This window comes from Bacteroides caecigallinarum, from assembly GCF_016902295.1.
Classification (GTDB): domain Bacteria; phylum Bacteroidota; class Bacteroidia; order Bacteroidales; family Bacteroidaceae; genus Phocaeicola; species Phocaeicola caecigallinarum_A.
Map to the genome: position 1 here is coordinate 1 of NZ_JACJLQ010000025.1, position 54,099 is coordinate 54,099.

Consider the following 54,099-nt stretch of genomic DNA (forward strand, 5'->3'; position numbering starts at 1 on the left):
AAAGAACTCATACTAAAAGCTATGAACAAAAATACACATATTATTTCAGAACTCAATACGTTCTTCCACAAAAATGATTGCAACAAGGCAATAAACTGTATTATGACAAGGTGTTTTATATGGAGTTGACGGGGATTTATTGGAGCGTCAATACCGTAACCATCTAAGTAGTTATCTCCATTGGGACCAACTTGTTCATGCAGAGGATTGGCTACTATTCGAAAAGAATATCGGTGCTTATATCTGTATTGATGAGGTAGCCCTCTCGCGTGGGGAACTCTATACTGTACTGACCAATAAAGAAGCTCACGGTGGTAAAGGTAGTATGATTGCCATCATTAAAGGTACGGACGTTCATACGGTCACTTCTGTCCTGCTTAAGCTCTCCCGTCGCCGCCGTTACCAAGTGCGCGAGATAACCTTGGATATGGCTCCTAACATGGAGCAGATTGCACGCATCTGCTTTCCTGCGGCCAAACGTGTTACCGATCGCTTTCACGTACAGAAGTTAGCTTATGAAGCTGTGCAGGAGATGCGTGTAAAAGCTCGCTGGGAGGCTTTGGATGAAGAGTCCACTCAGATTGCTTATGCAAAGGCCTGTGGAAAGATGTATCATGCACCTGTTTTCGCTAATGGAGATACAAGAAAGCAGTTGTTAGCGAGAAGTATTTATCTGCTTTACAAGAAGGAATCCTTATGGACTCAGTCTCAAAGAATACGGGCTGAAATTCTTTTCAAGGAATATCTCGATATAAAGAAAGGATATTATCTGTCTATGCGGTTAGGCTTAATCTATCATCAGTGTAAGTTTAAGGATATTGCTTTGACAAGGCTGGCAAGGTGGTATGATGAAGTAGATAAATCGGGGTTCCTCACCTTTGGAAGGGTCGCACGTTCTATACAAACACATTATCTGAATATAATCAATTTCTTTGAAAGGAGGGCAACCAATGCCGCAGCAGAGTCATTCAATGCTAAAATCAAAGCATTTAGAGCACAGTTCAGAGGAGTAAGAGATAGAGCTTTTTTCTTATATAGACTTGCTAAATTATATGCTTAAATACAAAATCCCTCAGATTGTTACGTTGACCCGTTTTTGTCGCTCAGTACACATTTAGTACGCCTTATAGAAAGAGAAAGCCTTGATAATCAGTCGATTATCAAGGCTTATTAGTACCCAGACCCGGGGTCGAACCGGGATGGATGTTACTCCACTGGTGTTTGAGACCAGCGCGTCTACCGATTCCGCCATCTGGGCTTATTGTCTTTTATCCTCTGTCGGAATGAGGCGACTCGAACGCCCGACCCCTACGTCCCGAACGTAGTGCGCTACCAACTGCGCTACATTCCGAGTGAGAATTTTTCGTTTGCGGATGCAAAGGTATTCATAAAATCGAGATTTGCAAAACTTTTGTAATATTTTTTGCTCGAAAACATAAAATATCATTGTGGTATATAGGAAAATTCATACTTTTGAGCCGCAAAAGTATATTTTATAAGCTATAAACACCATGACAACAATATATCTTGCACGACACGGGCAGACGGAAGAAAACCTGATGAAGATTTTCCAGGGACATCTGCCGGGAACACTGACAACAGAGGGTATTGAACAGGCTATCAATCTTGGCAAGGAACTTAAAGACACACATATTGACTGTATCCTGAGCAGCGACCTGAAACGGGTTACTGACACTGTGAACTATGCCATGAAAGACAGAAATCTGCCCTGGGAGAAATCAAGACTACTTAGAGAGATTGACTGGGGGAAATGGACAGGGCTAAAAATTGATTCCGTCGATAAACAGAATCCACCGGAAGACGCAGAAACAAAAGAAATGCTATACGAACGTGGGAAGCGCATAGTGGAATATATAAAGGAGAAATACTCCGGAAAAAATGTACTGGTAGTGGCACACGGACTTATCAACCGTTCCATTCAGGCTCATATATTGGGAGTAGATATAAACGAGTTGTATAACATTCAGCACATGAAGAATGCCGAAATAAGGAAGTTCACTTTATAAACAGGAAAGAGAGTTATTAACAAAAAAGGAAGTTATTAACAGGTATATACAAAGCTGTTAATAACTTCCTTTTTTATGTATTTATATCAACCGGAAATCAAGGATGAACCAAAGTTCCAATGTTTTCGCCTGACATCACTTTCTTAAGATTACCGACAGTATCCATATCGAATACGATAATAGGCAAATTGTTTTCCTTACACATACATGTAGCTGTCAGGTCCATAACCTTAAGTCCGCGTGCAAGTACTTCGTCGTATGTTATTTCGTCGAACTTGGTTGCAGTAGGATCTTTCTCAGGGTCAGCTGTATAGATACCGTCCACGCGTGTTCCCTTCAACATTACGTCGGCTTCAATCTCGATACCTCTCAGCGAAGAACCTGTATCTGTAGTGAAGAACGGATTCCCTGTACCGGCCGACATGATTACCACTTCGCCGTTTTCCATTGCCTCGATGGCTTTCCATTTTGTATAGAACTCACCTATCGGTTCCATGCGGATTGCAGTGAGTACACGGGCCTTCACACCTGCTGCCACAAGAGCGGAGCTAAGTCCAAGGCTGTTGATAACTGTAGCAAGCATACCCATCTGGTCGCCTTTCACACGATCGAATCCCTTGCCTGCACCGCTCAGTCCGCGGAAGATGTTACCACCACCTATCACGATACCAATCTGCACACCCATATCGTGGATTTCCTTAATCTGCTGTGCATACTCGCCAAGGCGCTTTTCGTCTATACCGTATTTCTTTTCTCCCATCAGGCTTTCACCGCTCAGCTTAAGGAGGATTCTTTTGAATTTAGCCATATTTTTTGAGTTTTTAAGTTTTTAAGTTTTTGAGTTTATGAGTTTATGAGTTGGTTATCATCAACCAACTAACAAACTAAATGCAATTTATCGCAAAATTATTTATTTGATTATTACCTTACAAATTTTCAGAAACTAAAAAATCTCTCCAGCTTCTTCTCCGTCTGTTCCCATAGTTCTTTCATCTGCGGATGATTCAAATACTTATCTTTCAACTTTCTCTGCTTGCATGAAGCAAACATTGCGCCGGTAACTCCATCACACTTTTCATCAAGCAAAAGATGTATGGCCGTATCCGCTCCCTGACGCGGAGTACGTATGAAAGGACGGAACAATACGTCCGTCAATGGGTCGAACCACATATCCATCCTTATTATATTGGTGGATACGATACCCGGATCGGCCGCATTCACAGTTATTCCCCTATCCTTGACACGTTCGGACAGTTCGCGGGTGAACAGCCACAATGCCAGTTTGGTATTGCTATATATAGGAATACGGATAAAAGTTCCTTCACGGCCTTTGGTGAAAAAGTTCGGACCTATCTTGCCTATGGCATATGTACACGATACCATATTCACAACCCGGCTCCCTTCATGCATCAGAGGCAACAGGCCATTGGTAAGCAGGAACGGTGCAAGATAGTTTACAGCCACAGTATGTTCAAAGCCATCCTCGGTGCGTATATAGTGAGTACACATCGTTCCGGCATTGTTCATTAGCAAATCAACAGACTGTGTTTTCGATTTAATCTTGCGTACAGCCTCAACAACCGATTCCATAGACGAAAGGTCGGACTGAACAACTTCTATATCTTCATTCTCTGTGTCAAGAATAATTCTGCTTTTCCTCTCTTCACCCTTGAAACTGGTATAACACACCATTATCACATGATAGCCTGCCTGTGCCACGGCCTTCGTTATCTCAGAACCCATGCCACCGTCGGCTCCCGTTATTACTGCTGTTTTCTTCATCATTTGTTCTCCAGTTTTTTGATTTCTTTTTGCAGACAAGGCGGAAGTTCTTCATTAAGGTGCTGATGGCAAGCCATATCCACACTATACATTCGTCCGATACAGTAATTGCTATGTCCGCAATTACATCTTGCGCATTCTTCAGTCTTCATACGATTGACGAAACCAGGTTCATTAAGCAGCGCACGTCCCATCTGGACAAAATCGAAACCTTTGTTCAACACTTCATCTATCTTTTCTCTTGACACAAGTCCACCTACATAAACCAATGGAATGTCCTTTATCAAATCTCTGAATTTCAACGCATCTTCAAGGAAGTATGCTTCCTTGAAAGGTACTGTAGGAATCATGAAACGTCCGAACAGTCTGACACTGTACTTAAGCCACCAGCAGTCCATATAGTGAGTAAGAGTCCTAATCGGCATAGCTCCACGCATGACGTACATAGGTGCCTTGCTCACAAAGCCTCCACTAAGCACAAGTGCCTGCGCTCCATCATCTTTTAACCGCTGCGCCACCTTAAGGCTTTCTTCAATATCCATTCCTCCCTTGAAACCGTCACGCATGTTCATTTTGACAAGCACGGCAATGTCATCGCCCGCAGCTTTCATCACTTCTGCCATTACCTCGTCCATGAAACGCATTCTGTTTTCCAACGAACCTCCGTACTCGTCTTTTCTGTGATTGGTATATGGCGACAGGAACTGGCTTATCAGATATCCGTGTCCGGCATGTATCTCTACGGCATCAAAACCTGCCTCACGGGCAAGACGGACAGCATCGCCGTATGCCTTTGCCAGGACAGGAAGTTCGTCCTTACGGAGTCCGCGAACGAATGTAGGCGAATAAAGATTAAATCCGGTACATGCACCGACTGGCGTTTCGCCACATGTTTTCTTGTGCGACATGTTTCCGCAGTGTCCCAACTGTATGCTGGCAGCCGCACCCTCACGATGAATGGCATCGGTCAGTTTCTTAAGGTCGGGAACAATTTCCGGACGCATCCATAGCTGGCTGTCGAACGAAAGTCCGCTACGGGTCACCGCAGCGTATGCCACAGTAGTCATACCTACTCCACCATGAGCAACCGACACATGATAGTCATACAAAGCCTTCGACGGCCTGTTGCCGGGACACATACTTTCGAACGCAGCCGAACGTATGGTCCTGTTTCTCAGCGTCAAAGGACCAATCTTATATTCTGTAAACAGTTTTGATGTTTCCATATTCCTAATATATATAAGGTATCAAACATTTCCTTTTTCCTAGCACTTCCGTTCCGAATTCCTCAACATAACGTTTCCTTATGGCGTATGCACGTGGAGCGAGATTGGCAAAAGTCCATACCACGAATACCCATGCCGCAGCATCGCATGTCAGTATGGCGAATCCTGTCCATTCAAGCAATTCCCCGAAATAATTGGCAGAAGTGACATAGCGGTACATTCCTTTCTGCGGAAAATAATGCCTTGTATCGCCTTTCGGACGAAGATGTCTTATCACATTGTCCGAATGAAGATTTATCACCATCCCGGCAATGAATATCAGTACTCCTATTATAAAACAAGGCGAATAAAGCCATTCTGCGGTATATTTGTCAGAATGATCAATATGGAATAATGAATATCCTATCAGAAAGCCGTTGATAAGATTAAACACCACTCCCATAAGCATTATACTGACGGGCATCTTGCTTTTTCCTTTCATCAGAAACGGGAACACAAATGCCCTCTGGAAATAATGTATCTCGAAAAGGATGAAGAAAACGGCAGGGACGGACATCAGCGAATACTGACCTGTGAGCCACATTGCCGCCATAAGGATAAATGCGGGACATTCCATTATCACCCACCCGACTTTATTGGGAAGGCTCAAACCCCAACTTTTGGTGTGGAATATACCATAACCTGCTTTTACAAAGAAAAGAGCGATGAACACTATTACAGCCAGCACAGGCATAATATACATCAGAGCATTAAATAACGTATCAATCATAAGAATTATATTTTCCCCCAAATTTATGATTTTATTTCCAGTCGGTCAATTATTAATGACAAAACATGGTATGTGATATATTAAAAAAAACGCACATAGAGAGCGGAACACATTCGTGTCACGGGCGTAACACATTCGTGATTCACGCGTCACACGTTCGTGTTACGAGCGTTGCACGTTCGTGTTACGGTATCCGAATTCTGAGATTCTATAAAAAAAGACCAACCGATATTTAAATACCATTTAAACGCTATTTAAATACTATTTAAAAACCGGTTGGATACACTAATGACATATACTAATTATTCGCCCTTTAAAGACCTGACTATAATCTCAGCCGCCTTTTCGGATGCTCCGGGATTTCCCAATATACGTTTCAGGTCGGAATACCCTTTCAGCATTCTTTCACGCTTGGTTCCCTCGGGCAGGATTGCAGCAAACTCATGCTTCAGATTAGAGGCTGTCATTCCATCGGCAACAAGTTCTTTCACTGTTTCCTCACCGGTAATAAGGTTTACCAGAGAAATATACTTAACTTTCAAAAGGAATTTTCTAAGGAAAGACACTAATTTTCCGGCAGACATATAATAACATACTACCTGCGGAACTCCAAACAATGCCGTCTCAAGTGTCGCGGTACCGGATGTAACCATTGCAGCGACAGAATGTTGAAGCAACCTGTAGGTCTGCGAGAATACTATATTTGTCTCCGGTGTAATATACTGTTTATAATAGTCATGCGATATGCCGGGGGCGCCGGCAACAACAAACTGATAGTCGGGGAATGAACGTGTAACTTCCATCATTCGCGTCAGATTATCCCTTATCTCCTGCTTGCGGCTTCCGGCCAGTATCGCCACTATAGGTTTGTCCGTCAGTCCATTATCTTTCAGGAAAGCATTCCTGTCGGCAGGATGATTAACAAGATATTCAGTAACGGAATCCACACTCGGATTTCCCACGTATGATATGGGATAATCGTGTTTCCTGTAGAATTCTATCTCGAAAGGAAGTATGGAAAGCATCTTGTCAATATCGCGCTTAATATTCTTGATACGATATTCCTTCCATGCCCATATTTTCGGAGAGATATAATAATACACAGGTATGTCTGTATGCTTTTTTACGTACTCCGCAATCTTTAAATTAAAACCGGGATAGTCGATGAGAATCAGGACATCAGGCTTCCACTCCAATATATCCGATTTGCATAAGTCCATATTTCTGAATATAGTACGCAGATGCAGCAGTACCGGGATAAATCCCATGTAAGCCATGTCCCTGTAATGCTTTACCAATGTCCCTCCTACAGACTGCATCAGATCACCGCCAAAGAAACGGAATTCGGCATCTGTATCTTGCTTCTTCAGCGAGCGCATAAGGTTAGAAGCATGCAAATCGCCCGAAGCCTCTCCTGCTATCAAATAATATTTCATGTAAGTTTATCAGTTTTTAAGTTCTTTAGTTACAAGTTGACGAGTTGACAAGGTGACGAGGTTTTTTCAGGTAACAAGTTGACAAGTAAACGAGTAAACAAGGTTACGCTCCGGATGGAACCAACGGTCGGTGAAACCAAAACCTTCTAACAACTTGTAACCGAAGCCTCGTAACTGAAAGGAAGCCTTGTAAACTGTTTATTCCCAGTTCCACGATTTCATCACCTCCTTGAGTCCGTAGGCTGTAACATCCACCTGCGTAGGGGTAATCGCCACATAGCCATTGTCCAAAGCCCAGTGGTCTGTTTCTTCCGCTGACGGCTCATTGTTTTTGTACGAACCGGTAAGCCAGAAATACCCGGTATTGCGCGGATGATTGCACTCAGCGAATTCGTTTATCCAGTCTCCATCGGTCTGACGGCATACACGGATGCCTTTTATATCCTTAGTATCTGGGAAATTAACATTCAGACACGTACCTTTAGGTATTCCATTCTTCAATGTTGTCTTCACTATGCTCTTTACATATGGCAGAGTAAATGAGAAATCAGCGTCGGCTGCATGGTTGCATAATGAGAGGCCTATCGACGGAATGCCTTTCAGACACCCTTCGACAACTATTCCCATCGTACCTGAATAATGCACATTAACGGACGAGTTGTCACCGTGGTTTATTCCTCCTATAATCATGTCCGGAGTTCGCTGAAGAATGGCGTGCAGGGCTAACTTTGTACAGTCCACCGGCGTACCGCTACACTTATATACCAGAAGTCCTTCTTCCTCCCTGACCTTCTCATAATGCACAGGGACAGCGGAAGTTATTGAGCACGAAGCTCCGGAGCGTGGTCCATCAGGAGCCACAACCACCAGTTCGGCCTCATCGCGTAGCGCCTTAATCAACTCATTGATACCTTTTGCCTGATAGCCGTCATCGTTCGACAGCAGAATAAGAGGTTTGCTGTTTGCCATATTTTAACTTTGTTTATTCAGATTCAACTTAAAACGACGTAAAGTTACAATCTTTCAGATTATACCACAAAAAAACTATGTGACAATACGTTTTCAAATCTTAATCTTCACAAACCGTATTCGTTTTTTTATATGGTTTTCAGTATATTTGGATAAGATAGGCCGCACCCCGGAATTAAAAGTCAAAAACTATGTTTTCACTTTGTATTTCACTCGGTTTGCACTATCTTTGCCACCGTTTAGTTATTAACAAAAGCGGTAAGTTATCAACACTTTCCGCAAAAGTAACAGTTTTTTAATACGCCGTGTCACATATTATTAGTTATTTCGCACAAGAATAAACTGATTAATATGGGAAAAATAATTGCTTTAGCCAATCAAAAAGGCGGTGTAGGAAAAACTACTACAACAATAAACTTGGCTGCATCACTGGCTACTCTGGAAAAAAAGGTATTGGTAATAGATGCCGACCCACAAGCTAATGCTTCTTCAGGTCTTGGAGTAAACGTAAACGAAATCGATTGCTCAATCTATGAATGCCTTATCAATCAAACTGATATAAGAGAAGCCATTTATACAACCGATATTGACAGATTAGACATAATACCATCTCATATAGACCTCGTAGGTGCTGAAATAGAAATGCTTAATCTGGAAAACAGAGAAAAAATAATGAAAAAAGCTCTGGAACCGATGAAAGATGAATACGACTATATACTTATAGACTGTTCGCCATCGCTCGGACTGATTACAATCAATGCCCTGACAGCAGCCAACTCTGTTATAATACCGGTGCAATGTGAGTATTTCGCCCTTGAAGGAATAAGCAAACTACTCAATACAATAAAGATAATAAAGACAAAGCTTAATCCGGCATTGGAAATAGAAGGTTTCCTTCTGACAATGTACGATTCAAGATTACGTCTTGCCAACCAGATATACGATGATGTGAAAAGACACTTTCAGGAACTGGTGTTCAAGACCATCATCCAGCGTAACGTTAAACTTAGCGAGGCTCCAAGCCACGGAATACCGGCTATACTGTACGATGCTGAATCGACAGGAGCAAAAAACCACTTGGCACTTGCCAACGAAATAATAACGAGAAATATGTAATAAGATATGGCAGTACAGAAAAAATTTGCATTAGGCAGAGGACTGGACGCACTGATTTCGAACGAGGAAGTACAGACTTCCGGCTCTTCGAATATCGGCGAGATAGAGTTGAGCAAGATTTTTGCCAACCCTAACCAGCCACGACGTGAATTTGACCCAATAGCATTACAGGAACTTGCCGATTCTATATCCGAAGTAGGTATTATACAACCTATTACATTAAGAAAAATAAACGACGACTCATATCAGATTATCGCCGGCGAAAGAAGATATAAAGCGTCTGCTTTGGCCGGACTTAAAACAATTCCGGCATATATCAAGACTGCCGACGACGAGAATGTGATGGAAATGGCGTTGATAGAGAATATCCAAAGAGAGGACCTGAACTCGCTGGAAATAGCGCTTGCATATCAACACCTTATAGAACAATACGAACTTACACAAGAAAAACTCAGCGAACGTGTAGGTAAAAACAGAACCACGGTAGCGAACTATCTGAGACTGTTGAAACTGCCTGCCACTATACAGATGGCACTGAAGAACAAGGAGATAGACATGGGGCATGCGCGTGCGTTGCTGTCCATTGACAATCCACAGATTCAATTGAAAATATTCAACGAGATAATTGCCAACGGATATTCTGTAAGAAAAGTTGAAGAGCTTGTGAAATCATTAAACGCCGAAAAACAGGAAAAGAAAGCAGCCGGCAACAGTAAAATGCCTGAATCTTTCGGAGTACTGCAGAACCACCTTTCAAGCTTTTTCGGAACAAAAGTTCAACTTTCGTGCAGCAACAATGGTAAAGGGAAAATAAGCATCCCTTTCAAGGACGAAGCCGACCTAGAAAGAATAATGGAAATACTGGATTCGTTAAAACAAAACTGAAAAAACAATTATAGCTTTGAAACATAAAGTCAACATATATCACGCAATGATTTTATTCTGTATCTCAATCATGACATTTGGAATGAATGAGATACAGGCAACGTGTGTGTATGAGCATATAGCGGTTAACGACAGTACAGAAATCTTAAACGACAGCATAATCACAAATGTTCAGGACAGCATAATTTCGATGGATTTCGACGATGAAATCAGCGAAAAAGCAAAGGCTCTTGAAGCGCCTGTCGATACTGCTATGATTTCATTAAAAAGCGACTCTGTACTAAACGCCGGACAACAACCGGCAAAACGCTGGATTCCGGATTCTAACAAATCACTGTGGATGGCAATGGTACTGCCTGGAGCAGGACAAATATATAATAGAAAATACTGGAAACTGCCTATAATTTACGGAGGCTTTGTAGGTTGTGCATACGCCCTGACATGGAACTCAAAAATGTATAACGACTATTCTCAGGCATACCAGGACATTATGAGCGACAATCCCAACAACGACAGCTACAAAGACTTTATTCCGTCTTATGTAGATATTGAAAGCAACAAGGAATATTACCAGAACACTTTCAAAAATGCCAAAGACATATACCGTCGTCAGAGAGACCTTAGTATATTTGCATTCATAGGCGTTTATCTGCTGTCTGTAATAGACGCATACGTAGATGCAGAACTTTCAGACTTCGACATTTCAAAGGATTTAAGCTTAAAGTTAGAACCTACAATATTCAATGATGTATTACGCAATCGTCCGCAAGGCATAGGATTGCAATGCAATATTAAATTTTAAATTATGAAAAAATTTTTAATTTGCCTTTTATCATTAGGATTTTCAACGATATACGCACAGGAAAAGGTAGAAACAATTACCGTAAAGAATGACTTGGGAGAAAACGAAGAAATAGAACTTCCACAGGGTATGTTGTCTGCCACTGACAGCCTATACCTTGATTGGATTTCAAAGAACTATATTACTCCCATAACTTGTGAGTCGGGCAATTCGAATCCTAATATAAGCGACTCGGTATATATAGACAGACTCCAGCGAATACCGGCTATTATAGAAATGCCTTACAATGATATAATAAAGAAATTCATTGACCAATATACTACAAGACTACGCGAGAGCGTTTCATTCATGCTGAGCGCCAACAATCTGTACATGCCTATTTTCGAAGAAGCGCTTGAAATATACAATCTGCCGCTCGAGCTAAAATATCTGCCAGTAATAGAATCGGCTCTAAATCCTTATGCCGTATCAAGACAGGGAGCTACAGGACTGTGGCAATTCATGCTTAGAACAGGAAAGATATACGGACTGGAAGTCAATACACTGATAGACGAAAGAAGAGACCCTGTAAAGTCAACGTATGCGGCTGCAAGATATTTAAAAGATTTGTATGAGATTTACCATGACTGGAACCTGGTTCTGGCTGCATACAATTGTGGCCCCGGTACAATAAACAAAGCTATACGCCGTGCAGGAGGAGAAACTGACTTCTGGTCAATATACAATTTCCTGCCAAAGGAAACCAGAGGATACGTTCCGGCATTCATCGCTGCGAATTATATAATGACGTATTATTGCGAACACAACATAAGACCTATGGCTATGCAAATGCCTGAAGGAACAGACACCATACATATAAACAGGGTTGTCAATCTGAACCAGATAGCTGATGTATGCAAGATAAACATTGAACAGCTACGCGCACTAAATCCTGAATTCAGAAAAGATATTATTCCAGGAAATGAAAAGCCTTACGCGCTCAGGCTTCCAAACAATATGGTAAGTTGCTTTCTGGAGCATGAGGACAGTATATACAACTATAAGCCTCAAGTTTATAACAACAGAAGAGCTACTGTAAAAGTTACCACACCTAAGACAGCCGAAGTATATCATAAGATAAGAAACGGGGAAACATTAGGAGGTATAGCCGCAAAATATGGCGTAAGTGTCGCACAACTAAGAAGGCTTAACGGCATAAAAGGTAGCAATATCCGTGCCGGAAAAACCATCAGAATAAAATAATCATAATAAAAAAAGCAAGTATTTCAATTAATTACCACAGAAATACTTGCTTTTTTTTGATTATTTCATATTTTTGCATCTATGTTATTTTTGGAGGAATACGTATATGACTGATGAAAAGTTAACTCAGGAACAGGCCGATGAGAAGGTGATAAACGAAGCCTTCGAAGAGCTATTGGCGAGATATCTGGAAAGCCGACACAGGAAAAAAGTTGAAATCATTACTAAAGCATTCAATTTCGCCAAGCAGGCGCACAAAGGTGTACGCCGACGCTCAGGCGAACCTTATATATTGCATCCCATAGCAGTGGCAAGAATTGCCTGCTGCGAAATAGGGCTTGGGTCAACATCTATATGTGCCGCATTACTGCATGACGTGGTTGAAGATACAGACTATACGGTAGAAGACATTCAAAATCTATTTGGGGAGAAAATAGCACTGATTGTTGACGGACTGACAAAAATATCGGGTGGTATATTTGGAGACAGAGCTTCAGCACAGGCTGAAAACTTCAAGAAGCTTCTTCTTACAATGAACGATGATATCAGGGTTATACTTATAAAGATATCAGACCGTCTGCACAATATGCGTACCCTCGGCTCAATGCTGCCAAGCAAACAATACAAAATTGCAGGAGAGACATTGTATATATATGCTCCGTTGGCCAACAGACTCGGTCTTAACAAAATCAAGACTGAACTTGAAGACTTGAGTTTCAAATACGAACATCCTGAAGCATATAATCAGATACAGAAAAAGCTGGAAGCCACACAAGAAGAGCGAGACAGCCTTTTCGAAGAGTTTACTGCTCCAATCAAGGAACAGCTTAACAACATGGGACTGAAATATAGGATACAGGCACGTGTGAAATCGCCATATTCTATATGGAACAAGATGCAGACCAAACATATCACCTTCGAAGAAATATACGACATTCTTGCCGTAAGAATTATTTTCGAACCGGAAAGTCCTGACAAAGAAGCAATAGACTGCTTTAATATATACGTTTCCATCTCAAGCATCTATAAGCCTCATCCTGACAGACTCAGAGACTGGGTAAGCCATCCGAAAGCCAACGGATATCAGGCTCTTCATGTAACTCTTATGAGTAACAAGGGACGATGGATTGAAGTGCAGATAAGAAGCGAAAGGATGAATGAGATTGCAGAACAAGGTTTTGCCGCACACTGGAAATACAAAGAAGGAGGCATTAGTGAAGATGAAGGCGAATTAGGCAAATGGCTGCATACAATCAAAGAAATACTTGACGACCCGCAACCTGATGCGCTCGACTTCCTCGACACCATAAAACTTAACCTCTTTGCATCAGAAATTTTCGTATTTACTCCTAAAGGTGAAATTAGGACAATGCCACAAAACTGTACAGCATTGGACTTCGCATTCTCCATACATACATTCCTTGGAAGCCACTGTATAGGTGCCAAGGTAAACCATAAGCTGGTTCCGTTAAGCCACAAACTGCAAAGCGGCGACCAAGTAGAAATACTTACCTCAAAGTCACAAAAAATACAACCGGACTGGGTAAACTTTGCCACAACAGCAAAAGCAAAAGCAAAAATTCAGGCTATTCTAAGACGCGAGCGTAAAGAGACACAACAACTTGGAGAGGATACGCTCAACGATTTCCTCAAGAATGCCAAGATTGAGTTTAACGATGATAACCTGAACAAATTGTGTAACTTGCATAATGTAAAATCTCCTGATGACTTAATGCTGCAAATTGGTCAGAAAGTAATAAAACTTGGAGATAGCGACATCGACGCATTAAAAGAAAAAACTGTAACCAACGGATGGAAGAAGTTCATTCCTTTCCCATTTGGCGGTAACAATAAGAGCAAGAACGCCCAAAAGGAAACTCCTGCCGCAATAAATATTGACAAGAAAAAGATTCTCAAACTTACTCCGGATACTATACAGAAAAATTATATCATCGCAGACTGCTGCAAACCTATTCCGGGAGATGATGTACTTGGATATATTGACGACAATAACAGAATTATTATACACAAACTGCACTGCCCTATAGCAGCACAACTGAAATCAAGTTTCGGTAACCGCCTGTTGGCTGTTCAGTGGGAAACAGGAAAGGCCCTTTACTTCCCGGTTAATGTATATGTGAAAGGTATAGACGGAATAGGAATCCTGAATAAAGTGACAGAAATAATATCACAGCAACTTAACGTAAACATTCACAAGCTGCATATAGAATCGAACGACGGTATATTCGAAGGTCGAATACAACTATACGTACACGATGTGGATGACGTTAATACAATCTGTAACAATCTCAAGAAAATAGAGAACATAAAACGAGTTACAAGAATTGAGAATTTTGATGACGATACAACAGACTAAGTCAGATAATCGAGCTCCTTACGAATACTAAGGAGCTCTTCTTTTATATCTTTAAGACGCTCTATGATATCAACATTTCTGACCTCAAGCTCTTTTTCCTGCTTGAGTCTCTGCTTTGCACCCGCCAAAGTCATGCCCTTTTCCTTTACCAGATGATATACAAGCCTGACGTTGTCAATATCCTCTTTTCTATATTGTCGGATATTTCCATTAGCTTTCTTAGGAGCTATAAAAGGAAATTCCTTCTCCCAATATCTAAGCGATGACTCGTTGACACCAAACATCTGTGCCACCTCACTTATTGAATAATATATTTTCAGTTCTTTATCTGCACGTAAAGCCATAAGAATAATTTAATAATATCAATCATAAACTTTACCATGGTTGGATGCTATCTCAACCATCTTGTCATAATCTTCAGCATTAAGGTCCATGAAATAATAATTTACAGGATTAACCACTTTTCCTTTTACGTGTACTTCATAATGTAAATGCGGACCTGTGCTTTTTCCTGTACTCCCTACATCTCCTATTATCTCTCCTCTAACCACATTCTGACCGTTTCTAACCCTGATTTTACTTAAATGGGCATATTTCGTAACGTATCCGAATCCATGATCCACTGTAATACAGTTTCCATAAAGCCCTTCCCATCCTGCCTTTACAACCCTTCCGTTGCCTGTAACATATACCGGAGTACCAACATTGGCAGAAAAGTCCATACCTTCATGAAATTTCACAGTTTTATATATCGGGTCAATTCGGGAACCGTATCCCGATGCTGTCCTTTTTAAATCTTTATTAGAAACAGGCTGTATCGCAGGAATACATTCGAGCATTTCATCATGATTCTTACACAGTTCCACAACCTCATCGAACGATTCCGACTGAATATAAAGCTGTCTTGCCAGAAGATCCATCTTCTTGGAAGTATTGACAACCAACCTTGAATTCGCCATATCCATCAGCTCACCGTATCTGTTGGTATTGCCATAACTTGCCAGCCGCAGACCATCATTCACAGGGTCGGCCTGCATTATAACCCTATACAGATTATCATCTCTCTGTTGAATCTGCTTCATTACATTAAGAGCTTCGTCAAGTCTTGTGGACAATATATGATACTGAGCCTGAAGCTTGGAATTCTCTGTACGCAAACTCTTTTCGGACGGAGAGCCAAAAATAAAGAAAAAAACAAGGAAACTGCCGGCTCCTAATCCCATTCCTACAAACAAACGCCTCAAATAACTCATTATTCTCTGACGCAAAGTGGGATAAATACGATCGTACGTCCGTGTTTTAGGGTTATATATATAGTAAACTTTACGCATCCTTAATCGTTTTATGAAAAAATAAGATACAATATATCAATATTTTGCACCAAATTTAACGACAAAAATAATAAAACAAGTTATCTTTGCAAATCAATTTTCAGAATATTAACCATCATAGAATATAAATATGTTGACAGCAAATGAAATCCGCGACTCGTTCGTAAAGTTCTTCGAGTCAAAAGGACATCAGATTGTGCCATCGGCACCAATGGTGATTAAGGACGACCCTACGCTGATGTTTACCAATGCAGGTATGAATCAGTTTAAGGACATTATTTTAGGTAATCACCCGGCAAAATATAAACGTGTGACTGACTCACAAAAATGCCTTCGTGTGAGCGGAAAGCATAACGACCTTGAAGAAGTGGGTCACGATACCTACCATCACACCATGTTCGAAATGCTCGGCAACTGGTCGTTCGGCGACTATTTCAAGAAAGAAGCCATAGCGTGGGCATGGGAATTCCTGGTGGACGTATTGAAAATAAACCCTAAAGACCTTTATGCCACGGTGTTCGAGGGAAGCCCTGAAGAAGGACTGGAACGTGATAATGAAGCTGCAGGATATTGGGCTCAATATATGCCGGAAGACCATATAATAAACGGAAACAAGCACGATAATTTTTGGGAAATGGGCGACACAGGTCCATGCGGTCCTTGTTCGGAAATCCATATTGACTCTCGTTCGGAAGAAGAGAAAGCTAAAATTCCGGGACGTGAACTGGTTAATAAAGACCACCCGCAAGTAATTGAGATCTGGAACCTGGTATTTATGCAGTATAACCGTAAAGCCGACGGCAGTCTGGAATCTCTTCCTGCAAAGGTTATTGACACGGGTATGGGATTTGAACGTCTGGTACGTACAATGCAGGGAAAGACTTCCAACTATGACACCGACGTGTTCCAGCCTATCATAAAGGTTATAGGCGACATGGCAGGAGTGGCATACGGAACTGACGAAAAGACGGATGTGGCAATGCGAGTTATAGCGGACCACATACGTACTATTTCATTCTCGATAACCGACGGACAGCTGCCGTCGAACGCTAAGGCGGGATACGTAATACGCCGTATCCTGCGCCGCGCGGTGAGATATGCATACACATTCCTCGGACAGAAGCAGGCTTTCATGTATCGTCTGGTTCCTGTATTGGTGGAAAACATGGGCGGGGCTTATCCTGAACTGAAGGCTCAGCAGGCTTTGATAGAAAAAGTCATCAAGGAAGAAGAAGAATCATTCCTGCGTACTCTCGAAACCGGTATCCGCCTTCTTGACAAGACAATGAATGAAACTAAAGCAGCCGGCAAAACAGAAATCAGCGGTGTGGACGCGTTCACGCTGTACGACACTTTCGGGTTCCCGTTCGACCTTACAGAACTTATTCTTCGCGAGAATGGTCTTACTGCCGATGTAAAGGGTTTCGAGGCAGAAATGGAAAAACAGAAAGCACGTGCCCGTAACGCTGCGGCTGTAGAAACAGGCGACTGGATTACCTTGAAAGAAGGTGAGACTCGCTTCGTGGGATACGACTATACGGAATATGAGACTTCCATACTCCGCTACCGTCAGATAAAGCAGAAGAACCAGACTCTGTATCAGATAGTGCTGAGCGACACTCCTTTCTATGCCGAGAGTGGCGGTCAGGTGGGCGATACCGGTGTATTGGTTAGCGAGTTCGAGACTATCGACATTATAGACACGAAGAAGGAAAACAATCTGCCTATTCATATTGCAAAGAGACTGCCGGAACATCCTGAGGCTCCGATGATGGCGTGTGTGGACACTGACAAGCGTGACGCGTGCGCGGCCAACCACTCTTGTACGCACCTGCTGGACGAGGCATTGCGCAGCGTACTTGGTACTCATGTGGAGCAGAAAGGTTCATTGGTTACTCCGGAATCATTGCGTTTCGACTTCTCTCACTTCCAGAAGGTCACTCCTGAACAGATTCGCGAGGTGGAACATCTGGTGAACGCCAAGATTCGCGAGAATGTGCCTCTGACAGAGTACCGCAATCTGCCTATAGAAAAAGCTAAGGAATTAGGCGCCATCGCTTTGTTTGGCGAAAAATACGGCGACGAGGTCCGCGTGGTGCAGTTCGGATCGTCAATAGAATTCTGCGGCGGTACACACGTTTCGGCTACGGGTAAAATCGGTATGGTGAAAATAATCTCAGAAAGTTCTGTCGCTGCGGGCGTGCGCCGTATAGAGGCAGTGACGGGTGCCCGTGTGGAGGAGATGCTTGACACTATCCAGGATACTCTGGCAGACCTGAAGGCTCTGTTCAACAACGCTCCGGACCTTAAGATTGCAATAAACAAATATATAGAAGAGAACTCAGGCCTGAAGAAACAGGTGGAAGAGTATATGAAGGAGAAGGAAGCCGAAGTGAAGGCGAAACTGATAGCCAACGCAAAAGAAGCGGACGGCATAAAGGTGGTAAGTGCCGTTCTGCCATTGCCTGCCGATACGGTAAAGAACCTGGCATTCCAGCTTAAAGGCGAGATGGGCGGCAATCTGCTGGTAGCAATAGGCAGTGCCTACGAAGGCAAACCTATGCTCACGGTAATGCTTGGCGAGGACCTCGTCAAGGCGGGACTGAACGCCGGAGCGATGGTGCGCGAGGCCGCGAAACTGATTCAGGGAGGCGGAGGAGGACAGCCTCACTTCGCGACTGCCGGAGGAAAGAACGCTGACGGACTGAGCGCAGCCGTGGACAAACTGCTTGAAATGGCAGGAATAAAGGAGATTAAGTAATAAAGTAGTAAAAGTAATAAGGAAGAGAAAGGAGGTAAAGCCACACATCCGGGCTTTACCTCCTTTTATACTTTACTGCTTTAATACTTTACTCTAATACACTTTCACTCTGCTCCACCGGTTTCATTGTTCCGTCAGGATTATAATACAGCTTGTCGAAACATACCGAGCGGCGGCCTATAGCCCCCTTATGACCATCAATAGTCAGTACGGCGTTATGATAGAACAGATACCACTGACCGTTGAATTCTATTATTCCCGGATGGATTGTAAAGCTGTTTTCGGCCATGCCGGTAAGCTCTCCGCGATATTCCCATTCCTGGCCCATCTTGTCGGCTGTGGCGTAGGATATGTTTTCGCGTCCTTCGCCCATCGAAGCGTATGTCAGGTAATACATATCACCGTGTTTGTGGAGCCACGGTCCCTCTACATATCGTGGAAGGTCCACAACCATGATTTCGCCGTCAATCTCCGTCATGTTGTCCTTCAGGCGGGCAAGAAAGCATGTTCCGTTTCCCCAGCAGAGCCAGGCTGTACCATCGTCGTCGATAAGTACCGTAGGGTCAATGTCGTTCCACCAGCCGCGTGCTCCGTTGGAAGTCATGTCGTCACTCACGAGAGGGCGTCCTATGGCGTCGGTGAAAGGTCCCGTAGGCGAATCGGCTACAGCCACTCCTACCGCCTTGCCGGTGAACGGCTCGCCAGCCTGTACTGTGGTGTAGTAATAGAACTTGCCGTTGCGCTCCACCACCTGCGAAGCCCATGCCTCGCCTACAGCCCACGTGAAGTCTGTGGGTTTCAGTACGGAGCCGTGGTCTGTCCATGTCTTCATGTCAGTAGTGGAATAGCAGAGCCATTCCGTAATGTTGAACTCCTTGCCGCCTGACGCTGTGTCCTGGCCCTCGTAGAACTCGTCGTGACCTACATAGAGGTAGAGACGACCGTCGTGGACCATCGGGGCTGGGTCGGCAGTGAACTTATCCCTTATCAATGGGTTACCTGCAAAGGTGAATTGCTTCTCGCCTGTCTGCTTGGTTCCTGTACAGGAGAAGGCGAAGATTGCCATAAACATGACGAACAGTGTTTCTGTAAGTTTTTTCATGTGGATTTTTTTAAAGTTTATGAATGTTGTTTTGATATAATCCTGTAGTTTCCGCTAAGGTGCATGAAAGCAAACAGACGGAGAAGACCGTCGTAATACGCGTCGAAGTATCCGTCGTCGTACGGCTCATGCTTTGAGTCCCACAGGCGGCGGACGAACTCGTAGCAACGCTCATCGGTCGAGGCGAGTGACACAGCCGCCGATGTGGCCACAAGACCCAGCGAATGACGCAACTTTGTGTATCCTCCCGCATCGAGTATTCTTTCTACTCCGCTACCGTCAACATTGTACTGATCAACAAAAGTGTCAATTCCTTTCGAGTAGAGGAACGACTGAATCCTGTCGGCGTATTCCTGCTGCCAGTCTCTATCGGCACACGACCATGAATAGTCAAGCGCGATGTTCATCGGCACACGCCATGAGTCGAATCTGAACGCGTCGCCAAGCAGGGCGCCGGTGCGCATCAGCGAGCCGTCGTAGTTGGAATAGTCAGGCGTAAGTCCGGTCTGGGGATGGACGCAGCGGTGGAGATATTCGCGGCTCCTTCTGGCGCACTCCTGCCAGAAGGCGCTTCTGCCGTCGTCGGCCCAGCGTGCCCACACCTCATAGAACGCCGGCACGTGATACGACGGGTCCGTAAACCGCGCGCCGTACCATGACGGTGTGAATGTTATCAGCCTGGTTTCAAGGTCTATCAGCGGAGTCACCTCGCTCATGCCGGTTTTCTGCATAGAGCAGTCAAGGATGTTTCGCGCCTCGCCCAAATAGTCGATGCCTGTATCATTGCCCCATCTGTTAGAGGCGAAGATGAGCGATGTCACATAATACAGCTCGCCGTCGGACGCGGGGCCCTGAGAATTGCGTTTGCCGTCAGTGGTACAGCTCCATGCGAAATATCCCTTGAACTTGCCGTCATGATGCTGCATGTATCTGCTGCACCATCGCCACAAACGGTCGAAAATGTCTTTCCTGTCAAACTGTACAGCTATCATCATCCCGTATGACATTCCTTCTGTGCGGACATCTTTATTCTTTACATCGCTGATATAAGCCATGCTATCGCCGACTTCGAAATATACTTTGTTCGGACCGTAGAACACGTCGTTAAATATTTGGTTCAGCTTTTTGTCTGTCTCTTCGGGTGAATATCCCATCTCAACAAAAAAGTTTCTATACTTGCCGCTACTGAAAGCTCCCTCGCTCCAGGGAACAGCGCCAAAACCTAACCAGTCGATATCAACGTCCTTACCGGAGGCAAGCGAGACACGAAGGCTTTGCACTCCTTCGGGAACATCGGTTGCGCGTGCCGTCATTATCTTCCAGTCACCGCCCGCAGGAATCTCTACTTCGGCAAGGTTTCTTCCTCCGGCACTGACGCGCAGCACGCCGCCACGCGCAGACTTGACACGGAGCTTAACCTCGTCAAAACCGGCATCACCAAAATCCACATCGCTATATTCTACCCATGAGCCTTTCGATGTCAGGCCGCATTTCCATCCGTCAAACGGATTGTCCGGATTGAGAGGAGATACAGTCACCCCTCGTTTACTTGTCCTGCTGTACCGGTCTATCTGTATTTTCATTTTCGCGTCTGTAATCCCCACCCCACGCAATGTCGGAATAACCTTCTGTATCGTTCCGTCCGGATTGAAGAACAGCGAATCTATGCGCGCGGAACGGTTCTTATCGAACTGCGGCGAATAGTCGTTATGATGGTAAAACAGGTACCACTGTCCCTTATATTCCACTATAGAGTGATGATTAGTCCAGCATCCCGTGGGCGACTCGTCCATGATTATTCCCTTGAATTCGAACGGACCTGTCGGGCTATCCGACATGGCGTATGCCAGTGTCTCGGTTTTCTTCTTGACCCACGGGAATGTCAGATAATACTTCCCGTTACGTTCAAAGGCGAAAGGTCCTTCCTTGAAGCCCTCCGGCAGACCCTCGACCGGAATCGGCTTTGTAGCGAGTTCGCGCATATTGTCCTTCAGGCGCGCCACATGTATTCCCATTCCCGACCAGTATATATATGACTGTCCGTCCGTATCCATCAGCACACAAGGGTCTATTCCGTGAATACCCTCTATCGGTTTCCAATCGGGAAAGAACGGTCCAACAGGACTGTCTGCCACAGCCACTCCTACCGAGAATCCTTTCTGGCCTTTTGGCTGTGAAGGGAAGTAGAAATAATATTTTCCGTCCTTTGTCACACAGTCCGGAGCCCACATGGAGTATGATTTAGGCTCAACCCAGGGCACACGGTCCTGCGTGAGAATGACTCCATGGTCAGTCCAATCGACAAGATTTTCCGAAGAATATACATGATAGTCTTCCATACAAAACCATTCCTTCAGACGCTCCACAGGGCTTGGAATGTCATGCGACGGATACATATAAAGTTTCCCGTCGAACACGCGGGCCGTAGGGTCAGCGGTGAAACAATGATTGATAATAGGATTTTGCGCTGATGCCATACCTGACATGGCAAACAAGGCGCACATACAAAGAAAGTGTTTCATAATAAAAAATAATCAGGTTAATTAATTGTTTTCCTCTTCATCACAAAATTAAGTATTATGTCTGTTATCACATTCCAAATATGTTACGTATTCTTTTCATTACGTTACATTCCATCAATAAGTATAACATCATCATACCATCGGCGTTACACAGAATATATTACACTCATTATACAAAAAAAGGACTGCCGCAACGGTTTGTCTGCGACAGTCCCTGAAATTATAATCTAACCTAAACAATGCTCCATTTATTTTTAGGAGCAATAATCATTTCTCATACAAAGTATTCAATCATTTGCCGAAGGAAGCATATCCGCCGACGGGCAGGTATAATTGTCTATCGGTAGTTTCACCTTTTTCAACTGCTTAAGGCTGAACACAGGCTTGTCCACACCGGACGGATATTTCATGCGCGAGAATGTACGGAAATACTCTAAGCAGGCGTCCTTCCACCATACAGCGTCCGATGCCTGTATGTCAAAACGATGAGAGACGGCCGAATAACGCTCCGAATCAACATACGGTGACATTTCTTCCCACACTTCAGCGAAATGCTTGGCGCTATCTACGCCCCGCTGGTAACGGAAACATAACTCGTCCCACAATGTGCGGCCGGAAGCCATCTTGTGTTTCCACGGCACGTGATGGAACCAAAGGATAAATTCTTCAGGACATTTTTCCAACGAATTGAATACCGCCGCGATCGAGTCAGGATATTGCGACACAGCGTCACTGCCATTCTCGGTACGGTCAAATCCCAGTCCGTCAGCATCTGCCTGATGATAGTATTTAGGGAGCCAGTCAGGACGGGCACCGTCTATCTCGCACCACGGCTCAGGACCATAATGGTGTCCCCAGGCAAATATATGGTGAAGGCCGAGAGGCATCATATAATCGACTACAGCTTCACGGCTTTCCATCATCACTTCAGTCATTGGAGAGACAAATTCCTTGTCGGCAGTAAAAGTCTGCTCAAGCCATTCCTCGGCTATATCACGTGAAGCGAGTTCAGGATTCCAGGCCAAACGTCCGAAAGCGTACCAGTTGGACTGCGCAAGGTCATGGCCGCACCAATTGACATTATCCCCTATGTTGGCAACTCCGGCTACGGCTTTCAAATCAGCCGGCGCAAAGTATGAATAGAACTCTTTCCACATCGGAGCAAGATATGCCAGATGATTGGAATGTCCCAGATACTCCTGTGTTACCTGGAATTCCACCATGAGCTGCGTGTGTGGCATGGTGCCAAAAAGAGGGCTGTACGGTTCGCGTGGCTGGAAATCAATAGGTCCATTCTTCACCTGCACAATGACATTGTCCATGAACTGTCCGTCAAGAGGACGGAACTCAAGATAAGCCTGCTTCGCGCGGTCGTCGTCGGACGGGCTGTAAACGAAAGCTCTCCACATGACAATTCCGCCGTGAGGTTTCAGTGCTGCGGCAAGCATATTGGCACCTTCGGCATGCGTACGGTGATAATCGCACGGACCGGGCTGTCCTTCGGAATTGGCTTTCACAAGGAAGCCTCCGAAATCAGGTATAAGAGTATATATCTCATCAGCCTTTACTTTCCACCATTCGGCGACTTTACCATCAAGAGGATCGGCGGTAGCAAGTCCGCCAAGCTTGATTGGAGACGCAAAATTGACAGAAAGATATACCTTTATTCCGTACGGACGGAATACGTCGGCAAGGGCTTTCACCTTTATCAGATTATCTGAAGAAAGGACATCAGGCGAAGCGTTTACATTATTCAGAACTGTACCGTTTATTCCTATCGAGGCATTAGCACGCGCATATTCCGCGTATCGGGGAGAGACCACAGCTGGCAGTTCCTCCCATTTCCAGAGAGACTGTCCGGCATATCCGCGCTCGATGGTTCCGTCAGGATTGTCCCAATGATTGAGTACACGTATATCGAACGCCGGTTTCTCGCTGATGTCAAGATTCGAGCAATCGGCTCCGCAAGACTGCAGTCTGAGCAAATGATAAGTAGCATAGAGCAACCCCTTTTCAGAGACGGAGCTTAGAGTCGTCACGCCGTTACGTGTGCTGATTGTGTAGCCTTCGTTACCCAAGCTGTAATGTCTGCTGTCCGCCATAAGCTGCAATTCCACCTTTCCGCCTTTCCAGAACGAGGACAACTCCCCTACAGCCAAACGCACGGTAGGCGAATCAATCCTGGTTTCTATCTTCGCGGAGGAAGAGACAGTGTCATAGCGCAACCACAGACGGCTGCCATCCTCGGCACGGGATGTGACGGCGGCACCACATATCAACAAAGCTAATAGTACAGATTTCAACATGGATGTTTTTTTGAGAAGTTAAAGGAAGTTAGGGAAGTTATGAAAGTTAAAGACAATGCTAACTTCTGTAACTTCTCCATAACTTCTATAACTTCTCTAACTTCACCTTAAAGAAAAATCAATATCTCTGACCAAATTTACTTATATCATCACTGCCTTCGATAGTGATAATCTTTCCATTCTCGTCATACTCGAGCTCTACTACCTTAAGGCTGCGCAACCAAGTTTTTCCTCCTGAAGGGACACAGTCGTGATGGAACAGATACCACTTGCCTTTATACTCCGCGATAGAGTGATGAGTGGTCCATCCTACAACAGGAGTCAGAATCACGCCCTGATATGTGAAAGGTCCGTAAGGATTGTCGGCAACGGCATAACACAACAGATGAGTGTCGCCAGTGGAATATGAGAGATAGTATTTACCGTTGTATTTATGCATCCACGAAGCCTCGAAGAAACGGTGCGGGTCGCCTGCGGTAAGAGGTTTGCCGTCCTCACCAAGAATAATCACAGGACGCGGTTCCTCGGCGAATTCGAGCATGTTGTCCGCAAGTTTAACAACGCGGCTCGGAAGAGCAGGTTCGTCATCGGCCGGGAGATGAGGGTTTTCTATGGCCTTGTTGTCACGGTAACGCTGCAACTGTCCGCCCCATATACCGCCGAAATAGATGTAATGACTTCCGTCGTCATCGCGGAACACTGCCATGTCGATGCTGTAGCTGCCACGAACAGGGTCCGGCTGAGGGATGAAAGGACCTTCCGGTCTGTCGCCTATAGCAACACCCATACGGAAAATGTCGTTACGGTCTTTCAGAGGGAAATAGAGGTAATACTTTCCGTCCTTGCACGCTATATCGCAGTCCCAAAGCTGACGTCCCGCCCAAGGAATATCGGCCACACGCAGCGCTACGCCGTGGTCTGTAATCTCGCCGTGCATCACATCGTCTGTTGATAAGACGTGATAGTCGTTCATATCGAAATGGTCGCCATTGTCGTTTTCAGGGATTCCTGATTCACGGTCGTGAGACGGGTAAATATACAGACGTCCGTTGAACACATGAACAGACGGGTCTGCCATATAATCGGCAGGGAAAAGGTATCTTTCTTCTTTTTTCATAATCTTATTTTTTTAATTGTTGAAGTTTTTCAGGTGACGAGTTGACAAGGCTTTCCATCCGATGGAGACCTTGTCATCTTGTAACTGAAGCCCTGATGTCCTGTTATTTGTTGATAATCTCTTTCACAAAATCTTTCGGCTGATAGTCGCGGTCGAACAGCAAAGCATAATCCTTGCGTCCCGGAACAGGAAAATTGTTTTTCCATGAATCGCCGTCGCTCACGCCCCATGCTGTCACGCGGGTAACGATGTCGGCATGTTTCTCGAAGAGAGAGAAGAACTGTGCCATTCTCTCGTTCCACACCTTGCTGACAGAATCCGGCAACGCTTCCGGATAAGGATTCAATGATTTCCTGAACGCCACGGTATCAGAGATATTGGCGCTACGGCGAACTGTAGGCAGGGCACTCATCTCCCATTCGGTAATCATGACCTTAACGCCTGTAGAAGCGAACGCCAGCATGCTTTCCTCGAATTCATCGATTTCAGGATAGTCCATACCCATGTGTCCCTGCATACCCACGGCGTCGATACGCAATCCGCGTTCCTTAAGCGATTTCACCATTTTCACCACAGCGTCACGTCTGCCCTGTACGTTCATTCCGTAATCATTGTAATAAAGCTCCACGTCGGGGTCCGCTTCGTGAGCGTACTGGAAGGCCAATGGTATGAACTCCTCGCCAAGAATCTCATAGAACTTGCTCTTTCGATACGAGCCGTCTTCCACGATAGCCTCATTCACGACGTCCCAGCCTTTGATCTTTCCTTTATATCGCGTTACTACCGTAGTGATATGCTCTTTCATTCTTTGTTTCAGCACCTCTGGAGTAACGGTTTTGCCTTTATCGTCGAGGAAGAACCATGCAGGACACTGCGAATGCCATATCAGGCAGTGACCGGTAACCGTCAATCCGTTATCGACACCAAAATTTACGAACTTGTCGGCATCCTTAAAGTCGTACACACCTTCTTCCGGATGCACTTCCTCCATCTTCATACAGTTCTCCGCCACGATAGCGTTGAAATGTTTTTTTACGATTTTAATGGCCGAAGTGTCAATTCCGCCCGACTGCCAAACGTTAAGCGCCGTTCCGATAAGGAACTTATCTCCCACCGCGTCCTTCAATCCTTTTTCATTAACCACAGCCGTTGTGTTTCCCGCACAAGCGGCCATCACCGCGCCGCACACCGAGGCGGCCAAAATGTCTCTTAGTTTCATGGTATTTTAGTTGTTAGTTGATAATTATCAATAATCATTTCTGCTTCTGCGCACCTTGAGTTCGGCCTGCATCTTCTCGTTATATTCCTTACTGATAGGATAGAACAGCAGAGCAATCACTCCCACGAAGAAACATGCCGCCGGAATAAGGCTTGAAGAAAGCACTATGCCGTGAACAGCCGTTTCCGTCTGCGCTGAGCCCACTCCGGACACATATCCGAAGCCTGAAAGCAGGAAGCCGAGGATAGCGCCGCCCACACCCAGACCGGCCTTAAGTGCGAACACCACACCCGCAAACACGAAGCCCGTGGCGCGGCGGTAGTGAATGTACTCAGAATGGTCGGCCACATCGGCAATCATGGCCCACAACAATGGCACTGTAGGTGCGTATGCCAAACTCTTGAGGAAGTTAAGGGCAAACATCAATCCTATATTATCCTTCGCCGGGAAGTAGAACATGGCTGTAAATACGGCCGTAAGGGCGAGACAGACAATGAAAGTACGTTTCTTTCCGTACTTAGCCGCAAGAAATTCCGAGAGGAATATCACTCCAAAGAACTGCACTATGGCGCCCACCATATTGAATACTCCGAAGCCCACCTCGTAAGCCTTGTCGGGCGAATTGACTATAAGGCCGAAGGCGTTAAGAATGCTGTAGCCCACAGAATCGACCGGTTCGGCATAGGCGAGACCTATATTGTCAAGGAAAGCGTAGAGAGCTGCCGAGTCCACATAATTCTCGAAATAATAGTTCATGGCGCTACCCCACATGGCAAGAGTGATGAACACGAATAGCGTAAGCACGAACATAGAGCGCCACGGAACGCTGCTGAACACATCCTTAATATCCTGGCGTGTATCGTTTTTCTGTCCGGCCGGAGGAGTTATGCGCTCCTTTGACGAGAAGAACACCACAAGCAGGAACACGAAGCCAACGGCCGCAAACAGCGAGATGGTACAGAGCCATCCGTGCGCCTTGTCGGCTCCCTCGGAGAATTTGCCCACGAGAGGCAGGGTGAGTCCCTGCACCACGAACTGCGCTATGGTGGAGAACACGAAACGTACGGAAGTGATACTTGTGCGTTCCTTGATATCAGCCGACATCACTCCGCCCAACGACGAATAAGGAGTGTTATTGAACGAATACATCGTCATGAGCAGTGTATATGAGATAGTGGCATAAAGAGCCACAAGGCCTTTGTCCTCGATTCCGGGATTGTAGAAGGCCAGCACATAGAACACCATAAACGGAAGGGCCGTCCAAAGAACCCAGGGGCGATATTTCCCCCATCGCGAATTGGTTCTGTCGGAAAGGATTCCTACAGTAGGATCGACAAAGGCGTCCACAATGCGGGCCACGAGCATCACTGTACCGGCTATGGCTCCCTCGAGACCGAATACGTCGGTATAAAACTTTGTCTGATAGATCATCATCATCTGGAAGACGAGGTTCGCCGAACAGTCTCCCAATCCATAGCCTATCTTCTCGGCCATGGAAACTTTTTGATTTGTTATATTCATGGTATGAGTTTATGAGTTTTTCAGTTTTTAAGTTTGTGAGTTATCAGTTACGGCCTTGACAAGTCTCTCTGCGGGTGTTTTCTTGTCCAGCGGATGGATGTCGTTCCATTCGCCCGTGTCGCTGTTCTTTATCAGAGTGGCGTTTCCGTCAGCCTTAACAGCTGCCGCCTGCTGCTTTCTCAGCTCCGCCCATGCCGCACGTCCCGGATCGTCGGGGGCGAGGAAATCGGCAAGCTCTATCACGTAAAAAGGAAGGTCGCTGCCGAAAGTACGCCGCCAGTCCTTCATCATTATCCCCAGCAGTTCGGCATATTCGCCCCAACGTCCCACGTTCGATTCTCCCTGATACCAGGCCACACCTTTGAACGTATAGTTCCTTATCGGATATATCATGCCGTTGTACAGCCCCACAGGAATGTTCTGAAATGTGGTCGATGACGGTGACGGAGGCATCTGAGCACCCACGCGGTATCTCCACTTGGAGCCGAGTGAGATTTCGCTGTCGCCGCATACAAGCTTATAGGGTTTCTCCCTGACGAACGACGGACGACCTCCGTAGCTGAACAGGCGCACCGTTATGCGATTAGTTCCCTCACGCAGGAGTCCGGCCGGAATATTGTACACACGCGGAGGATACTGATATGAGGTGGTACCGACGAAACGTCCGTTCACATACACGGAGTCAGCATCCACCATACATCCCAGACGCAACACCGCTTCCTTGCCGGCCCACGAAGATGGCAACTCCACATCCTGACGGAACCAGTGAGTGCCGTTAGCCGGACGCCCGCGTCTTGTGGCCCACTCCCTGTCAAACATGTCCACCGTTTCCCACGAGCTGTCGTCCAAGCTCTCGTCATACCACGGCATATCGCCGTTCACTCCCGGATCGGCCTCGTACAGCCGTCCGCTCCACGCCTGCTGCAACCTTCGCTCCGCGCGGGCCGTCTGCGCCGCCATGTCCGTGTCCTCATAAACCGATTTCAGATTCACGTATTCCGGAAAATCCGCCAGACCTTCTTCGCTTATCCATGCCTCTACGGGCGTACCTCCCCAGCTGGCATTCACTATCCCCACCGGTACGGAGGTTTTCTCCTGCAGGATTCGTCCGAAGAAATAACACAGAGCCGAAAATCCCTTCACATTGTCCGCCGTCATGGCTTTCCAGGGTTCAGGTTTCATGTTTTCAGAAGGGGCGCCAAACTCGTACGAATATGGCACCTTCAGATAGCGCACACGAGTGTTTTCGTACCCCTCCACCATATCGGCATACTTGTCCATCACCCTCGCCACCGTAAGCTCCATGTTCGACTGTCCGGAACAAAGGAACACGTCGCCCACCATTACGTCCTTAAGCGTCAGTTCGTTCACCCTCATAGCGTACGGCCCTCCGGCTTTCATGGGGCGCATCTCCACCGTCCATCGCCCGTCGGGTCCCGCAACGGCGTTTCCTTTTCTATTCGCTATACTGATGTTTATTTTCTCGCCCGGCGCGGCATATCCCGTCACTCGTATAGTCCTGTCCCTCTGAAGAACCATTCCGTCCGAAAAAAGAGGAGACAGCCTTACTCCGGCTTCCGAGACCATAGCCCCTACGGCCAAAGCTACCGTCAGCACAAGCCTGAGCAGCAAATGTTGTGTATTCATGTAGTTGTTCTGTTTATTGGTCTATGGCAAAGGTAGGAAAAAGGGAGGGGAAATATTTAACCAAATGATACCAAAGGTTTATGAGAGGTTACATAGGCTGAAATTATGTAACAAAAAGTTTACTATATGTTACATTATAATATATAGCGCTAAAAAGTCAAGATATAGCCGACCAGTCCACATTACGTTTCCTTATTTCCGCCAGTTGACGCCACACCACGGCATTCTCCGGTCTGACCGCCTGCGGATCATCGTCAATCAGTTTCCCGGCCACCTCACGCACGTACTGCAGCAACTGTCCGTCGCGTGCCAGATCGGCAATTTTCAGATCAAAAGCCACTCCGCTCTGCTGCGTTCCCTCAATATCCCCAGGACCGCGCAACTTCATATCAGCCTCGGCGATTTCGAAGCCATCATTAGTATCAACCATTATCTGTATTCTCTTTCTTGTTTCCTCCGACAGTTTGTATCCGGTCATCAAAATACAGTATGACTGGTCCGCGCCACGCCCAACCCTGCCCCGTAACTGATGAAGCTGAGACAACCCGAAACGTTCGGCATTCTCGATAACCATCACAGAAGCGTTAGGCACGTTCACACCGACCTCGATTACAGTTGTGGCTACCATAATCTGAGTGTCACATTGGGCAAAACGTCGCATCTCCGCATCCTTTTCCGACGGTTTCATCTTGCCGTGTACCTTACTTATCTTATATTCAGGAAATACTTCGCAAACAATCTTATAACCGTCCTCAAGGTTTTTGATATCCATTTTCTCGCTTTCCTCTATGAGAGGATAAACTATATATGCCTGACGTCCCATCCGTATCTGGCCGCGCACGAACTCATACATTGACGCGCGCATACTGTCAAACCTGTGAACCGTAGTTACAGGCTTCCTTCCAGGCGGCAATTCGTCTATGACCGACACATCAAGGTCGCCGTACAATGTCATGGCTAATGTACGCGGAATCGGAGTGGCAGTCATCACCAAGACATGAGGCAAAATCCTGTTCTTTGCCCACAACCTCGCCCTCTGCTCCACGCCAAAACGATGCTGCTCGTCAATTACAGCCAAGCCTAAAGAGGCAAAGACAACATTATCCTCAATCACCGCATGAGTACCCACAAGGATATGCACCTCTCCCGCTACCAACCCTTCGAGTATCTCCTCCCTTTTCCTGCCTCTCACAGAGCCGGTAAGCAATTCCACCCTGACATCCATCCCACCAAGGAAACGGCACAATGTCTCATAATGCTGCGAGGCAAGAATTTCAGTAGGAGCCATCATGCATGCCTGATAACCGTTATCAAGAGCTATAAGCATAGCCATCAGAGCCACAAGAGTCTTTCCGCTTCCCACGTCGCCCTGCAGCAGACGGTTCATCTGACGTCCGCTACCCATATCGCGACGCATCTCGCGTATCACCCTCTTTTGTGCCCCGGTAAGGCTGAAAGGAAGATATTCGGAATAGAAAGTGTTGAATTTGTCGCCTATCTTACCAAAGACAATACCACCGAAGCGGTTTCTTCTCTCGCGCGAATATCTCAGGATATTAAGCTGTATATAGAACAATTCCTCAAACTTCAGCCTGTATCGGGCTTTTCTGAGAAGCTCAGGATTTTTCGGGAAATGCACATTCAGCAACGCTTCGGACAGCGACATAAGCCCATGAGAAGCAAGGATAGCGGGACTAAGCGTTTCTTCCAGAGTCTCACCATCAATGACATGAAAAAGATTCTCCATGAGTTTCTCCACCGCGCTCGATGAGAAATTCATGCGTTTCATCTTCTCTGTGGTGTTATAGTACGGTCTCAGCCCCATTGACGAGAGAGACATTCTGTCGGCCGGATCAATATCCGGATGAGCGATGTTTATGCGTCCGCCGAACACTGTAGGCCTGCCGAATACGATATATTCCTCATGACACTTATATTTCCCGGCAATGAACTTTATTCCCTGAAACCATACAAGGTCCGCCACTCCGGTACCATCCGAGAAATGTGCCACCAGCCTGCGTTGGCGTCCCTCACCAAAGGTCTCGAAGCTCAAAATCTGACCTTTCAGCTGTATGTACGGCATAGAACCGTCAATTTCCCCCACACGGTATATACGGCTTCTGTCCACATATTTATACGGGAAATGATACAGCATGTCCCTGAAGGAACGGATACCCAATTCCTTCTCCAGAATTTCCGCCCTGTGCGGCCCTACACCGGGGAGGAACTTGACATCGCGTGAGGACAGAGACAACATATTCAAAGCATAGCCTTAGCAACAATCATATCAAAAGGAGTAGTAATCTTAATATTTTCCCTATTGCCTTCGGCCAAATCAATTTTGCGCCCCATAGCTTCAACTACAGACGCGTCGTCAGTAAAATCCGTACGGTATTCGCACGAATATGCCTTCCTCAGCATAGAGGCAGGAAAAACCTGGGGAGTCTGTACAAGACGATAAGAACTTCGTGGCACAGTAACACTGAGTCCGTCTTGCCCTACTTTTCTCAATGTCTCCACCACATCGACTACAGGCACAACAGCCTTACCGCCGGCCGCCATATCAAAACAACGGCCTATCACATCATAGGAGACGAACGGACGTACCCCATCATGCACAGCAACCACAGAATCGTCTGTATCAACAAGAGAAAGTCCGTTCCTCACAGAATGGAAACGGGTCTCACCGCCATCGGCAATACAATGAGGAACACTGAAAGAATGCTCATCGCACAATTTCTTCCAGAATTCCTGATGATCATGCGGAAGCACCAATATTATGTTTATATCATTAGAGAAAGAATAAAACTTCTCCAGAGTGTGCATCAACACAGGCTTGCCGGCAAGAGGAATGAATTGCTTAGGCAGACTACCGCCCATCCGCAATCCTTTTCCACCAGCCACAATGATAACGTATCGCTTCATCATGCGTACAGCATACCTTTTCTTACTTCGGCAGCTTTCACGGCTCCGGCAAGTTTTTCAAGGATGGCAAAACCAAATTCAGCGGCAGCCGCAGGCCCCTTGCCAAGAATGAAGTTATCAACCGTTTCTACCATATTGCCTGTATATTCGGCTCCTTCAAGATATTTGTCAAATCCCGGATAACAGGTAGCCTTCCTGCCTTTCAGCAAGCCACGTTTTCCATATACCATCGGAGCCGCGCATATGGCCGCAAGAGGTTTTGCCTCTGCCGCAAATGTCATTATCAACTTATCCAAAGCTTCACAAGCGTCGAGATTAGTAGCTCCAGGCAGTCCTCCCGGCAGGATTATCATCTGCACATCACCGGCAGAAATCTCATCAATGACAGCATCGGCCACAACAGAAACGCCATGCGAGCTTTTAACTATTCTTTCTGATGACACCGATACAGTTATGGCATCTATACCGCCACGGCGCAAAATATCCAATGGCAACAATGCTTCGGATTCCTCAAATCCTTCTGCAAGAAAAATTACTGGTTTCATGATATTCAATTATATAATTAAGAATTTCATCATCTTAGTCTGAAATAATATGTAATAGTACCGCTCTGATTGTCAACACCATCCACAGCATTAAAGCGCGCTTTGCGTGCAGCGTCTTCGGCAGCCTTTCTAAGAACAGGATTTACGGTATTTGTACGCTTGTTGATACTTGTACTTATTACCTGACCGGAAGGATTCACCACTATTGTCACCACTACACGTCCTTCTTCCTGAACGTTATATACCGGCACTGGCAATCCACCTTGTCCCAGGCTTCGTCCGTTCAGATCGAAAGTTCCATAACCGCCCATACCGGCCATACCGCCTGTCTGACTGTTACCGTCCGGACGACCTTCATTACCATCGCCTGTTGCTGCCGTACCTTTGCTCCCCATCTGGGCTCCTTTTCCAAAAGCTCCGGCAATCTTGTTTGCCGCCGCTTCGGCAGCCGCTTTTTCTGCTTCAGCACGTTTTTCGGCTTCTGTTTTCTCCTTAGGCAATTCTTTTTTCTGTTCATTGACCTTGTCAGGAGTAACTTTCACAGCAGTTTCGGTCTTCTTCTTTTCCTGCGGTTTTTCCTCCTTCACCTCCAGCGAAGGTTCATCCTGCTGGGTTATCATAGGTTGTCGTACATCGGCAGCAGGTACACTTTCGCTGGTAACAGTCTGTTCTGGCTTCGGCATGACATCAACTTCAGTCATGGTATATTGTCCACCATTGCCCTGCGCCATATCCGTGTCACCCATCATGACAGGCACACCACCCTCTTCCTGCTTTTCAGGCATAGCCATATCAAGCAGCAGAAGCATAACCACCACCAGCACATGCACAGCTATAGTACCTACTATTCCTATCGTTTTACTTCTTTTCATTTCCTGTCAGGTCTTCTTGTGGCAAGCACCATTTTAAAATGATTCTCATTGGCAATGTTCAGTACACCTACAATTTCTCTGTAAGGCACAGACTCGTCGGCATAAAGCGCCACATACATTTCGGGCTCTTTCTCAGCACATTGCTGTAGAAATCCCGCAACCTCGTCAATAAACAGCAGCATCTCGTCCTCATTGCCGAAAGCCCCGTAATAATTCAAATTCTTGTCTATAATAATCCTAACCATTGGCTTTGCCGAAGTCTGTTGCGATCCCTGGGGAAGCAATACCTTGATGGCATTGGGCGAAACCATGGTAGAAGTAATCATAAAAAATATCAGCAACAGGAATATCAGGTCAGTCATTGACGACATACTGAATCCCGGCGATACTCTTTGTCTCCTTTTAAGCGCCATAAAATCAATTCTCCTTTGGTTCGTTCAACAAATCCATAAAAGCCATAGTTCGTGCCTCCATCTGACTGACCACCTTATCTATTCTATAGACTAAATGATTATAGGCGAACATAGTGATGATACCTACCACAAGGCCTCCTACGGTAGTAATCATGGCTTCATATATCCCCCCGGACAACAAAGCGATATCAATATTATTGCCGGCATTCGCCATATTCCAGAAGGCTTGCACCATACCGGTAACAGTACCAAGAAACCCTATCATAGGCGCACCGCTCGATATTGTAGCCATTATAGACAACCCGTTCTCAAGCTTTGCCACCTCAATATTTCCGGTATTTTCTATTGCGGCCTGGACATCGGCTACAGGATGTCCCATACGCGAAATTCCCTTCTCAATCATTCTTGCAGAAGGAGTATTCGCAATACGGCAATAATTGATGGCCGATTTCACCTCCCCCGTACGTATATAATCGCGTATCCTGTCCATAAACAGAGGGTCTTCCTTAGCTGCACGACGGATAGTGAAAGCACGTTCAAAGAAAATATAGAAAGCGATGACAGACATGACAGCCAATACAATCATAATCCATCCGCCCTTGCATGCCATATCCCAAAGATTCATTTCAGGCTCGCCCTGAACCACCGGAGTAAGAACCGGATTAGCTCCGGACATTGTGTCGGCAGCAATCTGTGCAGCTGCCAGTAAAGTTGATGTAAACATGTGTTTATTAATTGTTAGATGTTAATTCTTAAATATCAGTTGTTATTTACAACAGACATTTCTTATATTCTTCAATAGTTTTTTTCAATCCCAAATACAAAGCATCACAAATAAGCGCATGCCCAATAGAAACTTCATCAAGCCATGGAATATTACGATGGAAAAAGGCTAAGTTTTCCAGACTCAGATCATGTCCGGCATTCAGTCCCATTCCCAATTTTCTGACCACACGGGCAGCCTCAACGAATGGCGCGACAGCCTCTTCCGGATTCTTTCTGTAACCACTTGCGTATGGTTCTGTATAAAGCTCAACTCTGTCAGCCCCGGCACGCGCAGCATATTCTATCATCTCTGTATCAGTACCTACAAATATGGAAGTTCTGATACCGGCGCCTCCAAACTTGTCCATAAGTTCAGTAAGGAAATCAAGGTTGGCTTTCGTGTCCCATCCTGAATTTGATGTTATCTGGTCAGGTGCGTCAGGTACTAATGTAACCTGATGTGGCTTGACCTTCATCACCATATCTATAAAATCAGCTGAAGGATATCCCTCAATATTAAATTCCGTTCTTAAGAGAGGACGAAGAGCATACACATCACGATATTTTATATGTCTCTCGTCCGGTCGTGGATGAACTGTAATGCCTTCGGCTCCAAACGCCTCGCAGTCAAGTGCAACCTTTTCAACGTCGGGGTTATTGCCTCCACGGGCATTACGCAAAGTAGCTATTTTGTTTATATTTACACTTAGTTTGGTCATAATTGATGATTTTTATATCTTTGCATAACAGAATGCAAAGTTAGCAGGTTTTATTATAAACCAACCAACATGCAGGTTAAAAAAGATTGATAACAAGCTACACTTTATACAAAAGGACATGAAATTTGCAATTTTCGGGAATACATATCAGGAGCACAAATCGGCACATATCACTCACTTACTTAAAATTCTGCGTAAAAAAAACGCTGATATATGTATAAGCCATGAATTCTATGAATTCCTAAGGATACATACTCAAACCGACCTGAGCGACCTGGAGATTTTCGACAGAAACAATTTCACGGCCGATATGGCATTAAGTATAGGAGGTGACGGAACTTTCCTGAAAGCAGCAAGCCGTGTAGGTGAAAAAGAAATACCAATTTTAGGAATAAACACCGGACGTCTCGGATTTCTTGCAGCCATTTCACCTGATGAAATGGAAGAGACTTTCGATGAGATATATCAAGGCAAATTTATTGCCGAGCCAAGACGGGTATTGAAGCTGACATGCGAAAACAATATACTGAAAGGAAATCCTTACGCTCTGAACGAAATAGCTGTTCTAAAAAGAGACAGCTCGTCTATGATAACTATCAAAGCTTACGTAAACAACGAACTGCTTAACATTTATCAGGCCGACGGTTTGATTGTGGCAACGCCTACAGGTTCCACAGGATACTCATTAAGCGTAGGTGGCCCGATAATGGTACCACAAAGCGGTACGATAAGCATTACAGCCGTAGCGCCTCACAGCCTTAATGTAAGACCGATAGTATTACGCGACGATTGGGAAATAGCGCTTGAAGTAGAAAGCCGCAGCCATAATTTTCTGATAGCGGTTGACGGCAGGAGTGAAAGTTGTCATGAAGAAGCGCGACTGATAATAAAAAGAGCCTATCACTATATAAAGATAGTAAAACGCTGTAACCACACATTTTTCAATACACTAAGAGAAAAAATGATGTGGGGAGCAGATAACAGAATATAAAGATATAAAAAAAACGGACTAAATAACATTAGTCCGTTTTTTTATATTATTCAAATATCATCCTTATTGAACAGAATCTTGGAGTCACATCCGATTTTCCTCGAACAATCTTCACCTCCCATTCGGAAGCCTTAAGCAATTCTTTTGGCAACTTCAACGTCTGCAAAGCGCTGCCTCCATTTATATCGCCTACCTTAAGACCGTTCACGTACAGTTCAGCATCTCTTGAACCGTCTGCAAAAGAATTAATCATCACCGCATTAACCGGTTTACCGTTAGACTTCATCTTATAAGAGAACCATCCTTTGGTTTCACGCCACGGTGTACCCTGCTCACTACCTATCACAGAGTTCTCCATTTGTATAAAATGATCACTCTCAGGCTGTTGCTCTCCACATGCAACTATATCGGCTGTGATATTCTGTAGTCTTACACGCTCTGCTTCAAGTCGTGCAAGTTCGTCCTGTCTTTGTTTCAACTCGTCTTTAGAAACAAGTTCCCAATAAATCATATATCTGCATTCATGAGTTTTATAGAATGGTTTCAATATCATTCCATCATAACTTGAAGGATATGTACCGGACAAACTGAACTCAAGCTTGTCAGCACTTACTTTTTTCAAATTTGCAAGAAGGTCTTTTTCTTCACCAACTATGACAGGCATATTCTGCAACGGGAACTGTGGACCTGAAGCGATATGTCCACCCCTGCTTTCATCAGCAAACTGTCCGTCAAGTCTCTCCTTACCCAAATCGGCTGCAAGAACAACAGGTCCGTACATAAACGAATAATATGCAGAATGATCAGGAAGCTGAACAGCACGCAACTCCATGGGCAAAGCCATCTCAACAGTATCACCATTCTTCCATTTTCTTTCTATTGTATAATAATCATCATTAAGTGAAGCCTCAGCTTTTTCGCCGTTAATCAGGAAATATACCTTTTCCTTATTAACCCACTCCGGACAACGGAAACTGATTTTCATCTTCTTTGCCTTTCCAGTTTCAATTCTGATTTTAGTATTTTCCTTCTCAGGAAAAGCCGTTTCCTGTACAAACTTGATTCCTTCTTCCTTCCAGTCAAGTACTGAAGGTATAAACATATTTACAATAAGCTCATTATCATGCGACGCATATATCATCTCACCATATCTCGCATGGTTTTCCATACCAGAACCCACACAACACCAGAAACTGTTCTGAGGTTGAGAATATACTCTGTAATGTCCGGAACGCATTGGAGTAAAATAGACCAATCCTCCCTGGACAGGGTTCTGAGTTGACAATATATGATTATACAAGGCACGTTCATAATAATCCATATAATCAGCGTTTCCAGATGTCTGGTAAAGCATTTTTGTCAGTCGTAGCATATTATATGTATTACATGTCTCAGGGCCCTGCTCGCTTGTCATCATACTTGAAAAATCTTCCGACTTATGAAAATGTTCCCTTACACTGTTTCCACCTATTGACACACTTCTGTTGTTCACTACTGTATTCCAGAAGAACTCCGAAGCATCACTCCAGTCCTGATTGCCTTCCAGATCTGCAATTCTTTTGAAACCTATCACTTTAGGTATCTGTGTATTTGCATGCATTCCGGTAAGCACATCTTTCTTTTCGACAAGCGGATTAAGCACAAACCTATGAGAAAAACGTTTTGCCAGGTCAAGATACTTTTCATCGCCTGTAATAGCATATACATCGGCAAAAATTTCATTCAGACCTCCGTGCTCACTTCTCAACATATCTTGTATCTGTTCATCAGTAAGTCCGGAAACGACATTCATCATCCAGTCTGTAAGACCTATCAACATGTCTTTCGCTTCTTCCTTACCGCCTACCAGATAAGCATCTCTCAAACCGGCATAAGTCTTATGAATATTATAAAGCGGAACCCACCTATTGTTCAATCCGAAAGGATTAGCGTCAATCTTTCCTTCCTTAATTTCCTTCCATATAGCTTTTCCTGCAGGAACTCCACATAAGTAACCGTTGCCGGAGGCATCCTGACAGCGTTTTAATTCAGAAAGGAAATAATCAAGTCTTCTACCTATTTCTTCATCACCCGTAGCCGCATACATGTATGACAACGCAGAAAGATAATGACCGCCAATATGACCGTCGAGTCCAGTATTTTCCCAGTTTGGATAATTCTCAGCATTAGGCTTCAAACCTGCTTCCTTCATATAAGGAGCAAGGAGTCTGTCTGGATTCAACCCCATCAGATAACTAATATCCAAATCTTCGGCATGCTTAAATACGCCGGATGTCAGTCTCACTTCATCGACAGGGAATGTTTTTACTTTTTGAGGCAAACTCGCTTCTGCACTTACAGAAGCCATTAGCATTAATCCTAAAAGATACAATTTACTCATGTCTTTCAATTATTTATACAGTTAACTTTCAATGGTGGCAAATATACGAATAAGTGTACAATACACAACATAAAAACAATAAAAAATACAGTTCCAAACGAAAAGTTCTATAACTCTGATAAATAAAAAAATTACGGCCGTATTTGATTTCAAATGTACTGTCATTCAAATTTAAACAACAGGTCATTTTAAATAACAATATTTCGCTCAGTTTGTTAATAATATCTAAACATGATATTGGTAGTCTTGTTTTATAAAATTTAAAGCATACATTTGCAGTGTACTAATCAACTAATACACTAAAACAATATAATTATGGACACATCAATGATTAAAGCCGAACATCTCACCTTTGGATACGGGAAAAACAAACAGGTGTTCAATGATTTCAACCTCGAAATAGAAAAAGGGAAAATAGTAGGCCTGCTCGGAAAGAACGGAACAGGTAAATCTACTCTGCTGTATATCATCTGCGGATTGCTCAAGCCTTCTCACGGGAATGTAACCATAAAAGGTATAGACATCAGAAGACGTCTTCCGCAGACTCTGTCGGACATTTATCTGGTTCCTGAGGAATTCGACCTGCCTAACTTGTCTATTAAACAGTTCGTAAAGCTGAACAGCGGTTTCTATCCTAATTTCAGCAACGAAACTCTAAGCACTTGCCTCAACGATTTTGACCTCGGAATGGATATCAACCTCGGCGAACTCTCCATGGGACAGAAGAAGAAAGCGTATATGTGCTTCGCTCTTGCCACAAACACTTCTCTCCTGCTCATGGACGAACCTACAAACGGACTGGACATTCCGTCGAAAAGCCAGTTCAGAAAGGTTATAGCGTCGGGAATGACAGACGAAAAGACTATCATAATCTCTACCCATCAGGTAAGGGATATAGACAGGTTGCTGGATCACATAACAATAATAGACGATACTGATGTACTGCTGAACAAATCGGTAAAGGAAATTACAGACAAGTTATACTTCTGCGAACAAAGCATGAACGAGCCTACCGACGGGGCACTGTTCATTCAACCATCTGTACAAGGCAACAGCATCATTATGGAAAACAGATTCGGTGAGGAAAGCCCTATGAATCTGGAAGTACTTTTCAATGCCATGCTGACCGAAAGAAGCAAGATACAGGAAGTTTTCAATAAATAAGTAAGGAGGGACAATTATGACAACAAATATAAATTTCAGTTTTACAAGACTCATGGCGGTAATGAAACGCGACATGATTGAGAATTGGAAAACCAACATGTACAGGCTTATAGGAGTTTATACAGGTGCGGCTATGGCTTTCCTGTTCGGAATGAACGGCATATTATCAAGTAACAGAGGTGAAACAGGAGAAGCACAATATGCAGGTTTCTGCGATACCTTTCATTCTATACTGATATTCGTAATATTCTTTTATCTTATGATATGTGCCTCAAGAATAATGGAAGTGATGAATACGAAGAACAAACGTATCTCGTATATGATGCTCCCGGCAACAATCGGAGAGAAGTTCATAAGCAGGGTGATATATGTATGTATTACTTCTATGATAATATTTTTTGTGGGACTGTTTCTTGCCGAACTAACCAGACTCATTCTACTCCCCCTGTTCGATGCGCCGGAAGAGTTTTCTCGCTTTTGTCTGTTTGATATAATGTCAGTTTCATTAGACGACACAATACGCATTAACCCTGGATTATATACAGAAAGACAATCTGCCGAGATTATATCTTATCTGTTTGTCATTTCAAACTGTTTATGGAGCCACTCAATCTATATTTTGGGAGGTACATATTTCAGAAAACATCCTTTTGTAAAAACATGGGGAATAATGATGGCATTATTTGTCATTGCCGCATACATATTTGGAAATCTAATCAACATAATGTCGTATTTTTCCATAGACCTGACAGATGAAAGATTCTGGATCAAAGCACAGACATTATTCACTACGATAAGCATCGTCTTCCTTGTTCTCGCAGTTATTAACTGGGCTCTGAGTTATCATTTGTTTAGAAATTCACAAATCACCGATAGAAAACTGTTCACATGATGAAATTTAAGGAATCGAAATCAATATATTTGCAGATTGCAGACAGAATTATGGACGAAATTCTTCATGACACATACAAGGAAGAAGAACGAATACCGTCCGTAAGGGAGTATGCCGCAATGGTGGAAGTGAACGCGAATACAATGATGCGCACTTACGACTATCTGCAGGGGATGGAAATAATATATAATAAAAGAGGTATAGGGTATTTCGTAGGCGAAGGCGCAAAGGATAAAATTCTTTCGTCCAGAAAAGAGACCTTCCTGAACGAGGAACTGCCGGAAATGTTCCGCACGATGAGAATTCTTGGTATATCCGGACCGGAAATATCAGCTCTCTACAAACAATTCCTGAAAGATAACAACAAATAAAAGAACTATAAACCAATAATATAAAACAAAGGAAACCATGAAACTAAACAGCAAACTTTCAATACTAATTATCAGTGCTGTAACTTCTCTTACAGCCACGTCTTGCATGATTAGCACCGCAACAAGCAAAAATGAAGCTACTTCAATATACGATGTGAATACATCATACAAATCATTAAGCGTAAGAAGCGCTATAAAAGTGGAGTACAGACATGATATTGACAAACTTCAGATTATTGCCGACTCTTCTATCCTTTCCAAAATAAAAGTAAATTACGATGAAGACGATATTGAAATTTACGCTTCAAGCTTTAAAAGTCCTTTCAATGTTACCGCATTGGTTCCGGCAAGCAAGGAACTGGAAAACATTGAAATAGAAGGGGCTTCATCATTCAGCTCCGACAAAGAGATTGAGGCGGAAAAACTTGACATTGAAGTGTCGGGGGCATCGAAATTCAATGCAAATATAAACTGCCAGTCGCTTAAAGCCAGCGTCAGCGGGGCATCATCTGCCAGTATAGGAGGTGAAGCCATGAATGCTGAGATAAGTGTAAGCGGAGCATCGAAATTATCATCGGAAAATCTGAATACCGATTATGCGGATATCGACATAAGCGGCGCCAGCAAGGCTGAAATAATATGCAACAAGAATATTACAGGAAATGTGTCGGGAGCATCTAAACTTTCATTCGGCGGCACAGCCAAATCTGACGTGTCAACAAGTGGAGCTTCTAAAGTATCAAGAAAATAAAATCAAAATAAAATGTCATCAAATGTCTTTAGAGGATTTATATGTATCCTCATATGCCTTACCACAGCTACTGCATTCGCACAAAAGCAAAGTGGAATATATTCTGTAAAAGGAACCTTAGTTGACTCACTTCTTAACGAAAGCGAGCCATACGCCACAGTGAGAATCTCAAGTGCGGCAAATCCTGAAGAAAAAGTAAAACTTTCAGTCACCGACGAAAAAGGACGTTTCAACGAGAAACTGTCCGAGCCGGGGGACTACGTAATAACTCTCTCATCGGTAGGAAAGAATACCGTAAAAAGAAACTTTACATTAAGTACAAGCAAGAAATCTGTTGACCTCGGAACGATTTTCACTTCCGAGGCAACGGAAATGCTCAAGGGAGTGGAAGTGGTGGCACAGAAACCTCTCGTGAAAGCTGAAATAGACAAGATAACCTACAGCATGGAGGACGACCCGGACTCAAAGACAAACACCACACTGGAGATGCTCAAGAAAGTACCTCTCGTGACAGTTGACGGCGAGGACAACATACAGGTGAACGGTTCAAGCAGCTTCAAGGTACACGTAAACGGAAAGCCCAACACTCTGATGAGCAATAATCCGAAAGAGGTGTTGAGAAGCCTGCCTGCAAACAGCATCAAGTCGATTGAGGTTATAACCGAACCCGGAGCTAAATACGATGCCGAAGGTATCGGAGGTATTCTGAATATCATTACCACTGACACCAAGATGCAGGGATATAATGTCACACTCGGTGGCAGGGCAAGCAATCAAGGCTTTTCCGGCTATGGCTACGGTACTGTACAGGTGGGAAAGTTTACCGTATCAGGCAACTATTCGTACAACTACAGCACACAGCCACGCAGTTACTTCAGTTCCGGACGCGAAGACTATACATCGGACACAAACAAATATCTAAACAGTGAAGGTTCTTCGAAAAGCAACGGTAATTTCCAGTTCGGTAATCTGGAAGGAAGTTATGAGATTGACACATTGAACCTGATAACATTCTCAGCCAATATGTTCGGAGGCAAGTTCAAGACAAACAGCAATTCAGAAAACCGTATGCTGAACAATATGGAAGAGATGACATACCGATACAATACACTGAACAAATCGACAAGCGGTTTCGGTAATGTAGGCATTAACTTCGACTATCAGCACTCATTCAAGACCAAAGGCGAATATCTCACCATATCGTATAAGTACAATGATTCTCCAAACAACAGCGAATCTACTACAGAATATATGGATATGGAAAATGTTCCTTTCTCTCTGGAGAACCAGTATTTCGACAATGACGCACACACTGCGGAACATACAGGACAGATAGACTACGTAAACCCGATAAACGACAAGCACTATATTGACGCCGGTATGAAATACATCTATCGTCTGAACGCGAGCGACAGCAAATATTTCATCCAGCAAAGTGACGGCTCGATGCTTCAGGACAATAACATGTCAAGCATATTCGACCAGGGACAAAGCATCGTCGCAACATACGCCGACTATCAGCTGAAACTGAAGAAATTCGGTTTCAAGGCAGGCGTGAGATACGAACATACGTTTATGGATGTGAAATACGACCTTCAGCCTGAACGCAACTTCAATGCCGGTTTCGATGACGTTGTTCCTACAGTGAACATGTCGTATATGCTTGGCACGACATCCACCCTGAAAGCGAACTACAACATGCGTATCAACCGTCCGGGTATATGGTATCTTAACCCATTCCGCGACGAAAGTAACCCGACATCGGTAAGCTACGGTAATCCGGATCTGGATACAGAAAAGGCACATATCATTGGATTGACTTTCAGCTCATTCACTGCCAAATTCAGTGTAAACGCAAACCTGAACTATACGTTCACTAACAACGGTATAGAAAGCTATTCCTTCATGGAAGACGGTATCCTGAATAATACCTACGAGAATGCCGGAAAGAAACAAATCACCCGCCTGTCGTTGTGGATGAACTGGAATCCTGGAAACAAGACAAGAATATCAATAAACGCATCCGGCTCTTACTCGGACTACAGCAGCGATATTCTTGATACCAAAAATTCCGGTTTCAACGGGAACGTATTCGGGAACATACAGCAGACTCTTCCGTGGGACCTACGCCTTAGTGTTTACGGAGGTGGAAGTACGCCATACATAACTCTGCAGGGAAAAGGCTCGTCATATTACTATTACGGTCTGGGACTGACACGCTCGTTCCTGAAAGAAAAGAGATTGAGCATTTCGCTGTCCGCGAACAACATTTTCAATAAATACAATACTTACGAAAGCAATACACTTACTGATACATTCCGCTCATGGAACAAAAACAAATACTATAACTTAGGTTATGCCCTCAGCATAAGCTGGAGGTTCGGCGAACTGAAAACTCAAGTAAAGAAAACGAGTCGTACCATCAACAATGATGATGTGAAATCAGGCGGAAGCAGCTCTCAAGGCTCTTCTACCGGAGGACAAGGAGGAATGTAATAATAACTGGAGTTAAAGGAGTTAAAGAAGTTAAGGAGTTAAAGAAGTTAAGATTATTTTACTACCTTATTCTTTAACTTCTATAACTTCAATAAATTCTATAGGTTCTAAAAAATGACAATATATATAATAATAGGAACAATAGTAGGCTGCATCTTGGGAATCATTATTGGTCACCTGATTTCTGCAAGAAAATCGGGTGTACTGCAATCGCAACTGAAAATGCAGCAGGAACATTCAGCCGAGTTGTTAAGGAACGAACAGACCAAAGCAGCCCAACAAGCAGAAAATCTGAGACAAAACATACAGAAACTGCAGGACAAGCTGGACGAGAACGCACGTCTGCTGAACGAGGCTTACACGGTTTCGGCATCTCTGAAAGCAGAGAACCGTAATATGGCAGAGAAGCTGGAAAATCAGAAGGAAGAGATTGCAGCTATGCACAAGCAGTTCAATCTTGAGTTCGAGAACATAGCCAACAAGATTTTCCAACAGAAGACTGAGACGTTCAACAAACTGAGCGCCGAAAGCCTCAGCAGTCTGCTAAAACCTTTCGGCGACAATCTGAACGAGTTCAAGCATCAGGTGGCAGAGGTATATGAAAAGGAATCGAAACAACGTTTCTCACTCGAGGACAGAATAAAGGAACTCGTCCTGCTGAACAAACAGATAAGCGATGACGCCAACAACCTGACAAAGGCCCTGAAAGGTGACTCGAAGATGCAGGGCAACTGGGGCGAAATGATACTGGAAACGATACTTGAAAACTCCGGTCTGCACGAAGGCGAGGAATATTTCCGTCAGGAGTTCCTGAAAGACGAGAACGGCGAGTATCTGAAAAACGAGCAGGGACAGCGACTTCAGCCGGATGTGATAGTAGTCTATCCGGATAACCGACACGTAATAATCGACTCCAAAGTATCGCTCACAGCATACGCCGGATATATAGTAACAGACGACAAGACAGAGAAAGAACAGTATCTGAAAGAGCATCTGCGCTCGGTAAAGGCTCATATAGACGAGCTGAGCAAGAAAGACTATTCCAAATACAACGTATCAGCGCTGGACTTCGTAATGATGTTCATCCCCAACGAACCGGCTTACGTGCTGGCACTTCAGGCGGACAACAATCTGTGGAATTATGCTTATCAGAAAAAGGTTGTACTGATGAGTCCCACAAACCTGATTGCAGCTCTCAGACTGGCTCTCGACTTGTGGAAACGCGAGTATCAGGAAAAGAATATCCAGGAGATAGTGAAACGCGGAACTGCACTCTATGAGAAGATGGCAGGATTTGCGGAGACATTCGAAAAAATCGGTGATGCGATAAACACTGCAAATACGGCATACGGCAATGCGCGCTCGCAGCTTTCGGAAGGAAAAGGGAATCTCATCCGTCAGGCGGAAATGCTTAAGGAACTTGGTATTACTCCGAAAAAGAATATTCCTTCCAGACTGCTGGATGAGAAGTAATTTAAGTTCCGGATTTAATATTCCTCTGGTAGTTAAGAAGTTATATAAGTTATCACTTTGCTCGCTTAGTTAGAAATTAAAAAGGAAATCGCCGATAGAACTGTCTTTTGGCCTTTAACTTCTAAGCCCGCATATCGGGCGATAACTTCTTCTAACTACTTTAATTCCTAAAAAAACATACATTTCTTGGAGCTGACTACAGTCGGCAATGCTGCCGACTATAGTGGGCAGAGCTGCTGACTATAGTGGGCAATGCTGCCGACGATGGTCGGCACCAAAAAACACGAGGTTATTACTCTTTACGCAATTTAGCATCATTACTTTTGTTCTGAATTATCTGAAAGAACTTTCATCTGACATTGCTTGCAGTCAAACTCCAATCGGAAACGTCTGCCATCGGAACTTACAAGATAATAAGGCTCGCGGAAAGGCGAACGTACCTTGTGATGTACCGGACACCAGCCCATACTGTAGCGGATACAATGCTTGCAAAACATCAGAACAGCATCCTTAGGCGGTTCCTTTTCGAATGCCGGCATTACTTTCAGTACTCCGTGGTTCTTGTAAAATTCGGCAGCAGAGCTGTTCATCACATTACCTAAATATGTAAGCGTACCGACAGGGAACTTAGCTTTGCTTTCCTTCATGCGGAACACCTCCCGGTTATAGTTTATCTTACGCACCTCAAGCAATTTCTCAACAGCATTACGTCTGAGTTCAGACAATTCGGAAGACGGGATAAACCAGTTATCAGAGAAATCTATACTGATATTCTTTGCCTCAAACGGAGTATTACCAAGCTTGCCCAACTGGTTCTTCAGATTGTCTGTCTGAGGAGTACGTGCATGTTCTTTCGCACGCTGCAGCGTGATAGACACACTATTGTCGTCCTCGTCAGTAAGGCTCAATGTAAATCCAAAGCTGTTTTCAGCCAGACATATATCAACGGCAATTTTTCTCTCGGCCGATTTTTTCTGCATCTGTTTTTCAAATTCCTGATCGAAGTTACGATACAGACGCATCTTTGGTTTCAGCTTTGGCATATCCTGCGGGAAAAGTTTGTTGTTTTCCACACGGTTCACCCTGAATCCCTGCAGACGCCCGTTCTCGTCTATGTAGCAAAGGCCGTCGCCATTATTGAACGACTTCACGCCTGCCACAGTGAAATAGTTTCCTCTGATTTCCTTAACCGTACCTACCTCCTCACCCAGCGATTTAGGAGTGCTGAACGAGAATATTCCCGGATTACGTCCGCGAAGGAAATAATCGGTAAATCCGCGGCTGAAACTCTTGTCGAGCTGCGGAGTGAATGTAGTCTTCACCGTACCTGACGATGCCCTGACATACTCTTTGCGATATTTGAATATGGCATCAAGCTTCTGACGGTAATATGCAGTGACGTTCTTTACATACGACACGTCCTTCAGACGGCCTTCAATCTTCAGCGATGTTGCTCCGGCATCGAGCAAAGATTCGAGATTGTCACTCTGATTCATATCTTTAAGAGACAGAAGATGTTTGTTCTGCTCTATCATCCTCCCGTTAGAATCCACCAAATCGAAGGCAAGACGGCAGAACTGGGCACATTCGCCACGATTGGCGCTACGTCCGTAACACGCTTGGCTTACATAGCACTGACCGCTGTAACTCACACATAAAGCCCCATGAACAAACACTTCAAGAAGTGTATCAGGACAGGTATCGTGTATCTTCTTAATTTCTTCAAGCGAAAGCTCACGTGCCAACACTACCTGACGGAAACCTATATCCGAAAGGAATTTCACCTTTTCCGGAGTACGGTTATCCATCTGTGTACTTCCATGCAGAGCTATAGGTGGAAGGTTCAGGCGCGTGATACCCATATCCTGTATGATAAGCGCGTCAACACCGGCACGATAAAGTTCCCATATCATTTTTTCTGTCTCAGGCAATTCCTCATCATACAATATGGTATTTACGGTGACGTAAATACGCACATTATAAATATGGGCGTAGTCCACCAAAGCCTTAATATCTTCAATCGTATTCCCCGCGGCAGCACGGGCGCCAAAACGAGGGGCACCGATATAAACCGCATCAGCGCCATGATTGATTGCCTCTATCCCACATTCCAGGTTTTTTGCCGGGGCAAGAAGTTCTATAGGACGTTGTTTTATCATTATTTAATCTGATTAATATCGTATGGAGTTTCCTGATATACATAATAGTTGAGCCAGTTTGAGAAAAGCAGATTCGCAGTACTGCGCCATCTCACAACAGGCCCCTTGTCAGGGTCGTTGTCGCGATAATAGTTCTTAGGCATATCTATAGGCAAACCTTTTCCCAGGTCGCGACGGTACTCTCCATCGAGTGTAAGCGGTGAGTACTCGGAATGTCCTGTCACATAGAATTCACGTCCTCCGCGTGCCATCACGATATGTACACCGGAATCATCCGACTCGGATATAATGTCCAGTTCCGGGCATTTCTCAATATCTTCACGACGCACCTCTGTATGACGGCTGTGTGGTACAAAAAACTCATCATCAAAGCCGCGGAATATAGGCAACTGGCTGAATCCTTTACAGATATGATGCTCGAATATTCCAAACATTTTTTTGTCGAGAGCATATTTAGGGATGCCATAATGATGATACAAGCCTGCCTGGGCAGCCCAACATATATAAAATGTAGAAGTGACGTGGGTACGAGTCCAGTTGAATATGTCCTGAATTTCATCCCAGTAGTTCACTTCCTCGAATTCAAGATGCTCTACGGGTGCTCCGGTAATAATCATACCGTCAAATTTCTCGTCACGCATATCCTCAAAATCGCGATAGAAAGCTTTCATGTGCTCTATCGGAGTATTTTTGGATGTATGACTCTTTATCTTCATAAAGCTCACTTCTATCTGTAGCGGGGAGTTCGACAAGAGACGTATCAGGTCAGTCTCTGTTGTAATCTTCAACGGCATAAGATTGAGTATTACAATCTTAAGCGGACGAATATCCTGCGATGTGGCTCTCGAGCTGTCTATAACGAAGATATTCTCTTCCTTCAGCAAGTCAATAGCAGGAAGTTTATCTGGTAAATTTAAAGGCATAAATGTAAGTTTTTAAGTTTATCAGTTTTTAAGTTTGTGAGTTTTAAGTTCACATCAACTAACTTATAAACTTAAAAACTAACAAACTAATAATTTGTTTATAACAAAAAAGCATCCCGAACAGTAATAACCATTAAGGATGCTTTTTTGTTATTCACTGGTCAATAATTTCAGTTATCGGAATTATTGGTATTGTAAGGATGAATAACCTCGTCTATATACAGTTCATATATCAAGGTTGAATACCCCTTGATAGTACTACCACTACCGCTTTCTCCATATCCCATCTGGTATGGAATATAAACAGTTACCTTATCAGACGTTTCAGGTTTCAAATGAATCATAGCTGTAGTCCATCCTACGATATACCCATTGTCTGACACATCGAATTCTGTAAAGTTATCATTGACTTCCTTGTTAAAGGTTCCATAATAATTTCCATCAAAGCGAGTATCATTAATAAGAAATCCCTGATAAGCGACAGATACTGTATCCGTAAAGTTAATCAACGGTTCCGTTCCTTCATAAACATCCTCTGCGTTTGCGTATTTTACGTACACATAGTCGGACACTTTATATTGATAGGATGGTATCGGATTATTGATTTCATTCTCAAACTTTATCTTGTAGTTCTCATACTTACGCCATATCTCTCCTGAAGGAGGATTATCAGCCACATCTGCTATTGAATCAATAAAATACTCATTTCTTTCTTTCCAATTGGCATACGGGTCTTCCACTTCTGTATCTTTGGCACAAGAAGAAAATCCGATAGTCATTGCAGAAAGAATAGCAACGAGCAAAAAAATTCTATTATTCATAAGCAAAAATTATTGTAGAGTTTTCAACAAGCTGGTGATACTAACCTTATCAGCAATGATATTGTTAAGTTCTGAAATTGCGACACGTTCCTGCTGCATTGTATCACGGTTGCGCAATGTAACGCAATTGTCTTCCAATGTCTGGTGGTCGATTGTAATACAGTATGGAGTACCGATAGCATCCTGACGACGGTAACGCTTACCTATACTGTCTTTTTCGTCGTACTGACAGTTGAAGTGGAACTTAAGGTCATTCATGATTTCGCGCGCCTTTTCCGGCAGACCGTCTTTCTTAACCAACGGCATTACAGCAAGTTTAACCGGAGCCAAAGCTGCAGGCAATTTCAATACTACACGAGTTTCGCCGTTTTCAAGTTTTTCTTCGCAATACGAAGCACTCATGATGCTAAGGAACATACGGTCAACACCGATTGATGTTTCGATAACGAACGGAGTATAGCTTTCGTTGATTTCAGGATCGAAGTATTTGATGCTCTTGCCTGAATATTTCTCATGCTGGCTCAAGTCGAAGTTTGTACGGCTGTGGATACCTTCAACTTCCTTGAAACCGAACGGCATCAGGAACTCGATATCTGTTGCGGCATTAGCATAATGAGCCAACTTTTCATGATCATGGTAGCGGTAATGGTCGTCACCGAAACCAAGAGCCTTATGCCATTTCAGGCGAGTTTCTTTCCATTTCTTGAACCATTCAAGTTCTGTACCAGGTTTAACGAAGAACTGCATTTCCATCTGTTCGAATTCACGCATACGGAAAATGAACTGACGCGCAACGATTTCGTTACGGAATGCCTTACCAATCTGTGCAATACCGAAAGGTATTTTCATACGACCAGTCTTCTGTACGTTAAGATAGTTCACAAAGATACCCTGAGCTGTTTCAGGACGAAGATATACCTTCATGGCTCCGTCGGCAGTAGAACCCATTTCTGTAGTAAACATAAGATTGAACTGACGAACTTCAGTCCAGTTCTTTGTACCTGATATAGGACAAACGATTTCCTCGTCAAGGATAATCTGACGCAATTCGTTCAAGTCGTTTGCATTCATCGCCTTAGCATAACGTTCGTGCAAAGCGTCAAGCTTAGCCTGATGTTCAAGTACACGTCCGTTAGTACTGCGGAACTGTGCTTCATCAAAAGCATCACCAAACTTCTTTGCGGCTTTAGCTACTTCCTTGTTAATTTTATCTTCGTATTTGGCAATCTGTTCTTCTATCAAAACGTCAGCACGGTAACGTTTCTTTGAGTCACGGTTATCTATCAATGGGTCATTGAAAGCATCAACATGTCCCGATGCCTTCCAGATAGTAGGATGCATAAAGATTGCAGAATCTATACCTACGATATTTTCATGCAAAAGCACCATACTCTGCCACCAATACTGCTTGATATTGTTTTTCAGTTCCACACCCATCTGTCCATAATCATATACAGCTCCCAGTCCATCATATATTTCACTTGACGGAAATACAAAACCATACTCTTTACAGTGAGAAACTAATTTCTTGAAAACGTCTTCCTGTGCCATTTTTCTAACTTATTTTATATTTTTCTAATTGTTTTATTTACTATTGGGCACAAAGATACTCAAATATGAAGAATAATGAACTAATAGTGTATTAATTTATCTTATGAATATGGACGAAATAGCTCATTAATAGGGACAAAAACAAAAAAAACATCTATTTTTGTAAGAAATTTCACATTGAGGAAATCAAACTTCACCCTACGAAAACGAACTTTTTATGATTAAGACAGCACAAGACAAATATAAGATGATGACTACAAAGCCTATCCCGGGACTTATAACATCACTTGCGATACCTACAATAATAAGCATGCTTGTAACATCATTTTATGTAATGGCTGACACTTACTTCGTAGGACAAATCAACACGCAATCAACGGCTGCCGTAGGAATTTCATTCTCCATAATGGCTATAATACAGGCCTTTGGATTCTTTTTCGGTCATGGCTCCGGAAATTATATTTCACGCAAACTTGGAGCAAAGGACTATGACAACGCCGAAAAAATGGCATCCACAGGATTCTTCTATGCTTTTTCGTTCGGTATAATCATTGCCATAATAGGCAATCTGTTTCTCACACCAATCTGTATATTATTAGGTTCGACAGAAACCATCCTGCCTTACGCCGAAAATTATTTGGGAATAATACTGCTTGGAGCCCCTTTTATGGCATCTTCGCTTGTACTTAACAACCAAATGCGTTTCCAGGGGAATGCCGTATATGCAATGATAGGTATTATCATTGGTGCCATAATAAATATAGGACTCGACCCCCTACTGATATTTGTTTTCGACATGGGTGTTTCAGGTGCGGCATTATCAACCATCATCAGCCAGTTCTGCAGCTTCCTCGTGCTGATATACATGGACAGCAAAGGAACAAACATAAAAATCAAATTCAAGAATTTCACACCGACATTCTCATATCTTAAGGAAATAACATACGGCGGCATTCCTTCGCTGAGCCGACAAGGGTTGGTGAGTCTTTCCACTATAATGCTAAACGTAGCAGCAGGAGCATACGGAGACGCGGCTATCGCAGGAATGTCAATAGTTACACGTATATGTATGTTCATAAACTCATTCGTCATAGGCTTCGGCCAGGGTTTCCAGCCTGTATGCGGATTCAACTATGGAGCCGGACTCTACAGAAGAGTACGTGAAGGATTTTATTATAGTGTAAAAACCGGGGTAATTTTCCTTACCGTCTGCGCTATAATAGGATATATATTTGCCCCTGAAATCGTGTCATGGTTCCGTAAAGACGATGCCGAGGTAATAGCAATCGGAGCAAGAGCTTTACGCTGGCAGCTCATAACATTGCCTTTGGGAGCCTGGGTAATTCTATGCAACATGATGCTCCAGACTATAAGAATACCAGCCAGAGCGCTTATATTGTCTTCAGCGAGACAAGGATTATTCTTCATTCCACTGATAATAATACTTCCATATTTCTTAGGCCTTCAAGGAGTAGAAATGTGTCAGGCCGTATCAGATTTCTGCTCATTTATCCTTGCCTTCCCGCTTACCGTACCTGTTTTGAAAAGATTCAGGACGGACAAAGTCTGACCCATTTACGAAAAAAAGCGACTATCTTTTTGAGATAATCGCTTGATTTTCTGAGTGATCCGCTTGGGGCTCGAACCCAAGACCCCAACATTAAAAGTGTTGTGCTCTACCTGCTGAGCTAGCGAATCAATCCTATATGCTATCGTTGTTTCTCGATTGCG

At 44.1% G+C, this 54,099-nt stretch carries 42 protein-coding genes, 3 tRNA genes and 2 pseudogenes; 16 read left to right on the top strand and 31 right to left on the bottom strand.

Going from position 1 to position 54,099, the window contains the following annotated elements; all coding sequences use genetic code 11:
* Nucleotides 1-109: 109 nt before the first annotated feature.
* Nucleotides 110-1,060: pseudogene (locus H6A27_RS09485) on the top strand (ISAon1 family transposase); the annotation flags it as partial.
* A gap of 114 nt (nucleotides 1,061-1,174) precedes the next feature.
* Here H6A27_RS09485 and H6A27_RS09490 read toward each other — a convergent pair.
* Together H6A27_RS09490 and H6A27_RS09495 are read right to left on the bottom strand one after the other, a co-directional pair.
* Nucleotides 1,175-1,258, bottom strand: a tRNA-Leu gene (locus H6A27_RS09490).
* 20 nt (nucleotides 1,259-1,278) lie between these two features.
* Nucleotides 1,279-1,351: transfer RNA gene (locus H6A27_RS09495), tRNA-Pro, on the bottom strand.
* Nucleotides 1,352-1,511: 160 nt separating this feature from the next.
* Between H6A27_RS09495 and H6A27_RS09500 the strand changes: the two genes are divergently transcribed.
* Entirely contained in the window at nucleotides 1,512-2,027 is a 516-nt protein-coding gene (locus tag H6A27_RS09500) for a histidine phosphatase family protein (protein WP_204508522.1), read from the top strand.
* Between the two features lie 97 nt (nucleotides 2,028-2,124).
* Here H6A27_RS09500 and pyrH read toward each other — a convergent pair whose 3' ends face one another.
* From pyrH to surE, 6 genes are all read right to left on the bottom strand, one after another.
* Nucleotides 2,125-2,835 (bottom strand): UMP kinase, encoded by a 711-nt coding sequence (gene pyrH, locus H6A27_RS09505; protein WP_154044489.1) that lies wholly within the window; start codon nucleotides 2,833-2,835, stop codon nucleotides 2,125-2,127.
* A gap of 128 nt (nucleotides 2,836-2,963) precedes the next feature.
* Nucleotides 2,964-3,809 (bottom strand): SDR family oxidoreductase, encoded by an 846-nt coding sequence (locus tag H6A27_RS09510; protein WP_204402742.1) that lies wholly within the window; start codon nucleotides 3,807-3,809, stop codon nucleotides 2,964-2,966.
* The gene (locus H6A27_RS09515; RefSeq protein ID WP_204508523.1) at nucleotides 3,809-5,035 is read right to left on the bottom strand and encodes an NADH:flavin oxidoreductase; all 1,227 of its coding nucleotides are present in this window, start codon (nucleotides 5,033-5,035) and stop codon (nucleotides 3,809-3,811) included. Before H6A27_RS09515 ends, H6A27_RS09510 begins: the two co-directional genes overlap by 1 nt.
* Nucleotides 5,036-5,039: 4 nt before the next feature.
* A complete protein-coding gene (locus H6A27_RS09520; RefSeq protein ID WP_204508524.1) occupies nucleotides 5,040-5,804 on the bottom strand; it encodes a DUF1295 domain-containing protein in 765 nt (254 codons plus the stop codon).
* Between the two features lie 302 nt (nucleotides 5,805-6,106).
* On the bottom strand, nucleotides 6,107-7,240 hold the full coding sequence (gene lpxB / locus H6A27_RS09525) for a lipid-A-disaccharide synthase (protein WP_204402670.1): 1,134 nt from the start codon (nucleotides 7,238-7,240) through the stop codon (nucleotides 6,107-6,109).
* A 198-nt stretch (nucleotides 7,241-7,438) separates the two neighbouring features.
* Complete coding sequence (gene surE, locus H6A27_RS09530) at nucleotides 7,439-8,209, bottom strand: 5'/3'-nucleotidase SurE (protein WP_204508525.1); 771 nt, start codon at nucleotides 8,207-8,209, stop codon at nucleotides 7,439-7,441.
* 351 nt (nucleotides 8,210-8,560) lie between these two features.
* On the opposite strand from surE, the gene H6A27_RS09535 reads away from it, so the two are divergent.
* The 5 genes from H6A27_RS09535 to H6A27_RS09555 all read left to right on the top strand — a co-directional run bounded on the left by H6A27_RS09535 (nucleotide 8,561) and on the right by H6A27_RS09555 (nucleotide 14,631).
* Nucleotides 8,561-9,325, top strand: coding sequence for a ParA family protein (locus H6A27_RS09535; protein WP_204402674.1), 765 nt, complete (start codon nucleotides 8,561-8,563; stop codon nucleotides 9,323-9,325).
* 6 nt (nucleotides 9,326-9,331) lie between these two features.
* Nucleotides 9,332-10,210 (top strand): ParB/RepB/Spo0J family partition protein, encoded by an 879-nt coding sequence (locus H6A27_RS09540; RefSeq protein ID WP_204402676.1) that lies wholly within the window; start codon nucleotides 9,332-9,334, stop codon nucleotides 10,208-10,210.
* A 46-nt stretch (nucleotides 10,211-10,256) separates the two neighbouring features.
* Complete coding sequence (locus H6A27_RS09545; protein WP_204402677.1) at nucleotides 10,257-11,012, top strand: DUF5683 domain-containing protein; 756 nt, start codon at nucleotides 10,257-10,259, stop codon at nucleotides 11,010-11,012.
* A gap of 3 nt (nucleotides 11,013-11,015) precedes the next feature.
* The gene (locus H6A27_RS09550; RefSeq protein ID WP_204402679.1) at nucleotides 11,016-12,254 is read left to right on the top strand and encodes a lytic transglycosylase domain-containing protein; all 1,239 of its coding nucleotides are present in this window, start codon (nucleotides 11,016-11,018) and stop codon (nucleotides 12,252-12,254) included.
* A gap of 106 nt (nucleotides 12,255-12,360) precedes the next feature.
* Entirely contained in the window at nucleotides 12,361-14,631 is a 2,271-nt protein-coding gene (locus H6A27_RS09555; protein WP_204402681.1) for a RelA/SpoT family protein, read from the top strand.
* Here the strand turns inward: H6A27_RS09555 and H6A27_RS09560 are convergent.
* Both H6A27_RS09560 and H6A27_RS09565 read right to left on the bottom strand, forming a co-directional pair.
* Complete coding sequence (locus H6A27_RS09560) at nucleotides 14,628-14,975, bottom strand: MerR family transcriptional regulator (RefSeq protein ID WP_204402683.1); 348 nt, start codon at nucleotides 14,973-14,975, stop codon at nucleotides 14,628-14,630. The two genes, H6A27_RS09555 and H6A27_RS09560, sit on opposite strands and share 4 nt — an antisense overlap.
* Before the next feature lie 18 nt (nucleotides 14,976-14,993).
* Nucleotides 14,994-15,962: a M23 family metallopeptidase gene (locus H6A27_RS09565; RefSeq protein WP_204402685.1), complete on the bottom strand. Its 969-nt coding sequence runs from the start codon at nucleotides 15,960-15,962 to the stop codon at nucleotides 14,994-14,996.
* A gap of 130 nt (nucleotides 15,963-16,092) precedes the next feature.
* On the opposite strand from H6A27_RS09565, the gene alaS reads away from it, so the two are divergent.
* The gene (gene alaS / locus H6A27_RS09570; RefSeq protein ID WP_204508526.1) at nucleotides 16,093-18,723 is read left to right on the top strand and encodes an alanine--tRNA ligase; all 2,631 of its coding nucleotides are present in this window, start codon (nucleotides 16,093-16,095) and stop codon (nucleotides 18,721-18,723) included.
* Nucleotides 18,724-18,811: 88 nt separating this feature from the next.
* Here the strand turns inward: alaS and H6A27_RS09575 are convergent, their stop codons facing one another.
* From H6A27_RS09575 to H6A27_RS09640, 15 genes and pseudogenes are all read right to left on the bottom strand, one after another.
* Nucleotides 18,812-19,789, bottom strand: a complete 978-nt coding sequence (locus H6A27_RS09575) for a glycoside hydrolase family 43 protein (protein ID WP_420867850.1) — start codon at nucleotides 19,787-19,789, stop codon at nucleotides 18,812-18,814.
* Between the two features lie 53 nt (nucleotides 19,790-19,842).
* A complete protein-coding gene (locus tag H6A27_RS15810; RefSeq protein ID WP_477005003.1) occupies nucleotides 19,843-21,060 on the bottom strand; it encodes a family 8 glycosyl hydrolase in 1,218 nt (405 codons plus the stop codon).
* Nucleotides 21,052-22,347 (bottom strand): annotated as a pseudogene (locus tag H6A27_RS15815) (family 43 glycosylhydrolase); the annotation flags it as partial. The gene H6A27_RS15810 and the pseudogene H6A27_RS15815, both read right to left, overlap by 9 nt.
* Nucleotides 22,348-22,634: 287 nt before the next feature.
* Complete coding sequence (locus tag H6A27_RS09585; RefSeq protein WP_204508528.1) at nucleotides 22,635-24,653, bottom strand: alpha-glucuronidase; 2,019 nt, start codon at nucleotides 24,651-24,653, stop codon at nucleotides 22,635-22,637.
* Between the two features lie 118 nt (nucleotides 24,654-24,771).
* Nucleotides 24,772-25,770, bottom strand: coding sequence for a glycoside hydrolase family 43 protein (locus tag H6A27_RS09590; protein ID WP_204402693.1), 999 nt, complete (start codon nucleotides 25,768-25,770; stop codon nucleotides 24,772-24,774).
* A gap of 103 nt (nucleotides 25,771-25,873) precedes the next feature.
* Nucleotides 25,874-26,989, bottom strand: a complete 1,116-nt coding sequence (locus H6A27_RS09595; protein ID WP_204508529.1) for an endo-1,4-beta-xylanase — start codon at nucleotides 26,987-26,989, stop codon at nucleotides 25,874-25,876.
* 27 nt (nucleotides 26,990-27,016) lie between these two features.
* On the bottom strand, nucleotides 27,017-28,510 hold the full coding sequence (locus H6A27_RS09600) for an MFS transporter (RefSeq protein WP_204402697.1): 1,494 nt from the start codon (nucleotides 28,508-28,510) through the stop codon (nucleotides 27,017-27,019).
* A 27-nt stretch (nucleotides 28,511-28,537) separates the two neighbouring features.
* Nucleotides 28,538-30,157, bottom strand: a complete 1,620-nt coding sequence (locus H6A27_RS09605; protein WP_204508530.1) for a sialate O-acetylesterase — start codon at nucleotides 30,155-30,157, stop codon at nucleotides 28,538-28,540.
* 157 nt (nucleotides 30,158-30,314) lie between these two features.
* Complete coding sequence (gene recG / locus H6A27_RS09610) at nucleotides 30,315-32,414, bottom strand: ATP-dependent DNA helicase RecG (RefSeq protein ID WP_204402701.1); 2,100 nt, start codon at nucleotides 32,412-32,414, stop codon at nucleotides 30,315-30,317.
* Between the two features lie 2 nt (nucleotides 32,415-32,416).
* Nucleotides 32,417-33,082, bottom strand: a complete 666-nt coding sequence (locus H6A27_RS09615; protein ID WP_204402746.1) for a 2-C-methyl-D-erythritol 4-phosphate cytidylyltransferase — start codon at nucleotides 33,080-33,082, stop codon at nucleotides 32,417-32,419.
* Nucleotides 33,082-33,627, bottom strand: coding sequence for a DJ-1 family glyoxalase III (locus H6A27_RS09620; RefSeq protein ID WP_204402703.1), 546 nt, complete (start codon nucleotides 33,625-33,627; stop codon nucleotides 33,082-33,084). Before H6A27_RS09620 ends, H6A27_RS09615 begins: the two co-directional genes overlap by 1 nt.
* A gap of 29 nt (nucleotides 33,628-33,656) precedes the next feature.
* The gene (locus tag H6A27_RS09625) at nucleotides 33,657-34,499 is read right to left on the bottom strand and encodes an energy transducer TonB family protein (protein ID WP_204402705.1); all 843 of its coding nucleotides are present in this window, start codon (nucleotides 34,497-34,499) and stop codon (nucleotides 33,657-33,659) included.
* Nucleotides 34,496-34,912: an ExbD/TolR family protein gene (locus H6A27_RS09630; protein WP_204508531.1), complete on the bottom strand. Its 417-nt coding sequence runs from the start codon at nucleotides 34,910-34,912 to the stop codon at nucleotides 34,496-34,498. The genes H6A27_RS09625 and H6A27_RS09630 overlap by 4 nt, the downstream gene beginning before the upstream one ends.
* A gap of 4 nt (nucleotides 34,913-34,916) precedes the next feature.
* Entirely contained in the window at nucleotides 34,917-35,636 is a 720-nt protein-coding gene (locus H6A27_RS09635) for a MotA/TolQ/ExbB proton channel family protein (protein WP_204402709.1), read from the bottom strand.
* A gap of 46 nt (nucleotides 35,637-35,682) precedes the next feature.
* Nucleotides 35,683-36,396, bottom strand: a complete 714-nt coding sequence (locus tag H6A27_RS09640; RefSeq protein WP_204402711.1) for a pyridoxine 5'-phosphate synthase — start codon at nucleotides 36,394-36,396, stop codon at nucleotides 35,683-35,685.
* Nucleotides 36,397-36,514: 118 nt separating this feature from the next.
* On the opposite strand from H6A27_RS09640, the gene H6A27_RS09645 reads away from it, so the two are divergent.
* The gene (locus H6A27_RS09645) at nucleotides 36,515-37,387 is read left to right on the top strand and encodes an NAD kinase (protein ID WP_204402713.1); all 873 of its coding nucleotides are present in this window, start codon (nucleotides 36,515-36,517) and stop codon (nucleotides 37,385-37,387) included.
* A gap of 46 nt (nucleotides 37,388-37,433) precedes the next feature.
* Here the strand turns inward: H6A27_RS09645 and H6A27_RS09650 are convergent, their stop codons facing one another.
* The gene (locus H6A27_RS09650) at nucleotides 37,434-39,767 is read right to left on the bottom strand and encodes a glycoside hydrolase family 127 protein (RefSeq protein ID WP_204508532.1); all 2,334 of its coding nucleotides are present in this window, start codon (nucleotides 39,765-39,767) and stop codon (nucleotides 37,434-37,436) included.
* Nucleotides 39,768-40,094: 327 nt separating this feature from the next.
* On the opposite strand from H6A27_RS09650, the gene H6A27_RS09655 reads away from it, so the two are divergent.
* From H6A27_RS09655 to H6A27_RS09680, 6 genes are all read left to right on the top strand, one after another.
* The gene (locus H6A27_RS09655; RefSeq protein ID WP_204402747.1) at nucleotides 40,095-40,931 is read left to right on the top strand and encodes an ABC transporter ATP-binding protein; all 837 of its coding nucleotides are present in this window, start codon (nucleotides 40,095-40,097) and stop codon (nucleotides 40,929-40,931) included.
* A gap of 16 nt (nucleotides 40,932-40,947) precedes the next feature.
* A complete protein-coding gene (locus tag H6A27_RS09660; protein WP_204508533.1) occupies nucleotides 40,948-41,823 on the top strand; it encodes a hypothetical protein in 876 nt (291 codons plus the stop codon).
* On the top strand, nucleotides 41,823-42,194 hold the full coding sequence (locus H6A27_RS09665) for a GntR family transcriptional regulator (RefSeq protein WP_204508539.1): 372 nt from the start codon (nucleotides 41,823-41,825) through the stop codon (nucleotides 42,192-42,194). Before H6A27_RS09660 ends, H6A27_RS09665 begins: the two co-directional genes overlap by 1 nt.
* 37 nt (nucleotides 42,195-42,231) lie before the next feature.
* Nucleotides 42,232-42,945, top strand: a complete 714-nt coding sequence (locus H6A27_RS09670) for a GIN domain-containing protein (protein ID WP_204508534.1) — start codon at nucleotides 42,232-42,234, stop codon at nucleotides 42,943-42,945.
* 12 nt (nucleotides 42,946-42,957) lie between these two features.
* Nucleotides 42,958-45,441 carry a TonB-dependent receptor gene (locus H6A27_RS09675; RefSeq protein ID WP_204508535.1) on the top strand — a complete coding sequence of 828 codons (2,484 nt, stop codon included), beginning with the start codon at nucleotides 42,958-42,960 and terminating at the stop codon, nucleotides 45,439-45,441.
* A 114-nt stretch (nucleotides 45,442-45,555) separates the two neighbouring features.
* A complete protein-coding gene (locus tag H6A27_RS09680) occupies nucleotides 45,556-46,914 on the top strand; it encodes a DNA recombination protein RmuC (RefSeq protein WP_204402723.1) in 1,359 nt (452 codons plus the stop codon).
* 317 nt (nucleotides 46,915-47,231) lie between these two features.
* On the opposite strand, the gene H6A27_RS09685 is transcribed toward H6A27_RS09680, so the two are convergent.
* From H6A27_RS09685 to H6A27_RS09700, 4 genes are all read right to left on the bottom strand, one after another.
* The gene (locus H6A27_RS09685; RefSeq protein WP_204402725.1) at nucleotides 47,232-49,073 is read right to left on the bottom strand and encodes a peptidase U32 family protein; all 1,842 of its coding nucleotides are present in this window, start codon (nucleotides 49,071-49,073) and stop codon (nucleotides 47,232-47,234) included.
* Nucleotides 49,073-49,996 (bottom strand): homoserine O-acetyltransferase MetA, encoded by a 924-nt coding sequence (metA, locus tag H6A27_RS09690; protein WP_204402727.1) that lies wholly within the window; start codon nucleotides 49,994-49,996, stop codon nucleotides 49,073-49,075. Before metA ends, H6A27_RS09685 begins: the two co-directional genes overlap by 1 nt.
* A gap of 170 nt (nucleotides 49,997-50,166) precedes the next feature.
* Nucleotides 50,167-50,817 carry a BamJ family beta-barrel-assembly machinery protein gene (locus H6A27_RS09695; protein ID WP_204402729.1) on the bottom strand — a complete coding sequence of 217 codons (651 nt, stop codon included), beginning with the start codon at nucleotides 50,815-50,817 and terminating at the stop codon, nucleotides 50,167-50,169.
* A gap of 9 nt (nucleotides 50,818-50,826) precedes the next feature.
* Nucleotides 50,827-52,368: a glycine--tRNA ligase gene (locus tag H6A27_RS09700; RefSeq protein WP_204508536.1), complete on the bottom strand. Its 1,542-nt coding sequence runs from the start codon at nucleotides 52,366-52,368 to the stop codon at nucleotides 50,827-50,829.
* 217 nt (nucleotides 52,369-52,585) lie between these two features.
* Between H6A27_RS09700 and H6A27_RS09705 the strand changes: the two genes are divergently transcribed.
* On the top strand, nucleotides 52,586-53,938 hold the full coding sequence (locus H6A27_RS09705; RefSeq protein WP_204508537.1) for an MATE family efflux transporter: 1,353 nt from the start codon (nucleotides 52,586-52,588) through the stop codon (nucleotides 53,936-53,938).
* A 55-nt stretch (nucleotides 53,939-53,993) separates the two neighbouring features.
* Here the strand turns inward: H6A27_RS09705 and H6A27_RS09710 are convergent.
* A tRNA-Lys gene (locus tag H6A27_RS09710) sits at nucleotides 53,994-54,066 on the bottom strand.
* Between the last annotated feature and the right edge of the window lie 33 nt (nucleotides 54,067-54,099).

What these genes read in the sequence shown, in the direction of transcription:
- H6A27_RS09500 (WP_204508522.1), top strand. Translation starts at nt 1,512, where the DNA reads ATGACAACAATATATCTTGCACGACACGGGCAGACGGAAGAAAACCTG.
- pyrH (WP_154044489.1), bottom strand. Translation starts at nt 2,835, where the DNA reads ATGGCTAAATTCAAAAGAATCCTCCTTAAGCTGAGCGGTGAAAGCCTG.
- H6A27_RS09510 (WP_204402742.1), bottom strand. Translation starts at nt 3,809, where the DNA reads ATGAAGAAAACAGCAGTAATAACGGGAGCCGACGGTGGCATGGGTTCT.
- H6A27_RS09515 (WP_204508523.1), bottom strand. Translation starts at nt 5,035, where the DNA reads ATGGAAACATCAAAACTGTTTACAGAATATAAGATTGGTCCTTTGACG.
- H6A27_RS09520 (WP_204508524.1), bottom strand. Translation starts at nt 5,804, where the DNA reads ATGATTGATACGTTATTTAATGCTCTGATGTATATTATGCCTGTGCTG.
- lpxB (WP_204402670.1), bottom strand. Translation starts at nt 7,240, where the DNA reads ATGAAATATTATTTGATAGCAGGAGAGGCTTCGGGCGATTTGCATGCT.
- surE (WP_204508525.1), bottom strand. Translation starts at nt 8,209, where the DNA reads ATGGCAAACAGCAAACCTCTTATTCTGCTGTCGAACGATGACGGCTAT.
- H6A27_RS09535 (WP_204402674.1), top strand. Translation starts at nt 8,561, where the DNA reads ATGGGAAAAATAATTGCTTTAGCCAATCAAAAAGGCGGTGTAGGAAAA.
- H6A27_RS09540 (WP_204402676.1), top strand. Translation starts at nt 9,332, where the DNA reads ATGGCAGTACAGAAAAAATTTGCATTAGGCAGAGGACTGGACGCACTG.
- H6A27_RS09545 (WP_204402677.1), top strand. Translation starts at nt 10,257, where the DNA reads ATGATTTTATTCTGTATCTCAATCATGACATTTGGAATGAATGAGATA.
- H6A27_RS09550 (WP_204402679.1), top strand. Translation starts at nt 11,016, where the DNA reads ATGAAAAAATTTTTAATTTGCCTTTTATCATTAGGATTTTCAACGATA.
- H6A27_RS09555 (WP_204402681.1), top strand. Translation starts at nt 12,361, where the DNA reads ATGACTGATGAAAAGTTAACTCAGGAACAGGCCGATGAGAAGGTGATA.
- H6A27_RS09560 (WP_204402683.1), bottom strand. Translation starts at nt 14,975, where the DNA reads ATGGCTTTACGTGCAGATAAAGAACTGAAAATATATTATTCAATAAGT.
- H6A27_RS09565 (WP_204402685.1), bottom strand. Translation starts at nt 15,962, where the DNA reads ATGCGTAAAGTTTACTATATATATAACCCTAAAACACGGACGTACGAT.
- alaS (WP_204508526.1), top strand. Translation starts at nt 16,093, where the DNA reads ATGTTGACAGCAAATGAAATCCGCGACTCGTTCGTAAAGTTCTTCGAG.
- H6A27_RS09575 (WP_420867850.1), bottom strand. Translation starts at nt 19,789, where the DNA reads ATGGCAATCTTCGCCTTCTCCTGTACAGGAACCAAGCAGACAGGCGAG.
- H6A27_RS09585 (WP_204508528.1), bottom strand. Translation starts at nt 24,653, where the DNA reads ATGTTGAAATCTGTACTATTAGCTTTGTTGATATGTGGTGCCGCCGTC.
- H6A27_RS09590 (WP_204402693.1), bottom strand. Translation starts at nt 25,770, where the DNA reads ATGAAAAAAGAAGAAAGATACCTTTTCCCTGCCGATTATATGGCAGAC.
- H6A27_RS09595 (WP_204508529.1), bottom strand. Translation starts at nt 26,989, where the DNA reads ATGAAACTAAGAGACATTTTGGCCGCCTCGGTGTGCGGCGCGGTGATG.
- H6A27_RS09600 (WP_204402697.1), bottom strand. Translation starts at nt 28,510, where the DNA reads ATGAATATAACAAATCAAAAAGTTTCCATGGCCGAGAAGATAGGCTAT.
- H6A27_RS09605 (WP_204508530.1), bottom strand. Translation starts at nt 30,157, where the DNA reads ATGAATACACAACATTTGCTGCTCAGGCTTGTGCTGACGGTAGCTTTG.
- recG (WP_204402701.1), bottom strand. Translation starts at nt 32,414, where the DNA reads ATGTTGTCTCTGTCCTCACGCGATGTCAAGTTCCTCCCCGGTGTAGGG.
- H6A27_RS09615 (WP_204402746.1), bottom strand. Translation starts at nt 33,082, where the DNA reads ATGAAGCGATACGTTATCATTGTGGCTGGTGGAAAAGGATTGCGGATG.
- H6A27_RS09620 (WP_204402703.1), bottom strand. Translation starts at nt 33,627, where the DNA reads ATGAAACCAGTAATTTTTCTTGCAGAAGGATTTGAGGAATCCGAAGCA.
- H6A27_RS09625 (WP_204402705.1), bottom strand. Translation starts at nt 34,499, where the DNA reads ATGAAAAGAAGTAAAACGATAGGAATAGTAGGTACTATAGCTGTGCAT.
- H6A27_RS09630 (WP_204508531.1), bottom strand. Translation starts at nt 34,912, where the DNA reads ATGGCGCTTAAAAGGAGACAAAGAGTATCGCCGGGATTCAGTATGTCG.
- H6A27_RS09635 (WP_204402709.1), bottom strand. Translation starts at nt 35,636, where the DNA reads ATGTTTACATCAACTTTACTGGCAGCTGCACAGATTGCTGCCGACACA.
- H6A27_RS09640 (WP_204402711.1), bottom strand. Translation starts at nt 36,396, where the DNA reads ATGACCAAACTAAGTGTAAATATAAACAAAATAGCTACTTTGCGTAAT.
- H6A27_RS09645 (WP_204402713.1), top strand. Translation starts at nt 36,515, where the DNA reads ATGAAATTTGCAATTTTCGGGAATACATATCAGGAGCACAAATCGGCA.
- H6A27_RS09650 (WP_204508532.1), bottom strand. Translation starts at nt 39,767, where the DNA reads ATGAGTAAATTGTATCTTTTAGGATTAATGCTAATGGCTTCTGTAAGT.
- H6A27_RS09655 (WP_204402747.1), top strand. Translation starts at nt 40,095, where the DNA reads ATGATTAAAGCCGAACATCTCACCTTTGGATACGGGAAAAACAAACAG.
- H6A27_RS09660 (WP_204508533.1), top strand. Translation starts at nt 40,948, where the DNA reads ATGACAACAAATATAAATTTCAGTTTTACAAGACTCATGGCGGTAATG.
- H6A27_RS09665 (WP_204508539.1), top strand. Translation starts at nt 41,823, where the DNA reads ATGAAATTTAAGGAATCGAAATCAATATATTTGCAGATTGCAGACAGA.
- H6A27_RS09670 (WP_204508534.1), top strand. Translation starts at nt 42,232, where the DNA reads ATGAAACTAAACAGCAAACTTTCAATACTAATTATCAGTGCTGTAACT.
- H6A27_RS09675 (WP_204508535.1), top strand. Translation starts at nt 42,958, where the DNA reads ATGTCATCAAATGTCTTTAGAGGATTTATATGTATCCTCATATGCCTT.
- H6A27_RS09680 (WP_204402723.1), top strand. Translation starts at nt 45,556, where the DNA reads ATGACAATATATATAATAATAGGAACAATAGTAGGCTGCATCTTGGGA.
- H6A27_RS09685 (WP_204402725.1), bottom strand. Translation starts at nt 49,073, where the DNA reads ATGATAAAACAACGTCCTATAGAACTTCTTGCCCCGGCAAAAAACCTG.
- metA (WP_204402727.1), bottom strand. Translation starts at nt 49,996, where the DNA reads ATGCCTTTAAATTTACCAGATAAACTTCCTGCTATTGACTTGCTGAAG.
- H6A27_RS09695 (WP_204402729.1), bottom strand. Translation starts at nt 50,817, where the DNA reads ATGAATAATAGAATTTTTTTGCTCGTTGCTATTCTTTCTGCAATGACT.
- H6A27_RS09700 (WP_204508536.1), bottom strand. Translation starts at nt 52,368, where the DNA reads ATGGCACAGGAAGACGTTTTCAAGAAATTAGTTTCTCACTGTAAAGAG.
- H6A27_RS09705 (WP_204508537.1), top strand. Translation starts at nt 52,586, where the DNA reads ATGATTAAGACAGCACAAGACAAATATAAGATGATGACTACAAAGCCT.